This window comes from Blastococcus sp. SYSU D00813 (genome assembly GCF_054050735.1).
In genome coordinates this window covers 1-41,087 of the sequence record NZ_JBJGZX010000042.1, presented here as the reverse complement: position 1 = coordinate 41,087, position 41,087 = coordinate 1, and the positions used below count along the sequence as shown (strand labels likewise).

The following is a 41,087-nucleotide window of genomic DNA, read 5'->3' as shown; positions in this document are numbered from 1 at the left end:
GGGCCGGCGGGCGCCCGCGGCCTCCGGGCGCTTGGATACACCCGCCGGGAGGCCCCCCCCCCCCCCCCCCCCCCCCCCCCCCCCCCCCTCCACTCAGGCCAGCTGCTGCCAGGCGGCGCGACGGGCGGCCTGCTCGTCGGGGTCGGGCACCGGAAGCGAGGCCAGCAGCCGCTGGGTGTACGGGTGCTGCGGCGCGCCGAGCACCTGCTCCCCGGTCCCCTCCTCGACCAGCTCGCCGCGGTAGAGCACCGCGATCCGGTCGGCGAGCAGGTCGACCACGGCCAGGTCGTGGCTGATGAACAGGCAGGCGAAGCCCAGCTCGCGCTGCAGCTCGTCGAACAGGTCGAGCACCCGCGCCTGCACCGAGACGTCGAGGGCGGACGTCGGCTCGTCGGCGATGAGCAGCTCCGGGCCGAGCGCGAGGGCCCGCGCCAGGCTGGCCCGCTGCCGCTGCCCGCCGGAGAGCTCGTGCGGGAAGCGGTCCCCGAACGACCTCGGCAGCTGCACCGCCTCGAGCAGCTCGTCGACCCGGCCGCGGGCGGCGTGGGCGTCGCGGGCCCGGCCGTGCACGACCAGCGGCTCGGCGACGGCCTGCGCGATGGTGAGCAGCGGGTTGAAGCTCGACGCCGGGTCCTGGAAGACGAACCCGATCCGCTCCCGCACCGGGCGGAAGCGGCGCTCCTTGACGCCGTTCATCTCCGTGCCGAGCACCGACAGCGACCCGCCGGTGACCTTGGTCAGGCCGGCGATGGCCCGCCCGATCGTGGTCTTGCCGCTGCCGCTCTCCCCGACCAGACCCAGGACCTCGCCGGGCCGGATCGAGAAGCTGACGCCGTCGACCGCGGTGAAGTCCGGCTTGCGCAGCCGGCCCGGGTAGACGATCCGCAGGTCGCGGGCCTCGACCACCGGCGCGGCCTCCGCCCAGCCCACGGGCCGCGCGGCCGCGCGCTCGGCCGTGCGCGCCCGGCCCTGCCCGAGCCGCGGCACCGAGCCGAGCAGCTGCTTCGTGTACTCCTCGTGCGGGTTCGCGAACAGGGTCCGGACGTCGGCCTGCTCGACCAGCTCGCCCTGGTACATGACCGCGACCCGGTCGGCGAGGTCGGCCACGACGCCCATGTTGTGCGTGATCAGCACGATCGCGGTGCCGAACTCGTCGCGGCAGCGGCGCAGGAGGTCGAGGATCTCGGCCTGCACCGTGACGTCGAGGGCGGTGGTCGGCTCGTCGGCGATGATCACGCCGGGGTCGAGCACGAGCGCCTGCGCGATGACGATGCGCTGCTTCTGCCCGCCGGAGAACTGGTGCGGGTACGAGTCGATCCGCTTCTCGGGCTCGGGGATGCCGACCCGGCGCAGGACGTCGATCGCCTTGGCGCGGGCCTCGGCACGCGAGAGCCGGCCGTGCGCCCGCAGGCCCTCGATGATCTGCCAGCCCACCGGGTAGACGGGGTTGAGCGCGGTCGAGGGCTCCTGGAAGACCATCGCCGCGTCCCGCCCGCGGATCTCCCCGAGCCCGGACCGCTTCAGCGTCACCACGTCGGCGCTGCTGCTGCCGTCCTTGCGGGTCAGCAGCACCGCGCCGCGGGTGGTGGCGGTCTCCGGCAGCAGACCGAGGATGCTGCGCGCGGTCACGGTCTTGCCGCTGCCGCTCTCCCCGACCACGGCGAGCACCTCGCCGGGCGCCACCTGCAGGGACACGTCCTGGACGGCGACCACCCGGCCGGCGTCGGTGGCGAAGGTGACCGAGAGGTCCCGGATGTCGACGACGGGGTCCATCGCTCGCTCCCTCATGACGTGGACTCGATCCCGGCCAGCCCGCCCGGACCGGCGCCCAGCGGGCCGCCGGGCACAACGGTGACCTCGCCGGTCTCGCCGGCCTCGGCCGCCCGCCGGCTGCGCAGCCGCGGGTCGGCCAGGTCGTTGAGGCTCTCCCCCACCAGCGTCAGGCCGAGGACGACCAGCACGATCGCCAGGCCGGGGAACACCGACGTCCACCAGATGCCGCTGGTGACGTCGGACAGCGCCCGGTTGAGGTCGAAGCCCCACTCGGCGGCCGCGGTCGGCTCGATGCCGAAGCCGAGGAAGCCCAGCGACGCCAGGGTGAGGATCGCCTCCGACGCGTTGAGCGTGAGGATCAGCGGCAGCGTGCGGGTCGCGTTGCGCAGCACGTGCCGGGTCATGATCCGCCAGTGGTTGGCGCCGATCACCTTGGCCGACTCCACGTACGCCTCGGCCTTGATCCGCACCGTCTCGGCGCGGACCACCCGCAGGTACTGCGGGATGTAGATGACGGTGATGGCGATCGCCGCGGCGAACACACCGCCCCACAGGCTCGACTGCCCGCCGCTGATGACGATCGCGGTGACGATGGCCAGCAGCAGCGGCGGGAAGGCGTAGATGGCGTCGGCGATCACGACGAGCACCCGGTCCAGCCAGCCGCCGAAGTAGCCCGAGACCAGCCCGAGCAGCACGCCGAGGAACAGCGACAGCACGATCGCGACCACGATGACGGCCAGCGCCGTCCGCGTCCCGTAGATCACCCGGGAGAGGACGTCGTAGCCGCCGACGGTGGTGCCCAGCCAGTGCTCGCCCGACGGGGACTGCTGGGCGCCGAAGGGCCCGTCGGCGTCGCGCAGCTGGTTGTAGCCGTAGGGCGCGAGCAGGTCGGCGAGCAGCGCCGTCAGCAGGAACAGCCCGGTCAGCACGAGGCCGGCGACGAGCATGCCGCGCTGCAGCCCGACGGACTGCTTGAGCTGCCGCACCAGGGGCAGCCCGCGGCGGCGGCGGACCGGGGCGTCGGGGGCCGCAGCGGTGGTGGCCATCAGTACCTCACCCGGGGGTCGATCAGGGCGGCGATGACGTCGACGACGAAGTTGGTGACCGCGACGACCACCGCCAGCAGCACCACCAGCCCCTGGACGGCGACGAAGTCGCGGGCCTGCAGGAACTCCGACAGCTGGAAGCCCAGGCCGCGCCACTCGAAGGTGGTCTCGGTGAGCACCGCGCCGCCGAGCAGCAGCGCGACCTGCAGGCCGACGACGGTGATGATCGGGATGAGCGCGGGCCGGTAGGCGTGCTTGCGCAGCAGCCGGCGCTCGCTGACGCCGCGCGAGCGCGCCGCCTCGACGTAGCCCATGTTCAGCGTGCCGATCACGTTGGTGCGGACCAGCCGGAGGAAGACCCCGGCGGTGAGCAGGCCGAGGGCGACGGCGGGGAGCACGGCGTGCTCCAACACGTCGCGGATCACCTCGCCGTTGCCGGTCTTGATCGCGTCGACGAGGTAGATGCCGGTCGGGTCGTCCACCGAGGTCTGGATGAGGATCTCGCTGCGGGTCGAGGCCCGGCCGTTGGCCGGCAGCCAGCCCAGGCCGCTGCTGAACACCAGCTTGAGCACCATGCCGGCGAAGAAGACCGGCGTCGCGTAGCAGAGGATCGCGAAGACGCGCAGGACGGCGTCGGGCCACCGGTCGCGCGCGTAGGCCGCGAACCGGCCCAGCGGGATGCCGACGACGAAGGCCACGATCAACGCGTAGAAGGCCAGCTCGAGGGTCGCGGCGCCGAAGTCGGCGAGCACCTCGGTGACGGGCTGGTTGGTCGACAGCGTGGTGCCGAAGTCCAGCCGGACCAGGTCGCCCAGGTACTCCAGGTACTGGGTGAACAGCGGCCGGTCGTACCCGGCGGCGGCGACCCGCTCGGCCAGCTCCGCGGGGCCGAGCCGGCCGCCCAGCGCCGCGGTGATCGGGTCACCGGTCGTGCGCATGAGGAAGAAGACCGTCGTCACCAGGACGAAGATCGTCGGGAAGATCAACAGGAACCGGACCGCGATGTAGCTGCCCAGCCCGCCGCCGCTGCGGCGTCGGCGCGTGGGGCCCGCGGCCTCCGGTACGGCGACCGGCTCGCCGGTCAGCTCGGTGCTCGTGGTGGTCATCTCTCCTGCTCGTCCTCCGCCGGCGGCGGGCCGCACATGGGGAGGCCCCGGGTGATCGCCGCGAGGCCGATCACCCGGGGCCGGGTGGTGCTGGGGTGCCGTCAGGCCCGCTCGAGAGCCCCGTAGCGGAACTTGAACGACGGGTCCAGGGTGTCCTGGGCCCCGGTCACGCCGGCGCGGACGACGGCGATCTGCGCACCCTGCAGGTAGGGCAGCGTCGACAGGTCGGCGGCGACGAGGTCCTGGATCTGCTCGATCAGGGCCGTGCGCGCTGCCTCGTCCGGCGTGGCCAGCTGCTGCAGGATCAGGTCGTTGACCTGCTGGTTGTCGTAGTGGTTGCTGAGGAAGTTCTCCGTGAGGAAGAACGGCGTCAGGTAGTTGTCGGCGTCGGAGTAGTCCGGGAACCAGCCCAGCTGGTAGGCGGGGTAGGTGTCGGCGACGCGCTGCTCGGAGTACTGCGTCCACTCCGTCGTCTGCAGGTCGACGGTGAACAGGCCGCTGGCCTCCAGCTGGTCCTTGATCAGCGCGTACTCGTCACCCGACGACGGGCCGTAGTGGTCGTTCGAGTACTGCAGCGACAGCTGCACCGGCGTCTGCACGCCGGCCGCCTGCAGGCGCTGGGCCGCACGCTCGGCGTCCGGGCCGCCCTGGCCGTCGCCGTAGAGCTCCTGCAGCGACTGGGTCGCGCCGGTCAGGCCGTCCGCGACGTAGGAGTACAGCGGGGTGTAGGTGCCCTTGTAGACCTGGTCGGCGAGCTCCTGCCGGTCGAGCAGGTCGGCCATCGCCTGGCGGACGGCGAGCGCCTTGGCCGGGTCGGCCTCGGCGGTCGTCGCGCCGTAGGGCTGGGTGTTGAAGTTGAAGACGATGTAGCGGATCTCGCCGCCGGGGCCGTCGACGACCTCGACGTCGTCGTTGCCGCGCAGGTCCTCGACGTCGGTCGCGGTCAGGCTGCGGTAGGCGACGTCGACCGCGCCCTCCTCGATGTCCAGCTTCAGGTTCGAGGACTCGGCGTAGTAGCGGACGTTGATCGTGTCCGTCTTCGGCGCGCCGAGCAGGCCCTGGTAGTCGGGGTTGGCCTCGTAGGAGATCAGGTCGTTGATCTCGTAGCTGGTGATCACGTACGGGCCGGCGAAGGCGTTGCCCTCGACGATCTCGTCGTCCGGGGTCAGCGAGTCGGCCGAGAAGACGTCCTCGTCGACGATCGGACCCACCGGGCTGGAGAGCACCTGCGGGAAGGTCTGGTCGTCGGGCTGCGCCAGGTTGAACACGACGGTGGTGTCGTCGGGCGCCTCGACGCTCTCGAGGTTGGCCAGCAGCGAGGACGGGCCGTTCTCGTCGGCGATCGCGACCTGGCGGTCGAACGAGAACTTGACGTCCGAGGAGGTCAGCTCGTTGCCGTTGGCGAAGGTCAGGCCCGGCTTGAGGGTGACCGTGTACTGCGTCGGCGAGGTGAACTCCGCCGACTCGGCGATGTCCGGCTCCACCTCGGGGCTGCCCAGAGGGGTGTTGAGCAGGAACGGGTAGACCTGGTTCATGACGGCGAAGGAGCCGTTGTCGTAGGAACCGGCCGGGTCGATCGTCGTGATCTTGTCGGTCGTGCCGATGATCAGCGCGTCGCCGCCACCGCCACCGCCGCCCGAGCCGCCGTCGTCACCGGAACCGCCGCACGCGGAGAGGGCCAGGGCCGTCACCGCGATGCCTGCCGTGGCCGCACGCATGCGGCGCCCACTGCTTCCCAGGGGGGTCATCCACTACCTCGTCTACGACTGTGGTCGCTCGCCGTCTCTCGCGGCGAGGGAGCCAACTCCACTCGAACTGTTGGCTACCCATGGGTAGCACGTCGCTCAGCGCTGAGGAACAGCTCGGAGGATGTTCATCGGATCGTGACGCTCGCCGGAGATCATCCGGTGGATCATTCGCGACTCGGGCGGCGATCCGCCCCGGTGGTCACGCGTCGATCCGGCGGCGGCCCTCGAACGCGCGGCCCAGCGTCACCTCGTCGGCGTACTCCAGGTCGCCGCCGACCGGCAGCCCGCTGGCCAGCCGGGACACCGCCAGACCCATGGGCGCGACCAGCCGCGCGAGGTACGCCGCGGTCGCCTCGCCCTCGAGGTTGGGGTCGGTGGCGATGATCAGCTCGGTGACCTGACCGTTCATCAGCCGGGTCATCAGCTCCTTGACCCGCAGGTCGTCGGGGCCGATGCCCTCGATCGGGCTGATGGCGCCGCCGAGCACGTGGTAGCGGCCGCGGAACTCCCGGGTGCGCTCGATCGCGACGACGTCCTTGGGCTCCTCGACGACGCAGATGACGTCCTCGGTGCGGCGGGGGTCGCGGCAGATGCGGCACTGCTCGCCCTCGGCCACGTTGAAACACGTCACGCAGAAGCGCACCTCCGCCTGCACGCGCTGCAACGCGGCGACGAGCCGGCCGACGTCGGCGGACTCCGCCGCGAGCAGGTGGAAGGCGATGCGCTGCGCGCTCTTGGGCCCGACGCCGGGGAGGCGGCCGAGCTCGTCGATGAGGTCCTGGACGGCCCCCTCGTACACGGGATGACTCCTGTCGGTTCTCTGCGGGTGCCCGGCTCAGGCGCCGGGCAGCCCCAGCCCGCCGCCGAGGCCACCGGCGAGGGGGCCCATGCGGCTGGCGGCCAGCTCGTTGGCGGCGCGGCCGGCGTCGCGGACGGCGGCCACGACGAGGTCCTGCAGCGTCTCGAGGTCGTCCGGGTCGACGGCGGCCGGCGAGATGGTGACCGCGGTCAGCTCGCCGCTGCCGGTCATCGTCGCGGTGACCAGGCCACCGCCGGCCGAGCCGGTCACCTGCTCGTTCGCCAGCTGCTCCTGGGCGGCGACCAACTGCTGCTGCATCTGCTGCGCCTGCTGCATGAGCTGCTGCAGGTCGGGGGCGCCTCCACCGGGGAACATGCGTCGAGCGTAGGCCCGGGGGACGACGTCCGTGGCAGGCTCGGGCCCGTGCGGCGTGCCGGGGTGGGGATGGTCCTGGTCACCCTGGTGCTGGCCGGCTGCGGCGGCGGCTCGGCGGACGCGGGCGCGCCCGCTCCGTCGTCGTCCGCGTCGCCGGCCACCGCGTCGGCGTCGCTCGTGCCGGTCCCCTCGTCGGCGGCCCCGCCGGGGACCCCCGCTCCCCCGTCCCCGTCGCTCGTCCCGCCGTCCCCGGCGCCGGCACCGGTCGTCGTCCTCGACCCCGGCCACAACGGCGGCAACGCCGCCGCGCCCGGGGTGGTGGACGCGCCCGTGCCGGACGGCGCGGGCGGCACGAAGGCCTGCAACACCACCGGCACCGCGACCGACGCCGGGTACCCGGAGCACGCCTTCACCTGGGACGTCGCGCTGCGCGCCCGGGACCTGCTCACCGCGGCCGGCGTCGAGGTGGTGCTGACCCGCGCCGACGACACCGGGGTCGGCCCCTGCGTGGACGTGCGCGGGGCGCTGCCCGGGCAGGTGCGCGCGGCGGCGTTCGTCGGCATCCACGGCGACGGCGCCGCGCCGGCCGGCCGCGGCTTCCACGTGATCACGTCGTCGCTGGACCCGGCCGGCCCGCAGGTGGCGGCGGGCACCGACGCGCTCGCCCGCGCGCTGCGCGACGCGCTCGCGCCCGTGGTGCCACCGGCCACCTACGTCGGGTCCGGCGGCCTGGACGACCGCCCCGACCTGGCCGCGCTGAACCTGGCGACGACGCCGGCGGTCTACGTCGAGTGCGGGAACATGCGCAACGCCGCCGACGCCGCGCTGATGAGCGACGCCGCCGGCCGGCAGGTGCTCGCCGAGCGGCTGGCGGCGGGGGTGCTCACCTTCCTCGGCAGGTGAGCACCCGGGACGGACCGACTCCGGGGTGCCGCGGCGCCCGCGGCGCCTCGCGGGGAGGAGTCAGGCCTTCACTCGTCGATCGGGCGGGCGCCGAGCTGGGCGCGCAGCAGGGAGAGCGCGGCCTGCTCGGGGTCGACGGCGGGCGCCGGCTCGCGGTCGTCGGAGGCCTCCGCCTCGCGCTCGGCCATGAGCTCGCGCGCCTCGGCGGCCTCGGCGGCCGCCTGCGCCTCGCGCACGGCCTCCCGGTCCACCGCCGGGGCGCGGCCCGGGGCGGCCGGGCGGCCGGCGCCCTCGACGACGGCCTGCACCTTCCACCGGACGCCCAGCAGCTCGTGCAGCGCCGTCCGGACGATCTCCTGGTTCAGCTCGTCGCCGAGCATCTTGGCCAGCGCCGGGGAGGTCATGGCCAGGTGCAGGGTGCCGCCGGCCAGGTCGTGCACCTGCGCCGACTTGAGCAGCGCCTCGGTGGTCCGCTTGTGCTTGCGGACGACGGCGAGCAGCTCCGGCCACACCCGCCGGACGTCGGCGGTGGTCAGGTCGCTCCCGGACGCCGGCCCGGCGCCGTCGGGCGGGTTCGCCGAGACGACGGGCGTGGGTTCTCCGCCGCGCGGCGCGGGCGCGGACTCCGCGGCCGCCCGGGGCGGTGCGCTCTCGCGCGGCGTGCCGACGCGGGCCGCGGCGGCGCGGGCGGCCGCCGGCTCGGCCGGGTGCGGCCAGTCCTCGTCGTCGGTGGGCTCGGGCGGCAGGGGGATGTCGGGCTCGTCGGTGGCCACCCGGCGGCGGGGCGCCTCCTCCGCCGCGGCGGGCGCGGGCGGGCGGGCGGGCGCGGCCGGGGCGGCGGGGGCCGGGGTGCGGGCGCCGGACCCGGGCTGCACCGTCTCCGGCCAGTCGTCATCCGCAGCCGGAGCGGGGGCCGCCGCCGGAGCGGGGGCCGCCGCCGGAGCGGGCGCCGGCGCGCTCGCCGCCGGGGCGACGGGGGCGGACCGCTCGCGCGCGGGCGGCGCCTGCTCGGGAGCCGGCTCGACGGGGGCGGGGGGTGTCGCGGGCGGTGCGGCCGGAGCCGAGGGCGCGGCCGGGGCAGCGGCGGACTGGGACCTGCGGACGAACTCGCGGCGCGGCGCGCCGGAGGGAGCGGGCGACGCCGGGGCCTCGGCGGCCGGGCGGGCGGGCGCCGCCTCCCGGACGGGCGTCTCCCGCACGGGCGCCTCCCGCACGGGGACGTCGCCCGCGGGGCGTCCCGCGTGCTCGCCGGCGATGGACATCCGCCGCTCCAGGCGCTCGAGACGCTGGAGGGTGGCGGCCGCCGCGTCGTCGGTGCCGGGCAGGAGCATGCGGGCGCAGACGAGCTCGAGCAGCAGCCGCGGCGCCGTCGTCCCCCGCATCTCGGTGAGCCCGGCGTGGACCGTGTCGGCCATCCGCGAGAGCGTCGCCGAGCCCAGCGCGCGGGCCTGGGAGCTCATGAGGTCCAGCCGGTCGGGCGGGCAGTCGAGCAGCCCGTTGCCGCCGGCCTCGGGCACCGCGTCCAGGACGATGAGGTCGCGCAGCCGGTCGAGCAGGTCGGTGGCGAACCGGCGCGGGTCGTGGCCGGCCTCGACCACCCGGTCGACGGCCCGGAAGACGCCGGGCGCGTCGGAGGCGGCCAGCGCGTCGATGGTCTCGTCGAGCAGCGCGTCGTCGGTGACGCCGAGCAGGCCGACCGCGGAGGCGTAGGTGACCCCCTCGGGGCCGGCGCCGGCGAGCAGCTGGTCGAGGATCGACAGCGAGTCGCGGACCGAGCCGCCGCCGGCGCGGACCACGAGCGGGAACACGGTCGGCTCGACGGTGACGCCCTCGGCGGCGCAGGTGCGCTCCAGCAGGCCGCGCAGCGTCGACGGCGGCACGAGCCGGAACGGGTAGTGGTGGGTGCGCGAGCGGATGGTGGGCAGCACCTTGTCCGGCTCGGTCGTGGCGAAGACGAAGACGAGGAACTCCGGCGGCTCCTCGACCACCTTGAGCAGGGCGTTGAAGCCCTGCGTGGTGACCATGTGGGCCTCGTCGACGATGTAGACCTTGTAGCGGCTGTTGACCGGCGCGAAGAAGGCGCGTTCGCGCAGGTCGCGGGCGTCGTCGACGCCGCCGTGGCTGGCCGCGTCGATCTCGATGACGTCGAGCGAGCCGGGGCCGTCGGGCGCCAGCGCGACGCAGGAGCCGCAGACGCCGCAGGGGGTCGAGGTGGGGCCCTGCTCGCAGTTCAGCGAGCGGGCGAGGATGCGCGCCGAGGAGGTCTTGCCGCAGCCGCGGGGGCCGCTGAACAGGTAGGCGTGGTTGATCCGGCCGCCGTCGACGGCGTTCACCAGCGGGGCGGTGACGTGCTCCTGCCCGACCACCTCGGCGAAGGTCGCCGGGCGGTACTTCCGGTAGAGCGCCAGAGCCACGGACGCAGGTTACGTGGAGGGACCGACGGCGGAGCGCACACGCGGCGGGACGCCGGACACAGCCGTCGCCGACCGCCGACGACGTCCGCGGACCGCTCTGCGGCCGCTTCCCGGACCTCGCCGGCCGGATCCCGTCGGGATCGTCCGCAGGCCACCGGCGAGGTGACCCGGAAAAGGAAAGGGACCCCCCGCGCACCCGCCAGAGCCCGCTTATCCTTGCTGCCTTCCGGCCCTGGGGAGGTTCACAGGGTGACGCCACACGAGGGGTCTGCGCCCACTGTAGAGGAAAGCGCTCGGACCCCGGGGAGGCCGCCCCCTACGCTGACCCCATGACGCTGTGGCCCCGTCCCGAGGCTCGCCCCGAGCCTGCGAGGGGTGAGGAGGACGGGGTCCTCCTCCTGCCCCCGCCCCGCTCCTGACCCGGAGCGCCGCGCACCCCTGACGCCCGCCGGCTGCGCGCCGGCCGTCCGCCCGTGCTCCGGACCGCCGTCCCCCGATCCGGAACCGTCCAGGAGCGTCATGTCCACCCCCTCTCCCATCGCGCCCGCGCGCGACGTCTCCTCCGCGGCGTCCCGCCGCGGCTTCCTGCTCGTCGTCCTCGCCGCCCTGTGCTGGGGGACGTCGGGGATCAGCGGCCGCGTCGTGGCCGACCGCAGCGACCTCTCCCCGCTCGACGTCGCGTGGTACCGGCTGGCGATCGGCGCGGTGGTGCTGCTGGCCGCCTGGGCGCTGACCGCCCGGCGGCGCACCACCGCCGTCGCGGTGACCAGGCCGGTCGTCCTGCGGCTGGTGCTCGTCGGCGCCGGGCTCGCCGCCTACCAGCTGGCCTACTTCAGCGCGGTCGCCCGGGCCGGGGTCAGCATCGCGACCCTCGTGGCCCTGGGCCTGGCCCCGCTGCTCATCGCCGTGGGCGCGGCGCTGCTGGGGCACGGCCGGCCCAGCCGGACGACGGTCGTCGCGCTGGCCGTCGCGCTGGCCGGGCTGACCCTGCTGGTCGGGGCGTCGGCCGGCGCCGACACCGGGACCGCCGTCCTCCTCGGCACCCTGGTCGCCTCCGGTTCGGCACTCGGGTACGCCGTCGTCACCCTCGCCGGGGGCGGCGTGCCGGCCGGCGTGCCGGTGACCCTGGTGGGCTTCGGCGGCGGGGCGCTGCTGCTCACGCCGGCGGTGCTGGCCGCGGGGCTCACCGTCCCGACCGACCCGGTGGCCGTCGCGGTCCTGCTCTACCTCGGGTTCGTGCCGAGCGCGCTGGCCTACGGCCTCTTCTTCACGGGTGTGCGCACGGTGCCGGGGGCGGTCGCGTCGATCGTGACGCTCCTGGAGCCGCTCACCGCGACGGCGCTGGCCACCGCGTTCCTCGGGGAGCGGCTGGCGCCGGGTGCGGTCGTCGGCGGGCTGCTCCTGCTGGCCGCGGTCGCCGGCCTCTACCTGCGGGAGCTGGGTCGCGCCCCGGAGGCCGAGGGCGGGCTGTGACGACGACGGGCCCCCGGCTGGACGCCGGGGGCCCGTCGCGGGGAGCGGAGGATGGGAGATTCGAACTCCCGAGGGGTTGCCCCCAACCCGCTTTCCAAGCGAGCGCCATAGGCCACTAGGCGAATCCTCCAGTGCGCCCAGACTACCGGGCGCAGCCGCGGCGGTCAGCCGCGGCTCCCCGGCGCGTGGCCCGCCCTCACGTGGCGACCGCGATCACGATCGTGGGAGGCTCCGCCCACCGCTCGCGCCGCCGCCCGTGCGGGGTTGAGGCGCGGGTGCGTGGGAATGGCAGGCCGGACGCGGCCGAACGACGGCTGCGGGCAGGAGTTGGGAGGCGAGCGTGATGAGCACAGACGAGCCACGACCGGAGGTCGTCGACGCCATCGTCGCGGTGCTCAAGGGCGCCGACCCGGCGGGCCTGCCGGCCGGCGCGACGGCCGGGGAGAAGCAGGCCGCGAAGGACCGCTACCTCACCGAGTTCGCCGCCGAGCGCAGCAAGCGGGACCGGCAGACGCAGGCCTGGGAGCTGCTGCTCACCCGCAGCTACGACGAGCCGCCCACCTGGCAGCGGCTGTTCGACGACCTCTCCCCCGACGCCGTCGAGGAGCTGGGCACGCTGTACGACGCCCTCCCGGCCGGCGCCCAGGAGGAGTACGCCCGGCGCTTCGGCGTGCCCAGCACCGTCTGACCCGCGTGCGACTCCGGGCGCGGGGCGGGTAGGGAGCACCGGTGCAGGTCGTCGGGCCCGGTCATCTCGTCTCGGGGCGCTATCGGCTGCTCGCGCAGATCGCGGGCGGCGGCATGGGCACGGTCTGGCGCGCCCGTGACGAGCTGCTCGGCCGGCAGGTGGCGGTCAAGCAGATCGTGCCGCCCGCGGGCGCGGACGAGGAGCTGGTCGACCAGCAGCGCCAGCGCGCGCTGCGGGAGGGGCGGATCGCCGCCCGGCTGAGCCACCCGCACGCGATCTCGGTGTACGACGTCGCCACCGACGGCGGGTCGCCCTGGCTGGTCATGGAGTACCTGCCCTCGCGCAGCCTGGCGCAGGTGCTGTTCGAGGACGGCCCGCTGCGCGCCGACCAGGTCGCGCAGATCGGCGCCCAGGTGGCCGACGCGCTGGCCGCCACGCACGCGGCCGGCATCGTGCACCGCGACGTGAAGCCGGCCAACGTGCTCGTCGGCCAGGGCGGCGACGTCGAGGGCCTGGTCAAGATCACCGACTTCGGCATCTCCCATGCCATCGGCGACGTCACGCTCACCCAGACCGGGCAGCTCACCGGCACGCCGGCCTTCCTCGCCCCGGAGGTCGCCCAGGGCGCGGAGATGAGCGAGGCCAGCGACGTCTTCTCGCTGGGCGCGACCCTCTACACCTGCCTCGAGGGCGAGCCGCCCTTCGGCATGGACGACAACGCCCTGCGGCTGCTCCACCGCGTCGCCGGTGGCCGGGTGCGCCCGCCCACCCGGGCCGGGGCGCTCACCGCGCCGCTCATGGCGATGCTCGGTGACGACCCGGCGGCGCGGCCGACGATGGAGGAGGTCCGCGACCGGCTCGCGGAGCTCGCGGTGGGCCGCGACGGCGACCCCACCACCGTGCTGCTGGCCCGCACCGACCTGCGGTCGTCGTCCGGCCGGTCCCCGACGTCGTCCCTGCCCGGTGCGGCCGGCGCGACCGCCGGTCCCCCGACCCCGCCGGTCCCCACTCCCCCGCCGCCTGCAGCGACGCCCACCCCGACGCCCACCCCGAAGCCCACCCCGACGCCCACCCCGGTGCCGCCCCCGCCGCCCCGCACGCTCGCGGGTCCGCCGCCGGTCCCCCCGGCGTCGACCCCGGCCGAGGAGGCCGACGGCGCCGCCGACCGGCCGGCGGCGGCCGCGCCCGACCCGGCGCCGCCGCGGACACCGCCGTCCCGTCCCGCCTCGGCGGGCGGCCGCCGGCGCTGGCCGCTGCTGGTCGCGGGGCTGGTCCTGCTGCTGCTCGTCGGCGGCGGGGTCGCCTGGCTGGCGACCGCCTCGGACGGCGACGGCGACACCACCGCGGACCCGCCTGCCTCGTCGTCGGCCGCACCCCCCTCCTCGGAGGACCCGGCGCCGGCGCCGGAGACCACCGCCGAGCCGCCCGCGACGTCGGCGACCGAGGAGGAGCCGGAGCCCGGGACGTCGAGCGAGCCGCCGCCCTCGACGTCCCAGCCGGCCGCCGCCGATCCCGCCGAGGAGGTGCAGGAGACGCTCGAGCTCTACTACGCGCTGCTGCCCGCCGACCCCGAGACCGCCTACGAGCTCACCGGGCCGACGCTGCGCTCACGCGTCGGCTTCGGGTCGTACTCCGGCTTCTGGGACACGTGGTCCGAGGCCAACCTGCTCGACGTGCGCGACGTCTCCGTCGAGGGCGACCGGATCACCGCGACGACCCAGGTGGAGTTCCTCCGCTCCGGGGAGCGCCAGGTCGAGACGCACGCCGTGACGTTCGTCCGCTCCGACGACGGCCGGCTGCTCATCGACCTCGACGTGGCGGCCTGACCCCGGGACGACGACGGCGGCGCCTGCCCGGGCTGAGCCCGGACGGACGCCGCCGACGGTCCTGCTGGCGGTGGCGGTGGGATTTGAACCCACGGAGGCTTGCACCTCACCCGCTTTCGAGGCGGGACCCTTCGGCCGCTCGGACACGCCACCGCAGGAGAGACTACAGGCTCCTCCGGGCGCGGAAGAACGCGCGTAGCAGCGTGGCGGACTCCTCGGCCCGGATCCCCCCGGTGACCAGCGGCCGGTGGTTGAGCCGCCGGTCGCGGAGCACGTCCCACAGCGACCCGGCGGCGCCGGCCTTGGGGTCCTCGGCGCCGTAGGCCACGTGCGCGACGCGGGCCAGCACGCTGGCCCCGGCGCACATCGTGCAGGGCTCCAGGGTGACGACGAGGGTGGCGCCGGCCAGCCGCCAGCCGTCACCACCGGCCGGCGCCGCCGCCCGCAGTGCCAGCACCTCGGCGTGCGCCGTGGGGTCCCCGCGCTTCTCGCGCTCGTTGGCGGCCTCGGCGAGGACCGCGCCGTCCGCCCCGAGGACGACGGCGCCGATCGGCGTGTCCCCCCACTCGACCGCCGCCGCGGCCAGCTCCAGGGCCCGCCCCATCGCGGCGTCGAGCACCGCGGCGTCCAGGGGCTGGGCGGCGCCGCTCACCGGGGCGTGCCGGTCAGGTCCAGGCCGACCAGCTCCGACAGCTCGGCGAGGGCCACGGCCGGGTCGACCACCTTGACCGTGTGCATCCCCAGCGCGCGGGCCGGTTTGAGGTTGATGCCGAGGTCGTCGAGGTAGGCGCAGTCCCCCGCCGCGACCGGGCGGCCGACCGCCGCCGACAGCCGCTCCAGCGCCCGCCGGTAGATCTCCGGCTCGGGCTTGCGGACCCCCTCGACCGACGACTCGACGACGGCGTCGAACAGCCCGAGCAGCTCGCCGAGCCGGCCGGTCCGCTCCATCGGCGCGACGTTGTTCGACAGCAGCGCCAAGGGCACCCCTGCCTGCCGCAGCGCGCCGACCGCCGCCACCATCGCCGGCCGCAGCTCCCCGGCCAGGGCGGCCAGCACCCGCCGCGCGTCGACCCGGTGCCCGGCGGCCAGCGCCTCGGCCTCGAAGGTGTCGACGAACCCGTCGGTGTCGAGCTCGCCGCGCTCGTAGCGGGCCCAGGCGTTGGTGTCCGGGTCGGTGCTGTTCAGCCGGCGGATCAGCCCCTCCGGCAGCCCCGCCTCGGCCTCGTACGCGGTGAAGGCGGTCATCGGGCTCTCGGTGAGCACGCCCCCGAGGTCGAACACGACGGCGGTCACCCGGGCGGTCACGACTGCACCGCCGCGGCCAGCTCGTCGGCGAAGCCCAGCCGGCCGGCGATCCGGGCCACCATCTCGTCGGCCCACAGGTCGTCGGCGGTCACGATCGGCCGCAGCTCGTCGGCCGGCAGCCCGTAGTCGGCGAGGACGTCGAGGTCGCCGCCGGGCCAGCCGGTCTCGTCGTCGTCGAAGGCGCCCTCGGTGTCGACCGCGATGCCGTACCGCTCGACCACCTCGCTGGCCAGCAGCCACTCCTGCATCGTCGCGTCGGAGATGAACGCCCGGACCATGCCGCCGGGACCGTGCCGCAGGATCACCAGGTACAGCCGCGAGTCCACGACCACGACGAACGGCCCCGGCCACTCCGCCGCCCCCGGCTCGCCCAGCGCCCGCTCGAGGACGGGCAGCTCGTCGCCGGCGTCCTCGGCCAGGAGCTCGACCCGCCACCGCTCGCCGGCCCGCCTGACGAGCACCGCCCAGCTGGCCGGGCCGGCGGCCTCCGCTGCGCCGGTCACCGGCGGCGCAGCATCGTCAGGCCGTCGGCCAGGGGCAGCAGCACGGTCTCCCAGCGGGGGTCCGCGGCCAGCGCCGCGTTCAGCTCGACGAGGGCCCGGTCGTCGTCGGTGCGCGGGTCGAGCACCCGGCCGCTCCAGAGCGTGTTGTCCAGCAGCACGACCCCGTCCTGCCGCATCCGCGGGTGCAGCTCCTCGACGTAGGCCGCGTAGCCGGTCTTGTCGGCGTCGACGAAGGCCAGGTCGAAGGCCGGCTCCGCGGGCAGCGCGCGGAGCGTGTCCAGCGCGGGCCCGAGCCGCAGCTCGATCCGGTCGCCGACGCCGGCGCGGTCCCAGTACCGCCGGGCGACGGCGGTCCACTCCGCGCTGAGGTCCAGGCACAGCAGCCGCCCGTCCTCGGGCAGCCCCCGGGCGATGGCCAGCGCCGACAGGCCGGTGAAGGTCCCGATCTCGATGGCGTCGCGCGCGCCCACCACCCGGGTGAGCAGCTGCATGAACGCGGCCTGCTCGGCCCCGACCTGCATGGTCGCCGAGGCCTCGCCGCGCTCGGCCATCGCGGCGGTCTCGGCGACCAGGTCGGTGACGACGTCGTCCGGGGCCTCGGTGCTCGCCCGGACGTACTCGGCCATCGGCTGGCTCAGGAGGAACGGCTTCGGCGTCATCGCCGGACCCCGCACAGGCACGTCATAGCCTCTGATCATGGCCGACGCCGCCCTCCCGGTGCCCACGATGCCCGCCCCTCCGGTCGGGGTGGTGGGCCTGGGCCAGCTCGGCGGCTCGCTGGCCGCGGCCCTGGTCGCCGCGGGCCGGGAGGTGACCGGCTGGGACGTCGACCCCGAGGCCCGCGCGGCAGCCGAGGCCCGCGGGGTGCGGATCGACCGGGAGATGAGCGGGGTCGTCGTCCTCGCCGTCCCGCTGCCGGCGATGCCGACGGCGCTCGCCCCGCTCGCCGTCCACCCCGACGCCACGGTCACCGACCTCGGCTCGGTGAAGACGCCGGTGCTGGAGACGGTCGGCGCCGCGTTCGGCGGCCGGTTCGTCGGCGGCCACCCGATGTGCGGCACGGAGCGGTCGGGGCACGCGGCGACCGACCCGGCGCTGTTCCGCGGCGCCCGCTGGGCGGTCTGCCTGGAGCGCGACACCGAGCTCCCCCGCTGGCTGCGGGTCGCCGAGGTCGCCCTGGACGCCGGCGCCGAGGTGGTCCCCGCGACCGCCGCCGAGCACGACGACGCCGTCGCCGCGGTCAGCCACGTGCCCCACCTGCTGGCCGCCGCGCTGGCCGCCGCCGCGGGACGGGCCGGCCCGCTGGCCCTGTCGCTGGCGGCCGGCAGCTTCCGCGACGGCACGCGGGTGGCCGGCAGCGACCCGGCGCTGGTCACGGCGATGGTCGAGGGCAACGCCGGTCCCACCGCGGCCGCGCTGGCCCGGGTGCGCGGGCAGCTCGACCGTCCGTGGCCCGAGCTGGTCGCGGCGGGGCACGCCGTGCGGGCGGCGGTGCCCACCGGCCGGCGGGAGGTCCGGGTGCCGCTGGACCGGGCGGCGCTGCTGGCCGTCGGTCGCGCGGGCGGCGCGGTCACCCGTCGGCTGGCCGCCTTCGTCGAGGGCTGGCTCCCGGCCGCGGAGCGGTGACCGTTTCCCCGCGGCGGACGGCGGGCAGGATGGCGATCATGGACGAGAAGGACCTGCTGAGCCGCATCCACGCCCTCGTCGACGAGGAGCACCAGCTCCGCGACAGCGGGGAGCACTCCGAGGAGCAGAAGGCCCGCGTCAAGGAGCTGGAGGTCCAGCTCGACCAGTGCTGGGACCTGCTGCGGCAGCGCCGCGCCAAGCGGCAGTACGACGAGGACCCCGACGAGGCGCAGGTGCGCCCCGCCTCGGAGGTCGAGGGCTACCTGCAGTAGGCAGCGAGGCCTTCCTGTCGGACGGCTCCCGTGCAGGACCCGCAGCGCGCTCGCGAGCGGCGGGGTACACGGGAGCCCTTCCTCAGGCCGCCGGCCGCGCCGCCCGGACCTGCGGTGCGCCGAGCAGCGCCAGCTGCCACAGCAGCCGCGAGCGCGGGTCGGTGACCTTGCGGCCGGTCACCGACTCGATCCGCCGCAGCCGGTGCATGACCGTGTTGCGGTGGCAGTACAGCTCGTCGGCCGCCCGCGTCGGTGAGCCGTCCGCGGCCAGGAACGCGGCCAGGGTGTCGAGCAGCACCGACTGCTCGTCCTCGGGCAGCTCCAGCAGCCCGCCCAGCGACTGGCCGACCAGCCGGGAGCTGATCTCCGGGGAGTTGCTCAGCAGCGCCTCGGGCAGCCGGTCGTCGATCGTCACGACCTGGCTGGTCCCCACCGGCAGGGTGCGGGCCGCGGTCTCGGCCAGGCGGTAGGCCGTGGCCACCGAGCCCGCGCCCTCCACCTCGGCGGAGACGCCGACCGGCCCGGCGGCCATCGCCCGCAGCCAGCCCAGGACGTCGGTCGACCGGCGCGGGCCGAGGGCGACGACGCCGACCTGGGCGCCGGACCGCTCCCCCCACACCGAGCGCACGCCGCGGCGCAGCAGGCCCGCGGCGGGGTCGAACAGGCCGGCCCGGCCCTCGGCGTCCGGGACCGCGACGACCGCCAGCAGGCGCCCCTCCAGCGGCATGCCGAGCAGCTCGGAGGCCGAGCGCACGAACGAGGGGTCGCCGCCCCGGCCGTCGAGCAGGCCGTCGAGCACCTGCCGCCGGGCGGCGTCGTCGACCGAGTCCATCCGGCGCTGCTCCTCGCGGTAGCCCTCCGCGACCAGGCCGCACTCCACGTCGTTGGTGCGCCACACCGAGCCGGCGACCTCGACCAGCAGGGTGTCGTTCGCCCCGCCCGAGTCGCGGGCGACCGCCAGCAGCGTCTCCCAGGTGATCTGCCCGCCGAGCCGGTAGGCGCGCAGCACCGCCTCGAGCGGGATGCCCTGGGCGGCCCGGCGCCGGCCGACCTCGCGTGCCTCGGACCGCTGCACCTCGCGGGCGCCGCTGGCCGCGCCGACCAGGCTGCGGATGCCCCCGGCCAGCCCGGCGCGCGTCGAGCGCCGCAGCTCCACCAGGTCCAGCTCGCGGTAGACCGGCTCGGTCCGCAGGAGGACGTCGACCATCCGGTCCACCATCGCGTCCACCTGGTCGAACAGCCGCGGCGCGACGTCCCCCAGTCGGCCGGCCACCTCCGGCGGGAACACGTGCACCGTCCACCTCCTGCCGCGCTGCGCTGCGCACAGCCATGGTCGCCGATCACTGTGCGTCGCGCCCATTGTGACCGTCACCACCGGCAGGCAACCTCATCGGGAGCTAGCCGTGACCCAATCGTCGCCGACCTCCCACCCGGTCGGGCGACCCCTCGCGACCCAGAGGAGACGTGGGCCCGTGGCGGAACCGCCGCACGACCGCACCACCCAGCGACCGGACAGGTCGCCCACCGCCCGGCTGGAGATGAGCGGCATCAGCGTCGCCTTCGGCGGCGTGACGGCCCTCGAGGACGTGTCCCTCGTCGTCGAGCCCGGCCAGGTCCACGGCCTCATCGGGCCCAACGGCGCCGGGAAGACCACGATGTTCAACGTCGCGTGCGGCCTCGTCCGGCCCTCGGCCGGCCGCATCGCCTGGCGCGGCTCGGAGCTGCGCCGCCTGCGCCCGGCGCAGCTGGCCAAGCTCGGCATCGCGCGCACCCTCCAGGGGGTCGGCCTGTTCCCGGGCATGACCGTCCTGGAGAACGTGATGGTCGGCGCCCACCGGCACGCGAAGGCCGGGTTCCTCTCGGCCCTGTTCGCGATCCCGACCGCCGACAAGGACGAGGAGCGGCTGCGGCTGCGGGCCATGGACGCCCTGGCGGAGCTGGACGCCACCGAGTACGCCGCGCGCTACCCGGGCAGCCTCCCCTACCCGGTGCAGAAGCGGGTGGCGCTGGCCCGGGCCCTGGTCGCCGACCCGGAGCTGCTGCTCCTGGACGAGCCGGCCAGCGGTCTGTCCGAGGACGAGATGCACGAGCTCGGCGAGCTCATCACGACCCTGTCGTCGCGGATGAGCGTGCTGCTGGTCGAGCACCACATGGACCTGGTCATGCGCGTCTGCGACCGGATCACCGTCCTGGACTCGGGCCGCCAGATCGCCGTGGGGACGCCGGAGGAGATCCGCGCCGACCCCGCGGTGACCGAGGCCTACCTGGGCGACGACGTCGACGTCGACGTCGACGCCGCAGAGCTCTCCGCCGGCCGGCACAGCGCCGGGCGCACGACCGGGACCGAGGAGGTCAGCCGTGGCTGAGCCGCACGGCAGCACCGCGTCCGGGCAGGGCCTGCCCGCGGGCGTCGGCGGGTCCGGCGGGGGGACGCAGACCGCCACCGCGCTGCTCGAGGTGCAGGGGCTGAGCGCCGCCTACGGCCCGGTCCGCGCGCTCGACGGCGTCACGCTGCGGGCCGAGACCGGCCGCATCACCGCCGTCCTGGGGGCCAACGGCGCGGGGAAGACGACGCTGCTGCGCACGATCAGCGGGCTGGTCCGCCCCACCGCCGGGAAGGTGCTGCTCGACGGGGAGGACATCACCCGGGCGCCGGTGGAGGCGATGGTCTCCCGCGGCATGTCGCACGTGCCCGAGGGCCGCGGCGTCATCGCCGAGCTGACCGTGGACGAGAACCTGCGGGTCGGCTCCCTGTTCCGGGGCAAGGTCGGCCGCGAGGAGTTCGACCGGGTCTACGACCTCTTCCCGCGGATCGCCGAGCGGCGCGACAACCCCGCGCACACGCTCTCCGGCGGTGAGCGGCAGATGCTCGTGATCGGCCGGGCGCTGCTCGCCCGCCCGCGGGTGCTGCTGCTCGACGAGCCCTCGCTGGGTCTGGCCCCGCGGATCGTCGCGCAGATCTTCGGCCTGGTCCGCCAGCTGGTCGACACCGAGGGCCTGTCGGTCCTCCTGGTCGAGCAGAACGCGCGCAGCGCGCTGTCGGTGGCCGACACCGGTGTCGTCCTCAACCTCGGCCGCGTCGTCGTCACCGACGACGCCCGCTCCCTCGCCGCCGACGAGGACCTGCGGCACGCCTACCTCGGCTTCTAGAACCCCTCGTCCTCAGGAGGCAGTCCACTCGTGGAGCAATTCCTCAGCCTCACCCTCGGCGGGGTGGTCTCGGGCTCGGTCTACGCCGCGTTCGCCCTGGCGCTCGTGCTGATCTGGCGGTCCACCCGGATCGTGAACTTCGCCCAGGGCTCGATGGCCGCGGCCACGACCTTCATCGCCGTCGCGGTCATCGACGCCGGCGGGTCGTACTGGCTCGCGCTGGTCGTCGCCCTGCTGTCGGGCCTCGTCATGGGTGCGGTGATCGAGCGCGTCGTCATCCGGCCCGTCGAGGGCGGACCCGAGCTCAACGCCGTCATCGTCACGCTGGGCCTCTTCGTCGCCATCCAGGCCCTCGTCGCGCTGATCGCCGGCGTCGACGAGCGGGCGTTCGTCCCGCCGTTCAGCAAGGTCGGCTACGAGGTGCGCGAGGGCTTCACCCTGCTCTCGCTGTCGCCCAACTCGATCTGGACCGTCGCCGCGGTCCTGGTCACCATGCTGGCGCTGATCGCCCTGTTCCGGTTCACCCGGCTCGGGCTGGCGATGCGCGCGTCGGCCTTCGGCCAGGAGGTCGCCCGGCTGCTCGGCGTCCGGGTCGGCCGCATGCTCACCCTGGGCTGGGCCCTCGCCGCGGCGGTCGGCGCGCTGGCCGGCATGCTCATCGCCGGAGACGTCTCGTTCGTCGGGCCCACCTTCATGGACACCCTGATCGTCTTCGGCTTCGTCGCCGCCGTCCTGGGTGGCCTGGACTCGCCGATCGGCGCCGTCGTCGGCGGCCTGCTCCTGGGCCTGGCACTCAACTACGTGCGGGGCTACCTCGACGACTCGCTGCTCGGCATGGCCGCGCTGGTGATCCTCGTCGTCGTCCTGCTGGTCCGCCCCGGCGGCCTCTTCTCCACCACCGCAGCGCGGAGGGCGTGACCGTGAGCGAGACACAGACCCCCACCGGCCAGCCGGGTGCCGCGTCCGACGACGCGCCCTCCACGGCGACCGCCGCGGCCAACGCGTCGTCGGCCCGGGGGACCGGACGCCGGTCCCTGCTCCCCCGCACCACCATCCTCCGGCACCTGCTGGTCCTGGTGGCCGGCGCCGCCCTGGCCGTGCTGCTGCTCGAGAGCACCGAGCTCAACACGAACATCAAGCTGGGCAACGTCGCCTACCTCGCCGTCGCCGCCGGGGGGCTGACCCTGCTCACCGGCCTGTCCGGGCAGATCTCCCTGGGCCACGGGGCGCTGATGGCGGTCGGCGCGTACACGACGGCGCTGATGCTCGACGTCGAGCGGGGCGACGAGCCGCCGTCGCTGGTCCTGGTCTTCCTGGCCGCCGTCGCCGCGACGACGCTCGTCGGCGCCCTGGTCGGCGTCGCCGCCGCCCGCCTGCACGGTCCGTACCTGGCCGGCGCGACGCTGGCGCTCGCCGTCGGGCTCCCCGGGCTGGCGCTGTACTTCAGCGACACCCTGGGCGGCGAGCAGGGCCTCACCGTCCGGCCGCCGGAGCGGCCGGAGTGGTTCGACCAGACCATCGAGTCGCTGTCCGGCGCGGCGGGGCGCGGCCTCAACGACAAGTGGGTCGCCTACATCGCCGTCGCCTGCCTGCTGATCGCCTACTTCTTCCTCGCCAACCTGATGCGCAGCCGGATGGGCCGCACCTGGCGCGCGGTGCGCGACCAGGAGGTCGCCGCGGAGCTCGCCGGCATCTCCCTCGGGCGCTGGCGCGTGCTCGCCTTCGTGGTGAGCGCCGCCGCCGCGGGCCTGGCGGGCGCCGTGCTGGCCATCGTGGTGCAACTGGCCGCGCCGGGGTCGTTCCTCCCGGTGCTGTCGCTGTCCCTGCTCACCGCCATCGTGATCGGCGGCCTCGGCAGCCTCTTCGGCGCGCTGCTCGGCTCGGCGCTGCTGGTCTTCCTCCCCCCGTGGCTCATCGACCTCGGCCGGGACGTCTTCGACATGGAGGAGGCGCAGGCCTCGCAGTCCTCCTTCGTCGTCTACGGCCTGCTGCTCGTGGTGACGATGCTCTTCGCCCCCGCAGGGCTGGTGGGGACCATCCGCCTCGCACTGCTGCGGCGACGGGCCGCGCGCGCGCTCGGCCGCACCGGCGGGGGGTGAGCGACGCGACGAGACCACCGGCCTCGGTGACGGGCGCTCCTCCACCCGTCGCCGCCATGCACGGCGCACCCTCCAGACCCCCGGGCAGAGCTGCTCGGGCGACACCCAAGGAGCACCCTTGACGCGTAATTCCCGACGCCTCGTGAGCGTCCTGGCCGCGGCGACGATCGCCACCACCATGGCCGCCTGTGGCGGCGACGACGGCGGCGGTGGCGGCGGTGGCGGCGGTGGCGGTGGCGGCACCGCCGAGGACAACGAGGCCACCGGCCCCGGCATGACCGAGGACACCGTCACCCTCGGCGGGCACTTCCCGCTGACCGGCCGCGCCGCGCCGGGCTACAGCGAGATCCCGACCGGCATGCAGGCGTACTTCGACTACGTCAACCGCAACGGCGGCGTCTACGACCGGCAGATCGAGTGGGTCTACCGCGACGACGCCTACAACCCCACCAACACCAGCACCGTGGTCCGCGAGCTGGTGCTGGAGGAGGAGGTGTTCGCCATCGTCGGCGGCCTCGGCACGCCGACGCACAACGCGGTCCTCGACTTCCTCAACACCGAGGAGGTCCCCGACCTCTTCGTCGCGTCGGGCTCCTCGCTGTGGGACGACCCGGAGAACCTCCCGTACACCTTCGGCTGGCAGACCGACTACGAGAGCGAGGGGAAGATCATCGGCCAGTACATCGCCGAGAACTTCCCCGACGCGCGGGTCGGGCTGTTCCTCCAGGACGACGACTTCGGCGAGGACGGCGAGCGGGGCGTCCGGCAGTACCTGGACGACGAGCAGATCGTGGAGGTGCAGACCTACACGTCCGGCAACATCGACGTGGGGCCGCAGATCGCCGCGCTGCAGGCCTCCGGGGCCGACTTCGTGCTCGGGTTCAACACCCCGCCGTACACGGCGCTGACCCAGCTGGCCGCCCGGAACCTGAACTACACGCCGCAGTGGTGGTACTCGAACGTCGGGTCCGCTCCGGACCTGGTCGGTTCCCTGCTCTCGGCCTTCTCGCAGGGCGCGGTGGGCGGCGCGTCGGCGCTGGCCAACATCTACACGACCTCCTACATCCCGACCGTGGACCAGGTCGACGACCCCTGGATCCAGCTGTTCCAGCGCATCTGGGACGAGTCCGGCCTGGAGGGCGAGCTCACCAACACCCGCGTCTACGGCATGGCGATGGCCTACACGACCGTGCAGGCGCTGCAGTCCGCCGGCCGCAACCCCACCGGCGACGACCTGGTCGCCGCGGTGGAGGAGGCGGGGGGTGACTGGCGGGGACCGCTGTTCACGGAGTTCCGCTACTCCGCCGACCGGCACGCCGGCATCAACGGCATGTCGGTGGTGCAGTTCAACGACCAGGGCGTCGGCGAGCCTCTGACGCCGCTGCTGGTCACCGACGTCGGCGACGCGGAGATCGAGGAGTTCGACGGCGAGCCCGTCGCTCCGCCGGAGAACGGCATCCCCGACGAGGAGGCCATCGGCTGAAGGACCCCCTCCGGAGGCTCACCCCTCGCACGCTCGGGGTGAGCCTCCGGAGGGGGCCGTGCACCACTGCGGCGGGCCGTCGATCCACCCGGATCGGCGGCCCGTCGCCGTTGCGTCCCGGCGGGATCTGCACACTCGCCGGCACCACCCGCCGGTGGCGTCGACCGTGCGGATCCCGCCGCCGGAGCCGGGCCAGGACACTCAGCCCTTTAAGTGTGTGGGAGTTGATCTCCGGGTAGGAGCGTCGCGGACGTGCGCCGGTGCCCGTCCGGCGGCCCGAGGAGGACCCTGGGATGGTGCACGCGACGCGGACGATCCGGCGGGCGGTGGTCACGGGCGGGGCGGGCTTCCTCGGCTCCCACCTGTGCGAGCACCTGCTCGAGCGCGGCGTCGAGGTGGTCTGCCTCGACAACTTCCTCACCGGCTCGCCGCAGAACGTCGTCCACCTCGCGGAGCACCCCGGCTTCCGGCTGGTGCGCTGCGACGTCACCGACTACGTGCACGTGCCCGGGCCGGTCGACCTCGTGCTGCACTTCGCCTCACCGGCCAGCCCCATCGACTACCTGAAGATGCCGATCGAGACGCTCAAGGTCGGCAGCCTCGGCACCCTGCACACCCTCGGGCTGGCCCACGACAAGGGCGCCCGGTACGTCCTGGCCTCCACGTCGGAGGTCTACGGCGACCCGCTCCAGCACCCCCAGACCGAGGAGTACTGGGGCAACGTCAACCCCGTCGGGCCGCGCGGGGTGTACGACGAGGCCAAGCGCTTCAGCGAGGCGTTGACGACGGCGTACCGGACCTCCAAGGGCACCGACACCGGCATCGTGCGCATCTTCAACACCTACGGCCCGCGGATGCGCCCGGACGACGGCCGCGCGATCCCCGCTTTCGTCGGCCAGGCGCTGTCCGGCCGGCCGGTCACGGTGGCCGGCGACGGGTCCCAGACCCGCTCCATCTGCTACGTCGACGACACCGTCCGCGGCATCCTCGCCATGGCGTGGTCCGGTCACGCCGGCCCGGTCAACATCGGGAACCCCGACGAGCTGTCGATGCTGCAGCTCGCACGGCGGGTCGTGGAGATGACCGGCTCGGACTCCCCCGTCGAGTTCATCGACCTGCCGGTCGACGACCCCAAGGTCCGCCGCCCCGACACCACCCGCGCCGAGCAGCTCCTGGGCTGGCGTCCGGAGGTGCCGTCGGAGGAGGGGCTGCGGCGCACCGTGGCGTGGTTCGCCGAGCAGCGGGCCCTCGCCGAGCGCGCCGTGGGCTGAGCGCACCGTCGTCACCCCTGCACCTGCCGTCCCCCTCTACTCTGGGATCCGGCGGACGGGGGTCGCCATGAGTGTCCGGACGACGACGGAGCGCATCGATGGGCCGCCACGCCTCGCACACCAGCACCACCGGCCGCGGCTGGCCGCCTCCGCGCGGGGTCCTCGTCGCGGCGCTCGTCGCGGTCGTCCTGGTCGCCGGGGTTCTCGTCTGGTGGCTGGCCGGCTCCGACGGGGACGACGCCGCGTCCTGCGGTGACCCGGTGGCGGTGCGGGTCGCCGTGGCGCCGGAGCTCGCCCCGGTGACGCAGGAGCTGCTGGCCGGCGACGCGCTGGACGGCTGCGTGACCGCCGACGTGAGCGGCGAGGACCCGCTGCAGACGGCCGCCGCCCTGACCGCCGGCGCCGACTCCGGCCTGCCCGACGTGTGGTTGCCCGACTCCTCCATCTGGGCCGCGCAGGTGGAGGGCGCCGAGCTCGAGCCGGTCGCCTCCATGGCCACCTCCCCCGTCGTCCTCGCGACCAGCCGGGCGTCGGCCGAGGACCTGGGGTTCACCGACGAGACCCCGCCGTGGCTGGACCTGGTCATCACCGCCCTCAGCGACGGCCGGTCCGTCCCCTCGGCGGACCTGACCGGTGAGGCGCGGCAGATCGCCGTCTCCCTGGCCGTGGAACAGACCGGCAACGGCATCGAGGTCTCCGACGAGGAGCTGCAGGCCTCCCTGGCCCTCTCCGAGGCGGGCGCGACCTACGAGCAGGTCCGCGACGCCGCGGTGGCCGGCGACGCCGATGCCGGCCTGTTCGCCGCGACCGAGCAGGACGTGCTGGCGACCCACCTGGCCGGCGACTCCGAGTTGCTGGCCCTGTACCCGCAGGGCGGGTCGCCGTCGCTGGACTACCCGGTGATCCGGACCGGCGACCCGGGCGATCGCGCCGACGCGGTGGACGCCGTGGTCGACGCGCTCACCTCGGAGGCCGGCGCCGAGGCGGTCCGGGCGGCCGGGTTCCGCGACGCCGAGGGGAACGCCCCCGACGCTGCCGGCCCCGACACCGGCACGCAGGAGGAGGCCCCCGAGCGGCTGCCCATGGAGCCCGAGGCGGCGCTGGCGGCCATCGAGCAGGCGAACCGGGTGCTGGCGCCCTCCCGCCTCCTGGTCGCCATCGACACCTCCGCCTCCATGGAGGCGCCGGCAGGCAGCGGCCGCCGGATCGACGTCGCCGTCGACGCGGCGCGGACGGCGCTGGCCCTGCTGCCCGACGAGTTCTCGGTGGGCCTGTGGACGTTCGCCTACCAGGTCTCCGGCGGCAACGACTGGGCGCAGAGCGTGCCGATCCGGGCGCTGGACGCCGACGTCGAGGGCACCTCGCAGCGGGAGACCCTGGCCGCGGCGGTGGAGACGCTGCCGGCCTCCCTCACCCCCGGCGGGACGGGGCTCTACGACACCGCGCTGGCCGCCTTCCGGGCCGCGCAGGACGCCTACCAGGAGGGCGCGGTCTCCAGCGTCGTGCTGCTCACCGACGGCGAGAACGAGGACGACGCCGGCGGCATCTCGCTGCAGGGGCTGATCGACACGCTCCGGGCCGAGGCCGACGAGGACCGGCCGGTGCAGCTCATCGGGGTGGCGTTCGGTCCGGACACCGACCTCGAGGCGCTGCGGCAGCTGTGCGAGGCCACCGGCGGGCGGGCCTACGACGCCCAGGACCCCAGTGACCTGCAGGGCGTCCTCTTCGACGCCATCCGGCGGAGGTAGGCGGCCGGTCAGACCGCCGCGAGCAGGTCGTCCACCGACTCGACCACCTCGTCGACGGTGATCCGGGCCAGGGCCGGGTCGAGCTCGGTGCCCCACGGGTCGCCGGTGCCGTCGCCGTGCCAGAGGACGACGTGCAGCGCTCCCCCGCCCAGCCCGGCCCGGGCCGGCGGGCCCCACAGCGCCGGGGACACCGGCCCGAACAGCACCACCGACGGCCGCCGGTAGGCCGTGGCCAGGTGCGCGACGCCGGTGTCGCCGCAGACGACCACGCGGGCCGCGGCGACGACGGCGGCCAGCTCCAGCGACGTCGTCGTCCCGGCGAGGACGGCGTCCGGCCCCAGCCCGGCGGCCGCGGCGACCGAGCGCGCCAGCTCCACCTCCGCGGGGCCGCCGGTGACCCGCACGTCGTGCCCGGTCGCCGCGAGGTGCCGGGCGACGGCGGCGAACCGCTCGGGGGGCCAGCGCCGACCCGGGTACGCCGCGCCCGGGTGGACCACCGCGGCCCCGGTCACCGGCGGGGGCACGGCCGGGACGGCGAGGTCGAGCGCGTCGGGGTCGGCCTCGACGCCGAGCCCCTCGGACACCAGCCGGCACCAGCGCCGGACCTCGTGCTCGTCGAGGTACCAGGTGGGTCCGGGGTAGCCCGGGCTGTCGAAGGTGAGCAGCCGCCGCGGGTGCAGGTCGGCCACGACGACGTGCGACAGCGGCCCCTTCCCGTGCAGGTCGACGGCGAGGTCGGGCGCGGGACCCGCCCAGTCCAGCGGCTCGAGCTCGCGGGCGGGCAGCACGTCGTCGACGGCGTCGACCAGCCGGGCGAGGGGCTCGAGCGCGGCGGTGGTGGCCAGCACCAGCCGGTGCCCGGGCACCGCCGCCCGGACGGCCCGGATCGCGGGCACGCCGGTGAGCAGGTCGCCGAGGCCGAGCGGCCGGAGCACGACCGCGGTGGGAGGTTCGTCCACGGCCCCGTTCCGGGCCCCGCGCCGAGCTTCTGAGGCGTGGGGGGCAGCGGGGTCCTTCACACCCGGGAGCGCTCGACCAGCGCCGTCGTGGAGTGCCCGTCCAGGTACGGCAGGACGACGGCCTGGCCGCCCCAGCGCCGCAGCACTGCCGCCTCGGGCAGGTCCGCGCCGGCGTAGTCGCCGCCCTTGGCCCACACGTCCGGCCGCAGCCGGTCCAGGACCTCGGCCGGGGTGTCCTCGTCGAAGACGACGACGGCGTCGACGAACTCCAGCGCCTCGAGCACCCGGGCCCGGTCCGCGGCGGTCACCAGCGGCCGGGAGGGGCCCTTGAGCCGGCGCACCGAGTCGTCGGAGTTGATGCACACGACCAGGCAGTCCCCCAACCCGCGGGCGGCCCGCAGCGTGGCCACGTGGCCGGGGTGGATGAGGTCGAAGCAGCCGCCGGTGGCCACCACCGTGCCGCCGGCCGCGCGCACGCGGGCGATGACCGAGTCGACCCCCGGCTCGGCGATCACGTTGGCCGCGGGCGCGGCGGAGCCGCCGCCGTCCCAGTTCGAGGCCCCGCCGCGGCCGACGAACGCCGACGCCGCGGCCACGGCGCCGGCCACCGCCTCCCCGGTCACCGCCCCGTCGGCCAGCAGCAGCGCGGCCGCCGCGGCGAAGGAGTCACCGGCCCCGCACGGGTCCCCGGTCGCGGGCACGGCGGGCACGACCATCGGCGCGCCGCCGCCGTAGGACAGGAGCGCGCCGCGGGCGCCCAGGGTCACGGCGACCGCGCCCACGCCCCAGTGCCGGATGAGCGCCTCGGCACGGGCGCCGACGGCGGCCAGCCCGTCGCCCCCGGCGTCCACGCCCGCCGCCGCGGCCACGCGGGCGGCCTCGGCGCCGTTGGGGGTGACCAGCCGCGCCTGCGGCACCGGGTCGGCGCCGCGCGGGTGCGGGTCCCAGACGATCGGCCCGCCGGCCGCGGCCAGCGCCTCGCGCACCTGGGGCGCCGCCGTCGTCCCGCGGCCGTAGTCGGCGACCAGCACCGCGGCCGCCTCGCGCAGCACGGTGGTGGCCTCGTCCGGCAGCGGGCCCAGCGTGACCACCGGGTCCCCGGAGTCGATGCGGACCACCGAGTGGTCGCCGACGCGCACGCGCTGCTTGACCGACGTCCCGCCCGTGGCCGGGACCTCGACCAGCCGCACCCGGCCGGCGAGCAGCGCCCGCAGCCGCTCGGCGCCGTCGTCGTCGGCCATCGGGGTGACCAGCACGACCGGGCGGGCGGTCTGCGCCGCGGCGATCACCGCGGCCAGCGCCGCGCCGCCGGGGCGCTCGCGGGTCTCCACGCCCTCGACGACCGGCACCGGCGCGTCCGGGGTGAGCCGGGACGCCGTGCCGACCAGGTCGACGTCGAGCAGCGCGTCGCCGACGACCACCAGCGGCCGCGCGTCGCCCGCCGCGCTCACTGCGCGACCCCGAGCCGGGACTGCGGGATCCGCGCCGGCTCGGCCAGCACCGCGGCGTCGAAGGCGGCGCACAGCAGGTGCAGGGCGACCAGGTGGCACTCCTGCACGGTCGCCGTCCAGGCCGAGTCGATGCAGATGGCCTCGTCGGCCTCCGCGGCCAGCGGGTTGGGCGCCGGGCCGGTCATGGCCAGCACGGTGATGCCGCACTCCCGGGCCCGCCGCGCGGCGGCGACGGCGTTGGGCGAGCGGCCGCTGGTCGACAGCAGCACCAGCACGTCGCCGGCGCGGCCGTGCGCCTCCACCTGGCGGGCGAACAGCTCGTCGGCCGGGTAGTCGTTGGCGATCGCCGTCAGCGAGGAGGTCTCCGCGGTCAGGCAGATCGCGGAGAACGGCGCCCGGTCGGCGCGGTAGCGGCCGACCAGCTCGGCGGTCAGGTGCTGGGCCTGCGCCGCGCTGCCGCCGTTGCCGGCCGCGAGCAGCCGCCCGCGGTGCTCCCCGCACAGGACGTCGGCGAGCAGCCGGCCCCAGCGGTCGAGGGTGTCGACGTGCCCGGTGACGTCGCGCAGCGCCGCGGTCAGCGAGGCGACGTGGTCGTGCCCGGTCAGGTGGGTGCAGGTGTCGGGCGAGACGACCTCGCCGGCGGAATGGGGGGCCGCGCTCAGGGGGACACTGCTCATCGGACGGCCTCCACGGGGCGCTCGTCGCTGTGCTCGGACAGGGGGGTCTCCAGGACCTGGCGGTAGACGGCCTCGGTGTCGGCGACGACGCGTGCCCACCGGTAGCGGGAGCGGGCGCGGCGGACACCCGCGGCGCCGTAGGCGGCGCGGCGGGCGTCGTCGGCCAGCAGGCCGGCCACCGCCTCGCCGAGCGCCGCGGGGTCCCGGGGCGGGACCAGGACGCCGGTGGTCCCGTCGACGACGCTGTCGACGAGACCCCCGACGGCGGTGGCCACGACGGGCCGGCCGCAGGCCATGGCCTCCAGCGGGGTGATGCCGAAGGGCTCGTACCAGGGGACGGCGAGGACGACGTCGGCCGAGCGCACCCACGCGGGCACGTCGGCGCGCGCGACGGCGCCGGTGAAGCACAGCCGGTCGGCGACCCCGGCCTCGGCGGCGACGGCGCGCAGCCGGCGCACCTCGGGGTCGCGGTCCAGCTCGGCGGCCGGCGGACCGCCGACGACGACCAGCTCGGCGTCGGGGACGGCGGCCAGGGCGCGGACGGCGTCGTCCTGGCCCTTGCGCTCCACCAGCCGGCCGAGCACCAGCAGCCGCGGCCGGCCGGTGCGCGGGGCGACCGGGCCCTTGGGCGTGAACACCGAGGTGTCGACGCCGCACGGCACGATCGACACGCGCTCGCGGGGCAGGCCCAGCCGGCGCAGCTCGAACACCTCGTCGGAGCAGGTGGCCACGACGTGGCGCACGGTGCGGCACAGCGACCGCTCCAGCTCCACCCGCTGCGGTGGCGAGGTGTCGGCCCCGCCCTGGTGCCGGCGCTTCACCGAGCCGAGGGCGTGGAAGGTCTGCAGCACCGGGACCTCCCCGGCGGCCGCCACCGACGCCAGCCCGCTCATCCAGAAGTGCGCGTGCACCAGGTCGGGGCGCTGGGCGGCCCACTCGCGGCGCAGCACCCGGGCGAACTCGGGCATGTGCCGCAGGAGGTCGTCCTTGGGCAGGTTCTCCGGCGGGCCGGCGGTGACGTGCCGCACCCGGTAGCCGTCCTGGGTGACGACCTCGTCGGGCAGGGCGACGTCGTCGCGGCGGGTGTGCACGGTGACGTCGTGGCCGCGGGCGGCCAGGCCCGACGCGAGCGCGGCGACGTGCACGTTCTGGCCGCCGGCGTCCACGCCGCCGATGGCGGCCAGGGGCGAGGCGTGCTCGCTGACCAGCGCGATCTTCATCGGGTGACCTCCTCCAGGAGCACATCCCAGTCCGCCAGGAAGCGGGCCAGGCCGTACCGCTCGAGCGCCGCCGCGCGGGCGGCCTTGCCGGCGAGCCGGGCGGCGTCCGGGTCGTCCAGGTAGGCCCGCACGGCCTCCCACAGCCGCTCGGGCCGGGTCGAGACGACCCCGGCCCCCTCCGGCACCGCCTCGACCACCTCCGTGGTGGCCAGCGCGACGACCGGCATGCCCAGGTGCATGGCCTCCAGCAGCGACAGGCCCAGCGAGGTCCACCGCACCGGGTGCACGTAGACCCGGCGGCGGGCCAGCTCGGCGTGCATCGCCGCCTGCGGCGGGTCGTCGAACAGCGCCACCCGGTCGGGGTCGAGGCCGTACCGCTCGTGCAGCCCGGCCAGGCCCATGCCGAACACGTCGACGGGGGCGACGGCGGCCAGCCCCGGCAGCAGGTCGGCGCCGACGGTGCGGCCGCGGCGGACCGGCTCGTTGCTCACCACCGCCGCGCGGGCGAGCTCGCCGGTCCACCGCTCCCCCGGGTCGACGATGCCGTGCTCGATCACGGTCGTCGGGGCGCGGCCGTTGTCGTAGAAGAGCCGGTTGAAGTGGGTGACGTGGGCGATCGGGACGTCGTCGCGGTCGGCCAGCGGGTGCACCGTGAGGGGTACCGGTGCGGCTCCGTCGTCCAGGCCGGGCGCGTTGTGCTCGAGGAAGACCGCCGGCAGGTCGCGGCCGGGCTCGCGGCCCAGCCACTCGCGGCACAGCTCGAGGTCGCGGGTGCGCTGCAGGACGACGACGTCGATCCCGCCGTCGTCGCTGATGCCGCGCAGCTCGTCCGGCGTCACCTCGCGCGCCGACGCCGGCCAGTCCCAGGTCCGTGCCCGGCCGAGGCCGTCGGGGCTGCGGCTCCCCCCGGGGCCGTCCACGACGGGGATCAGGTACTCGTGGTCGCCCTCCACGAACGCCGTCGTCCAGGAGCCGTGCACGTGCCAGAGCAGGACCCTCATGCACTCACCAGTTTCTCTACCGCGGCGACGACGTCGGCTGCGCTCACCGACGTCAGGCAGGGGTGGCCGGGCACCGGGCAGACGCGGGCCCGGGTGTCGCGGCAGGGGGCGTCCTGGTCGCCGAGCAGCACCGTGGGCACGCCGTAGGGCGCCCACCGCGCGGCCGGCACGACCGGGGCGAACAGGGAGACGACGGGGGTGCCGACGGCGGCGGCCAGGTGCGCCGGGCCGGTGTTGCCGACCACGACGGCCGCGGCACCGTCGAGCAGCGCGGCCATCTCGGCCAGGCTCGTGGCGCCGCCGAGGTCCTCGCCGCGGGTGCCGGCGACGGCGGCGGTCAGCGCCCGCTCCCCCGGCCCGCCGGTGACCAGCACGCGGTGGCCGGCGTCGGCCAGGGCCTCGACGGCCTCGGCGCACAGCTGCGCCGGCCAGGCGCGCGCCGGCACGGAGGCGCCGGGGTGCAGCACGACGTACCCGGGCTCGCGCCCGGTCTCCGGGAGCGGACGCCGCACGGCGAGCCGGCCGTCGTCGCCCTCGGGCAGCTCGAAGCCGGCCGCGCGAGCCAGGGACAGGGCGCGCTCGGGCTCGGGCAGGTCCGCGTCGTCCTCGGCGCCGACCCGGTGCCGGACGTCGAGCAGCGAGCCGGGGTAGTCGACGCTCGTCGCCGAGATCCGCGGCACCCCGGCCGCACGCAGGAGCAGCGCCAGCGGCAGCGGCGACTGGTGGAACGACGTCGAGACCACGGCCTCGTCGGGCGCCAGGGCGCGGACCCGCTCGGTGAGCGCGGCCAGGTCCGCGGCGTCGACCGGCGGCGGGTCGCCGAGGATCCACGGGCAGGCCCAGGTCCAGACCTCGTCGACCCCGGGCAGCAGCTCGGCGGCCGCGGCACCGGCGGGGCCGGCGAGGAGGACGACGCGGTCGGCGCCGGCGGCGACCGCGCGGACCAGCGGTCCCTGCAGGAGGACGTCCCCGGCGTTGTCGAGCCGCGCGACCAGGACGGTGCCGCGCCGGCGCGGCGTGGGAGCGGGTCCGGGGGCGGTCACCACTGTCCCGCCAGGACGCCGTCGACCGCCTCGGTCAGCGTCGCGGAGACGTGCCGGGCGGCCGCCACCTCCGACCGGCGGGTGACCGGGGTGGGGACCATGATCCCGACGGCGCCCGCGGCCTCGGCGGCGTCGACGTCGGCGGCGATGTCCCCGATGACCACGCAGCGGGCGGGCTCGACGCCGAGCTCGGCGCAGGCGGCCTTCACCATGCCGGGCGCGGGCTTGCGGCAGGAGCAGCCGTCGTCCGGGCCGTGCGGGCAGTACTGGACGGTGTCGAAGGGGCCGAGCAGCTCCTCGAGCCGGGCCATGCAGGCGTCGACCTGCTCGCGGGTGATCAGCCCCCGGGCCACGCCGGACTGGTTGCTGACCACGCCCACCCGCACGCCGCGGGCGCGCAACGCGTCGACGGCCTCCCGCGCCCCGGGAACGGGCTTCACCAGGGCCGGGTCCCCGTTGTAGGGGTAGTCGCGGACGAGCGTCCCGTCGCGGTCGAACAGCACGAGGTCGGGCAGGCCCCGCCAGCGGGTCACCCGCCGGTGCTGCACGACACCGCGCAGGAAGTGCCAGGTGGCCAGCGGCGGGATGACCGCGCTGGTGGCCAGCATGGTCGTGACCTCGGCGCGGTCCCGCGGGCCCGGCGCGATGCGGGCGTGGGCGAACTCGGCGGTGCCGGCCAGCCAGGCCAGGGCGGCGGCCGCCGCGGCGCGGGGCCGGCGGGCGGCGGCCAGGCCGGCCGCCGCGACCGCGGCCGCGGTGACGGCCAGGTGCTGCGGACGGCGGCCCAGCGGCGCGTCGGCGCGGTGCGGCGCCCGCCAGTCGGGCCCGTGCAGCCGGCGCATGAGGACGTCGTCGGCGTTGCCGGCCTGCACCCGCACGCTGACCCAGCGGTCGGTCGGCCGGACCGGGTGGGTGGTCCACCGCTGCCCGCGGACCAGCCGGGCACCGGTGTCCATCACCCGCAGGGCGAGGTCGGAGTCCTCCCGGAAGGCGCGGGGGAAGCGCTCGTCGAAGCCGCCGACGGCAGCCAGCGCGCTGCGGCGGTAGGCGAGGTCGGCGGTGATCCAGGCGCTGGTGGCCAGCCCGGCGGTGCCGCGCTCCCAGTCGGTGGGCCGGCGGTCCGCCGGCAGCGGGACCCGCACCCGGCCCTGGCTGCCCGCCACGTCCGACGCGAGGGCCGACAGATCCGCGGCCAGCCGCTGGTACCAGTCGGGGTCGGGGACGACGTCGTCGTCGAGGAAGGCGATCCACTCGGTCCGGGCGACGCGCCAGCCGAGGTTGCGCGCCCGGGCCGGGCCGCCACCACCGGTGCGGACGACGCGGACCGGCGGCAGGCCGGGGCGGTCGGGCCGCAGCGGCGGGCCGGAGCGACGGTCGTCGACCAGCACGATCTCCGCCGGACGCCCGCCCGGCGCGGCGGCGAGGGCGTCGAGCAGCGCGTCCAGCGACGGCCGGCCGATGGTCGGCACGACGACCGTGACGCGCCCGAGTACCCCATGCACGATCGCGTCGTGCCCGGCCGATCCTGTGCGGAAACACTACGGGCTTGAAGTTTTCGGCGGCCGCAGCCGTGGGCCGGGCGCCGAGGAGACGACCGGACCTGGGGAAGAGCGGTCCGTGGAGCTGGGGGTGGCGACTCCGGTGCTGGTCAGGCCGGTGGCGGGGGCTCCGCCGGGGTCAGCGGCGGGACCGGGCGGCGGCGGAGACCCGCGCGAGCGCGTCGGTCACCACGGAGGCGTCGTCACCCAGACGGGTGAGCAGGTGCGCCACCAGGTCGTCGTGCGTGGGGCCGGCCTCGCGCAGCTTGGCGCGACCGGCGTCGGTCAGCTTGGCGTGCAACAGGCGGCGGTCGTCGGCGGCGCGCTCCCGGACGACGAGCCCCTCGCCGACCAGCCGGGTCACGGTGCTGGTGACGCCCGCCCGCGAGAGGCCCAGCGCCTCGGCGACCTCGCCCATGCTGGCCCGCTCCCCCGGCGCCTCGGCGATCCGGCGCAGCGCCTCGAAGCCGGTCAGCGAGATGCCGTGCTGGCGGTGCAGCGCGGAGTCCACGCGCCGGGTGATGCGGTCGTGCACCTGGACGATGCGCAGCCAGGTCTCCTCCGGCCGCGGCCCGGCGCCGGGGACGTCCGCGACGTCGGGGACGGCGGGGGCCAGCACGGAGTCCGGGGGCACCCGTCCATGGTCGCCGAAGTCGGCGTCAGGCGCTCCCGGACGCCGGCTGCCGGGCGCGGCGGCGCAGCGCGGTCACGCCGACCGCCCCGGCGGCCAGGGCCACCGCCGTCCCGCCGAGGACCAGCGGCCACGTCGGCCCGCCGTCGTTCACGGGGGTGCTGCTCGACGCGATCTGGAGGTCGACCGCGACCGTCGTCGCGGTGACGGCGCCGACCACCTCCAGCGTGGTCGCCCCCGGAGCGGCGCCGGCCGGGATGCGCACGTCGACGGCGACCACCCCGTCGATGTCGGCCACCGACGTGCCGAGGTCCGTGCCGTCGGCCAGCCGCAGGCTGACCTCCTCGCCCGCGGCGAAGCCCGAGGCCGTCAGCGTCACGACCTCGCCGGCGGCGACGCGGGAGGTGGCGGCCACGGAGGCGGCGGGGCTCGGCGGGCCGGCGTCCACGCCCGGCATGGGGACGCCCCCGCCGTCGGGCGGGAGGTCGTCGGTCCCGGTGCCCGCCGGGGCGTCGGTGGAGCCGCTCATCGGCGGCACCGTCGGCTCCCCCGGGGGCGGCGCGATGGCGGCGCAGTCCTCCTCGGCGGGCCGGGTGAACTCGAAGCCGGGGAGCTCGTCGACGTAGGTGACGCCGGAGCCGTCGAGGGCGGTGAACAGCAACCGGGAGTCGATCCGCTCGCCCCAGTCGACGTCGCCGGTGGTCAGCTCCACCACCTGGCCGGGGTCGACGCGCGCGCGGTCCTCGCCGGCGGGCTGCCGGGTGGTGGCGAGGACGACGTCGTACGGCACGCTCCCGCCGGTCACCTCGACGGCGACGCCGCCGGGCCGGCAGCTGGGACCCATGGTGACCCGGGCGTCGGGTCGGGTGGGGTCGTCGACGGCGAGGGCCGGACCCGCCGCCGCGACACCCAGAGTGATCAGGCCGGCCGCGAGGCCGCCGAGCACGGCGGACCTGCGGACGACCCTCGGCGACGCACCGGACGGCACGCAGTTCCCCCTCGAGCAGTCGTGCTTGCCGGTGCGGTCGGAGCTCGATCGCGCCGGCCCCCACATGATGGCTGCTGTGACAGCGCCTGGACGGTGTGTCACTGACGCTTCTGGCGTGTCGGCGCGGCGTGTCGGCAGAAAGTCGGGACACGCCCTCGGTCGGCCCCGGGTGCGGCGGCGTCCTAGCGTGACGTGCGTGACCTCCGCAGCCGGGACCGGACGCCAGCGCCAGAACGACATCTACCGGGCGGGTGTGTACGGCCGCACGCCGCGGGTGCCCACCGTCGCCCGGGCCCTGCAGCGCGCCGCGCGCCGGAGGCTGGACGCGCGGGCCTACGCCTACGTCGCCGGCGGCGCCGGGGACGAGGCGACCCAGCGGGCCAACCGCGACGCCTTCGACCGGTGGGCCGTCGTGCCGCGGGTGCTGCGGGACGTGAGCGTGCGCGACACCTCCGTGGAGCTGTTCGGGCGACGGCTGCCGGCGCCGCTGCTGCTCGGCCCGGTGGGCGCGCTCGAGCTGGTCCACCCGGAGGCCGACCTGGCGGTGGCCCGCGCCGCGGCCGGGCTCGGCGTGCCGATGGTGTTCTCCAACCAGGCGTCGGTGCCGATGGAGACCTGCGCCGGCGCCATGGCCGACGCGCCCCGGTGGTTCCAGATGTACTGGTCGACCTCCGACGAACTGGTCGAGAGCCTGGTCGCCCGCGCCGAGGCCTGCGGCTGCGAGGCGCTGGTGGTCACCCTCGACACCACGATGCTCGGCTGGCGCCCGCGCGACCTCGACCTCGGGCACCTGCCGTTCGCGCTGGGCAAGGGCATCGCGCAGTACACGTCGGACCCGGTGTTCCGGCGGCTGGTCGCCGAGCACGCCGCGGCGACCCCCGCCCCGGCCGAGCCCGGCGCCTCGGCCGAGCGGGACCGGCAGCCGCGCCCGACGCTGGCCGCGGTCCGCGCCCTCGTCGGCATGGCCCGGGCCTGGCCCGGACCGCTGCTGGAGAACCTGCGCTCGCCGCTGCCGCGCGCCGCGGTGGAGACCTTCCTGGCGATCTACTCGCGGCCCTCCATCACCTGGACCGACCTCGCCTGGCTGCGGGAGCGGACGCGGCTGCCGATCGTGCTCAAGGGCGTGCTGCACCCCGACGACGCGCGCCGGGCCCTCGACGAGGGCGTCGACGGCCTCGTCGTCAGCACGCACGGCGGGCGGCAGGTGGACCGCTCGATCGCCGCCCTGGACGCGCTGCCCGACGTCGTGGCCGCGGTGGGCGGCCGGGCGCCGGTGCTGCTCGACAGCGGGGTCCGCAGCGGTGCCGACGCGCTGGTCGCCGTCGCGCTGGGCGCCCGGGCGGTGCTGCTGGGCCGGCCGTTCGCGTGGGGCCTGGGCCTGGCCGGGGAGGAGGGCGTGCGGCAGGTGGTCTCCGACGTGCTCGGCGAGTTCGACCTGACGCTGGGCCTGGCCGGCCTCACCTCGGTGGGCGAGCTCTCCCCGGAGGTCCTCCGGCGGGTCGGGTGAGACCGCCGCGGCGCTGACCTGGGGCGCTCCGGCGACACGCCGCCAGGGCTTGACCCTCGGCTGTGGCGCGGGTCACAGTTGTGTCGGGCGGGGGAAGCCGGGAAACCACTGGCCATCCACCGCTGGATGGACCGACCAACGCGGCCAGACCGCCAGAGCCGGCCCCCCGCCCCACATCTCCCCTCCGCTCCGCGCCCCTGCCGGTGGGCGCGCGGAGGCGCAGGATGGGAACGTGACCAGCAGCGACACCACCGTCAGCGTCCCGGGGATCAGCCGTCCGGTCCCCACCCGGCTCTTCGTCGGCGGCCAGTGGAGTGCGAGCGCCGGCGGCGGCGAGTTCGACGTCCACGACCCGGCCGACGGCTCCGTGCTCGCCCGCGTCGCCGACGCCACCGCCGACGACGCCCGCGCCGCCATGGACGCCGCCGAGGCCGCCGCGGCCGGCTGGGCGGCCACCCCGCCGCGCCAGCGGAGCGAGGTCCTGCGCCGCGCGTTCGAGGCGATGACCGGCCCGCGGGCCGACGACCTCGCCCTGCTCATGGTCCGCGAGAACGGCAAGACGCTGACCGACGCCCGCGGCGAGCTCGCCTACGCCGCCGAGTTCTTCCGCTGGTTCAGCGAGGAGGCGGTGCGCATCGACGGCGACTACCGGGTGGCGCCGGCCGGCGGCACGCGCACCGTCGTCCTCCGGCAGCCGGTGGGGATCTGCCTGGCGATCACCCCGTGGAACTTCCCGGCGGCCATGCTCACGCGCAAGCTCGGGCCGGCGTTCGCCGCCGGCTGCCCCGTGGTGGTCAAGCCCGCCGCGGAGACGCCGCTGACCGCCCTGGTCCTGGCCGAGGTGCTCGCCGAGGCGGGGCTGCCCGAGGGCGTCCTCAGCGTGCTGCCGACCACCGGCGCGAAGGACGTCGCCGGCGCCGCGATGACCGACCCGCGGCTGCGCAAGGTCAGCTTCACCGGCTCGACCGAGGTGGGCCGCACCCTGCTCAAGCAGGCCGCCGACCAGGTCCTGGTGAGCTCGATGGAGCTGGGCGGGAACGCGCCGTTCATCGTCTGCGCCGACGCCGACCTCGACGCGGCCGTCGAGGGCGCGATGGTCGCGAAGCTGCGCAACGGCGGCGAGGCGTGCACCGCCGCCAACCGCTTCTACGTCGAGGACGCCGTCGCCGACGAGTTCGGCCGCCGGCTGGCCGAGCGGATGGGCGCGCTGACCCTGGGCCGCGGCGACGACGACGGCGTGGGGCTCGGCCCGCTGGTCAACGAGGAGACCGTCGGCAAGGTCGAGCGGATCGTGCGGGAGACCGTCGACGCCGGGGCGCGGGTGGTCGTCGGCGGCGAGCGGCCCGAGGGCCCGGGGTACTTCTACCCGCCGACGGTGCTGCTCGACGTGCCCGCCGGCTCGCCCGCCACTGAGGAGGAGATCTTCGGCCCGGTGGCCCCGATCGTGCGGTTCACCTCCGACGACGAGGTGCTCGCGCTGGCCAACGGCACGGAGTACGGGCTGGTCTCCTACGTCTTCACCGGCGACCTCGCCCGCGGCCTGCGGCTGGCCGAGGCCCTGGAGTCGGGCATGGTCGGGCTCAACCGCGGCGTGGTGAGCGACCCGGCCGCGCCCTTCGGCGGGGTCAAGCAGAGCGGCATCGGCCGGGAGGGCGGCCACGAGGGCCTGGCCGAGTACCTGCAGACGAAGTACATCTCCTTCCCGCTCTGACGTAGGACCCTCGTGCGGGGGCCCACCGCTCGCACGCTCGCGGCGGGCCCCCGCAAGAGGGCCGCAGCAGCACGCAAGGGGCGCGCAAGCACCGGGACCGAGGCTCCTCCCGACACGGTGGACGGCCGTCCGGCCACCCCACCGCCCGATCGAGGAGCCCGAACCCCATGCGCACCACCGCCCGTACCGGCACCGCCCTGCTCGCCCTGGGCGCCGCCGCCCTCGTCCTGACCGCCTGCGGCGGCGACGACGAGCCCTCCGCCGCCGACGTCGCCGACGTCGTGGCGGCGGCCGGGGACGCCGGCGCGGCCGGCACCGTCGAGGAGGGCTCGGCCGCCCCCGGGGACGCCGACGTGTGCGCGCTGTACGCGGCCGACGGCCAGGCCTTCGTCGACGCCTACGACTACGTCGGCAGCGGCGCCACCGATGATCTGTCGGAGCTGACCGCGGCCGCCGAGACCCTGGCCGCCGACATCGACGCCGTCCCCGCCGACGAGGTCTCCGACACCGTCCGCGGGACCGCCGAGGAGATCAGCGCCAGCGCCGCCGAGGTCGGGCCCGCCCTCGCCGCCGGCGAGGGCGTCGAGGAGATCGACGCGACCATCGGTGGCCTGGAGACGCTCGCCGACACCTGCGCCGAGCTCGGTCTCGCCTGAGGTGGGGGGGGGGGGGGGGGGGGGGGGGGGGGGGGGGGGGGGGGGGCCCGGCCGCGGGGGGGGGGGGGGGGGGGGGGGGGGGGGGGGCGCCCCCCCC

General features: G+C 76.0%; 37 protein-coding genes, 2 tRNA genes and 1 other RNA gene. 16 read left to right on the top strand and 24 right to left on the bottom strand.

The window, feature by feature from the left end; translation table 11 throughout:
- Nucleotides 1-93: 93 nt before the first annotated feature.
- From ACI8AX_RS20800 to ACI8AX_RS20775, 6 genes are all read right to left on the bottom strand, one after another.
- Nucleotides 94-1,773: an ABC transporter ATP-binding protein gene (locus ACI8AX_RS20800; RefSeq protein WP_456551768.1), complete on the bottom strand. Its 1,680-nt coding sequence runs from the start codon at nt 1,771-1,773 to the stop codon at nt 94-96.
- 11 nt (nt 1,774-1,784) lie between these two features.
- A complete protein-coding gene (locus ACI8AX_RS20795; protein ID WP_456551767.1) occupies nt 1,785-2,819 on the bottom strand; it encodes an ABC transporter permease in 1,035 nt (344 codons plus the stop codon).
- Nucleotides 2,819-3,925: an ABC transporter permease gene (locus ACI8AX_RS20790; protein WP_456551766.1), complete on the bottom strand. Its 1,107-nt coding sequence runs from the start codon at nt 3,923-3,925 to the stop codon at nt 2,819-2,821. Before ACI8AX_RS20790 ends, ACI8AX_RS20795 begins: the two co-directional genes overlap by 1 nt.
- A 101-nt stretch (nt 3,926-4,026) precedes the next feature.
- Nucleotides 4,027-5,643, bottom strand: a complete 1,617-nt coding sequence (locus ACI8AX_RS20785; RefSeq protein WP_456551765.1) for an ABC transporter substrate-binding protein — start codon at nt 5,641-5,643, stop codon at nt 4,027-4,029.
- A 229-nt stretch (nt 5,644-5,872) separates the two neighbouring features.
- Nucleotides 5,873-6,472: a recombination mediator RecR gene (gene recR, locus ACI8AX_RS20780; protein WP_456551764.1), complete on the bottom strand. Its 600-nt coding sequence runs from the start codon at nt 6,470-6,472 to the stop codon at nt 5,873-5,875.
- A gap of 36 nt (nt 6,473-6,508) precedes the next feature.
- Nucleotides 6,509-6,847 (bottom strand): YbaB/EbfC family nucleoid-associated protein, encoded by a 339-nt coding sequence (locus ACI8AX_RS20775; RefSeq protein ID WP_456551763.1) that lies wholly within the window; start codon nt 6,845-6,847, stop codon nt 6,509-6,511.
- A 48-nt stretch (nt 6,848-6,895) separates the two neighbouring features.
- Here ACI8AX_RS20775 and ACI8AX_RS20770 point away from each other — a divergent pair, with 48 nt between their 5' ends.
- The gene (locus tag ACI8AX_RS20770; RefSeq protein ID WP_456551762.1) at nt 6,896-7,750 is read left to right on the top strand and encodes an N-acetylmuramoyl-L-alanine amidase; all 855 of its coding nucleotides are present in this window, start codon (nt 6,896-6,898) and stop codon (nt 7,748-7,750) included.
- A 68-nt stretch (nt 7,751-7,818) separates the two neighbouring features.
- Here ACI8AX_RS20770 and ACI8AX_RS20765 read toward each other — a convergent pair whose 3' ends face one another.
- The gene (locus tag ACI8AX_RS20765; RefSeq protein ID WP_456551761.1) at nt 7,819-10,164 is read right to left on the bottom strand and encodes a DNA polymerase III subunit gamma and tau; all 2,346 of its coding nucleotides are present in this window, start codon (nt 10,162-10,164) and stop codon (nt 7,819-7,821) included.
- A 176-nt stretch (nt 10,165-10,340) separates the two neighbouring features.
- An RNA gene (gene ffs, locus ACI8AX_RS20760) (signal recognition particle sRNA small type) lies at nt 10,341-10,436 on the bottom strand.
- Between the two features lie 247 nt (nt 10,437-10,683).
- On the opposite strand from ffs, the gene ACI8AX_RS20755 reads away from it, so the two are divergent.
- Entirely contained in the window at nt 10,684-11,637 is a 954-nt protein-coding gene (locus ACI8AX_RS20755; protein ID WP_456551760.1) for a DMT family transporter, read from the top strand.
- 45 nt (nt 11,638-11,682) lie between these two features.
- Here ACI8AX_RS20755 and ACI8AX_RS20750 read toward each other — a convergent pair.
- Nucleotides 11,683-11,767: transfer RNA gene (locus ACI8AX_RS20750), tRNA-Ser, on the bottom strand.
- Nucleotides 11,768-11,980: 213 nt separating this feature from the next.
- Here ACI8AX_RS20750 and ACI8AX_RS20745 point away from each other — a divergent pair.
- Together ACI8AX_RS20745 and ACI8AX_RS20740 are read left to right on the top strand one after the other, a co-directional pair.
- Complete coding sequence (locus tag ACI8AX_RS20745; protein WP_456551759.1) at nt 11,981-12,325, top strand: hypothetical protein; 345 nt, start codon at nt 11,981-11,983, stop codon at nt 12,323-12,325.
- Between the two features lie 41 nt (nt 12,326-12,366).
- The gene (locus ACI8AX_RS20740; protein WP_456551758.1) at nt 12,367-14,151 is read left to right on the top strand and encodes a protein kinase domain-containing protein; all 1,785 of its coding nucleotides are present in this window, start codon (nt 12,367-12,369) and stop codon (nt 14,149-14,151) included.
- 65 nt (nt 14,152-14,216) lie between these two features.
- Here ACI8AX_RS20740 and ACI8AX_RS20735 read toward each other — a convergent pair.
- The 5 genes from ACI8AX_RS20735 to ACI8AX_RS20715 all read right to left on the bottom strand — a co-directional run bounded on the left by ACI8AX_RS20735 (nt 14,217) and on the right by ACI8AX_RS20715 (nt 16,618).
- Nucleotides 14,217-14,304 (bottom strand) — tRNA-Ser (locus tag ACI8AX_RS20735).
- A gap of 10 nt (nt 14,305-14,314) precedes the next feature.
- Nucleotides 14,315-14,803, bottom strand: a complete 489-nt coding sequence (locus tag ACI8AX_RS20730) for a nucleoside deaminase (protein ID WP_456551757.1) — start codon at nt 14,801-14,803, stop codon at nt 14,315-14,317.
- Nucleotides 14,800-15,456, bottom strand: coding sequence for an HAD-IA family hydrolase (locus ACI8AX_RS20725; RefSeq protein WP_456551756.1), 657 nt, complete (start codon nt 15,454-15,456; stop codon nt 14,800-14,802). The genes ACI8AX_RS20730 and ACI8AX_RS20725 overlap by 4 nt, the downstream gene beginning before the upstream one ends.
- Nucleotides 15,453-15,959 (bottom strand): tRNA adenosine deaminase-associated protein, encoded by a 507-nt coding sequence (locus ACI8AX_RS20720; RefSeq protein WP_456551755.1) that lies wholly within the window; start codon nt 15,957-15,959, stop codon nt 15,453-15,455. The genes ACI8AX_RS20725 and ACI8AX_RS20720 overlap by 4 nt, the downstream gene beginning before the upstream one ends.
- The gene (locus ACI8AX_RS20715) at nt 15,956-16,618 is read right to left on the bottom strand and encodes an O-methyltransferase (protein WP_456551754.1); all 663 of its coding nucleotides are present in this window, start codon (nt 16,616-16,618) and stop codon (nt 15,956-15,958) included. Before ACI8AX_RS20715 ends, ACI8AX_RS20720 begins: the two co-directional genes overlap by 4 nt.
- A gap of 37 nt (nt 16,619-16,655) precedes the next feature.
- On the opposite strand from ACI8AX_RS20715, the gene ACI8AX_RS20710 reads away from it, so the two are divergent.
- Nucleotides 16,656-17,585: a prephenate dehydrogenase/arogenate dehydrogenase family protein gene (locus ACI8AX_RS20710; protein WP_456551753.1), complete on the top strand. Its 930-nt coding sequence runs from the start codon at nt 16,656-16,658 to the stop codon at nt 17,583-17,585.
- Between the two features lie 38 nt (nt 17,586-17,623).
- Entirely contained in the window at nt 17,624-17,857 is a 234-nt protein-coding gene (locus tag ACI8AX_RS20705) for a DUF2630 family protein (protein WP_456551752.1), read from the top strand.
- An 82-nt stretch (nt 17,858-17,939) separates the two neighbouring features.
- Here ACI8AX_RS20705 and ACI8AX_RS20700 read toward each other — a convergent pair whose 3' ends face one another.
- Nucleotides 17,940-19,151 carry a PucR family transcriptional regulator gene (locus ACI8AX_RS20700; RefSeq protein WP_456551751.1) on the bottom strand — a complete coding sequence of 404 codons (1,212 nt, stop codon included), beginning with the start codon at nt 19,149-19,151 and terminating at the stop codon, nt 17,940-17,942.
- Nucleotides 19,152-19,329: 178 nt separating this feature from the next.
- On the opposite strand from ACI8AX_RS20700, the gene ACI8AX_RS20695 reads away from it, so the two are divergent.
- The 7 genes from ACI8AX_RS20695 (at nt 19,330) to ACI8AX_RS20665 (ending at nt 27,608) form a co-directional block, all read left to right on the top strand.
- The gene (locus ACI8AX_RS20695; RefSeq protein WP_456551750.1) at nt 19,330-20,223 is read left to right on the top strand and encodes an ABC transporter ATP-binding protein; all 894 of its coding nucleotides are present in this window, start codon (nt 19,330-19,332) and stop codon (nt 20,221-20,223) included.
- Entirely contained in the window at nt 20,216-21,007 is a 792-nt protein-coding gene (locus ACI8AX_RS20690) for an ABC transporter ATP-binding protein (RefSeq protein WP_456551749.1), read from the top strand. The genes ACI8AX_RS20695 and ACI8AX_RS20690 overlap by 8 nt, the downstream gene beginning before the upstream one ends.
- Nucleotides 21,008-21,037: 30 nt before the next feature.
- The gene (locus ACI8AX_RS20685) at nt 21,038-21,925 is read left to right on the top strand and encodes a branched-chain amino acid ABC transporter permease (RefSeq protein ID WP_456551748.1); all 888 of its coding nucleotides are present in this window, start codon (nt 21,038-21,040) and stop codon (nt 21,923-21,925) included.
- A gap of 2 nt (nt 21,926-21,927) precedes the next feature.
- On the top strand, nt 21,928-23,106 hold the full coding sequence (locus ACI8AX_RS20680; protein WP_456551747.1) for a branched-chain amino acid ABC transporter permease: 1,179 nt from the start codon (nt 21,928-21,930) through the stop codon (nt 23,104-23,106).
- A 118-nt stretch (nt 23,107-23,224) separates the two neighbouring features.
- Complete coding sequence (locus ACI8AX_RS20675; protein WP_456551746.1) at nt 23,225-24,589, top strand: ABC transporter substrate-binding protein; 1,365 nt, start codon at nt 23,225-23,227, stop codon at nt 24,587-24,589.
- 293 nt (nt 24,590-24,882) lie between these two features.
- Entirely contained in the window at nt 24,883-25,860 is a 978-nt protein-coding gene (locus ACI8AX_RS20670) for a UDP-glucuronic acid decarboxylase family protein (protein WP_456551745.1), read from the top strand.
- 98 nt (nt 25,861-25,958) lie between these two features.
- Nucleotides 25,959-27,608, top strand: coding sequence for a substrate-binding domain-containing protein (locus tag ACI8AX_RS20665; RefSeq protein WP_456551744.1), 1,650 nt, complete (start codon nt 25,959-25,961; stop codon nt 27,606-27,608).
- An 8-nt stretch (nt 27,609-27,616) separates the two neighbouring features.
- Here ACI8AX_RS20665 and ACI8AX_RS20660 read toward each other — a convergent pair whose 3' ends face one another.
- The 9 genes from ACI8AX_RS20660 to ACI8AX_RS20620 form a co-directional block, all read right to left on the bottom strand.
- Nucleotides 27,617-28,567: a glycosyltransferase family 9 protein gene (locus ACI8AX_RS20660; RefSeq protein ID WP_456551743.1), complete on the bottom strand. Its 951-nt coding sequence runs from the start codon at nt 28,565-28,567 to the stop codon at nt 27,617-27,619.
- Between the two features lie 56 nt (nt 28,568-28,623).
- Entirely contained in the window at nt 28,624-30,018 is a 1,395-nt protein-coding gene (rfaE2, locus tag ACI8AX_RS20655; protein WP_456551742.1) for a D-glycero-beta-D-manno-heptose 1-phosphate adenylyltransferase, read from the bottom strand.
- Nucleotides 30,015-30,695, bottom strand: coding sequence for a D-sedoheptulose-7-phosphate isomerase (locus ACI8AX_RS20650; RefSeq protein WP_456551741.1), 681 nt, complete (start codon nt 30,693-30,695; stop codon nt 30,015-30,017). The genes rfaE2 and ACI8AX_RS20650 overlap by 4 nt, the downstream gene beginning before the upstream one ends.
- Nucleotides 30,692-31,915, bottom strand: a complete 1,224-nt coding sequence (locus ACI8AX_RS20645) for a glycosyltransferase (protein ID WP_456551740.1) — start codon at nt 31,913-31,915, stop codon at nt 30,692-30,694. Before ACI8AX_RS20645 ends, ACI8AX_RS20650 begins: the two co-directional genes overlap by 4 nt.
- Nucleotides 31,912-32,916 (bottom strand): glycosyltransferase, encoded by a 1,005-nt coding sequence (locus tag ACI8AX_RS20640; RefSeq protein ID WP_456551739.1) that lies wholly within the window; start codon nt 32,914-32,916, stop codon nt 31,912-31,914. The genes ACI8AX_RS20645 and ACI8AX_RS20640 overlap by 4 nt, the downstream gene beginning before the upstream one ends.
- Entirely contained in the window at nt 32,913-33,959 is a 1,047-nt protein-coding gene (locus ACI8AX_RS20635; RefSeq protein WP_456551738.1) for a glycosyltransferase family 9 protein, read from the bottom strand. The genes ACI8AX_RS20640 and ACI8AX_RS20635 overlap by 4 nt, the downstream gene beginning before the upstream one ends.
- The gene (locus ACI8AX_RS20630; protein ID WP_456551737.1) at nt 33,956-35,428 is read right to left on the bottom strand and encodes an HAD-IIIA family hydrolase; all 1,473 of its coding nucleotides are present in this window, start codon (nt 35,426-35,428) and stop codon (nt 33,956-33,958) included. Before ACI8AX_RS20630 ends, ACI8AX_RS20635 begins: the two co-directional genes overlap by 4 nt.
- A 208-nt stretch (nt 35,429-35,636) precedes the next feature.
- A complete protein-coding gene (locus ACI8AX_RS20625) occupies nt 35,637-36,131 on the bottom strand; it encodes a MarR family winged helix-turn-helix transcriptional regulator (protein ID WP_456551736.1) in 495 nt (164 codons plus the stop codon).
- Between the two features lie 25 nt (nt 36,132-36,156).
- On the bottom strand, nt 36,157-37,074 hold the full coding sequence (locus ACI8AX_RS20620; RefSeq protein ID WP_456551735.1) for a hypothetical protein: 918 nt from the start codon (nt 37,072-37,074) through the stop codon (nt 36,157-36,159).
- A gap of 238 nt (nt 37,075-37,312) precedes the next feature.
- Between ACI8AX_RS20620 and ACI8AX_RS20615 the strand changes: the two genes are divergently transcribed.
- The 3 genes from ACI8AX_RS20615 (at nt 37,313) to ACI8AX_RS20605 (ending at nt 40,990) form a co-directional block, all read left to right on the top strand.
- On the top strand, nt 37,313-38,623 hold the full coding sequence (locus ACI8AX_RS20615; protein ID WP_456551734.1) for an alpha-hydroxy-acid oxidizing protein: 1,311 nt from the start codon (nt 37,313-37,315) through the stop codon (nt 38,621-38,623).
- Between the two features lie 232 nt (nt 38,624-38,855).
- Nucleotides 38,856-40,334 (top strand): NAD-dependent succinate-semialdehyde dehydrogenase, encoded by a 1,479-nt coding sequence (locus ACI8AX_RS20610; protein WP_456551733.1) that lies wholly within the window; start codon nt 38,856-38,858, stop codon nt 40,332-40,334.
- Nucleotides 40,335-40,501: 167 nt separating this feature from the next.
- Nucleotides 40,502-40,990, top strand: coding sequence for a hypothetical protein (locus ACI8AX_RS20605; RefSeq protein WP_456551732.1), 489 nt, complete (start codon nt 40,502-40,504; stop codon nt 40,988-40,990).
- Nucleotides 40,991-41,087: the final 97 nt, after the last annotated feature.

Bases quoted from the DNA above. Each gene is read 5' to 3' on its own strand.
- ACI8AX_RS20800 (WP_456551768.1), bottom strand. From the start codon at position 1,773: ATGGACCCCGTCGTCGACATCCGGGACCTCTCGGTCACCTTCGCCACC.
- ACI8AX_RS20795 (WP_456551767.1), bottom strand. From the start codon at position 2,819: ATGGCCACCACCGCTGCGGCCCCCGACGCCCCGGTCCGCCGCCGCCGC.
- ACI8AX_RS20790 (WP_456551766.1), bottom strand. From the start codon at position 3,925: ATGACCACCACGAGCACCGAGCTGACCGGCGAGCCGGTCGCCGTACCG.
- ACI8AX_RS20785 (WP_456551765.1), bottom strand. From the start codon at position 5,643: ATGCGTGCGGCCACGGCAGGCATCGCGGTGACGGCCCTGGCCCTCTCC.
- ACI8AX_RS20775 (WP_456551763.1), bottom strand. From the start codon at position 6,847: ATGTTCCCCGGTGGAGGCGCCCCCGACCTGCAGCAGCTCATGCAGCAG.
- ACI8AX_RS20755 (WP_456551760.1), top strand. From the start codon at position 10,684: ATGTCCACCCCCTCTCCCATCGCGCCCGCGCGCGACGTCTCCTCCGCG.
- ACI8AX_RS20745 (WP_456551759.1), top strand. From the start codon at position 11,981: ATGAGCACAGACGAGCCACGACCGGAGGTCGTCGACGCCATCGTCGCG.
- ACI8AX_RS20715 (WP_456551754.1), bottom strand. From the start codon at position 16,618: ATGACGCCGAAGCCGTTCCTCCTGAGCCAGCCGATGGCCGAGTACGTC.
- ACI8AX_RS20710 (WP_456551753.1), top strand. From the start codon at position 16,656: ATGGCCGACGCCGCCCTCCCGGTGCCCACGATGCCCGCCCCTCCGGTC.
- ACI8AX_RS20705 (WP_456551752.1), top strand. From the start codon at position 17,624: ATGGACGAGAAGGACCTGCTGAGCCGCATCCACGCCCTCGTCGACGAG.
- ACI8AX_RS20670 (WP_456551745.1), top strand. From the start codon at position 24,883: ATGGTGCACGCGACGCGGACGATCCGGCGGGCGGTGGTCACGGGCGGG.
- ACI8AX_RS20665 (WP_456551744.1), top strand. From the start codon at position 25,959: ATGGGCCGCCACGCCTCGCACACCAGCACCACCGGCCGCGGCTGGCCG.
- ACI8AX_RS20650 (WP_456551741.1), bottom strand. From the start codon at position 30,695: ATGAGCAGTGTCCCCCTGAGCGCGGCCCCCCATTCCGCCGGCGAGGTC.
- ACI8AX_RS20645 (WP_456551740.1), bottom strand. From the start codon at position 31,915: ATGAAGATCGCGCTGGTCAGCGAGCACGCCTCGCCCCTGGCCGCCATC.
- ACI8AX_RS20640 (WP_456551739.1), bottom strand. From the start codon at position 32,916: ATGAGGGTCCTGCTCTGGCACGTGCACGGCTCCTGGACGACGGCGTTC.
- ACI8AX_RS20605 (WP_456551732.1), top strand. From the start codon at position 40,502: ATGCGCACCACCGCCCGTACCGGCACCGCCCTGCTCGCCCTGGGCGCC.